Annotated in this window: 45 protein-coding genes, 1 tRNA gene and 1 pseudogene (1 of these 47 cut by a window edge); 23 read left to right on the top strand and 24 right to left on the bottom strand. The window is 72.9% G+C overall.

Translation table 11 applies throughout. From position 1 onward, the window contains the following. Nucleotides 1-68: 68 nt before the first annotated feature. A complete protein-coding gene (gene phoU / locus ACIPLC_RS01585) occupies nt 69-749 on the bottom strand; it encodes a phosphate signaling complex protein PhoU (protein ID WP_400469714.1) in 681 nt (226 codons plus the stop codon). 307 nt (nt 750-1,056) lie between these two features. On the opposite strand from phoU, the gene ACIPLC_RS01580 reads away from it, so the two are divergent. Together ACIPLC_RS01580 and ACIPLC_RS01575 are read left to right on the top strand one after the other, a co-directional pair. Continuing rightward, a complete protein-coding gene (locus tag ACIPLC_RS01580; protein WP_400469711.1) occupies nt 1,057-2,499 on the top strand; it encodes a sensor histidine kinase in 1,443 nt (480 codons plus the stop codon). Nucleotides 2,500-2,501: 2 nt separating this feature from the next. Next, nucleotides 2,502-3,197: a response regulator transcription factor gene (locus tag ACIPLC_RS01575; protein WP_030061050.1), complete on the top strand. Its 696-nt coding sequence runs from the start codon at nt 2,502-2,504 to the stop codon at nt 3,195-3,197. A gap of 109 nt (nt 3,198-3,306) precedes the next feature. Here ACIPLC_RS01575 and ACIPLC_RS01570 read toward each other — a convergent pair whose 3' ends face one another. Then, nucleotides 3,307-3,975: a DUF461 domain-containing protein gene (locus tag ACIPLC_RS01570; protein ID WP_400469709.1), complete on the bottom strand. Its 669-nt coding sequence runs from the start codon at nt 3,973-3,975 to the stop codon at nt 3,307-3,309. 428 nt (nt 3,976-4,403) lie between these two features. Between ACIPLC_RS01570 and ACIPLC_RS01565 the strand changes: the two genes are divergently transcribed. From ACIPLC_RS01565 to ACIPLC_RS01535, 7 genes are all read left to right on the top strand, one after another. Next, nucleotides 4,404-4,886 carry a CarD family transcriptional regulator gene (locus tag ACIPLC_RS01565; protein WP_030244332.1) on the top strand — a complete coding sequence of 161 codons (483 nt, stop codon included), beginning with the start codon at nt 4,404-4,406 and terminating at the stop codon, nt 4,884-4,886. A gap of 311 nt (nt 4,887-5,197) precedes the next feature. Beyond that, complete coding sequence (ispD, locus tag ACIPLC_RS01560; RefSeq protein ID WP_400469706.1) at nt 5,198-5,923, top strand: 2-C-methyl-D-erythritol 4-phosphate cytidylyltransferase; 726 nt, start codon at nt 5,198-5,200, stop codon at nt 5,921-5,923. Next, nucleotides 5,913-6,485 (top strand): 2-C-methyl-D-erythritol 2,4-cyclodiphosphate synthase, encoded by a 573-nt coding sequence (ispF, locus tag ACIPLC_RS01555; RefSeq protein ID WP_400469703.1) that lies wholly within the window; start codon nt 5,913-5,915, stop codon nt 6,483-6,485. Before ispD ends, ispF begins: the two co-directional genes overlap by 11 nt. 258 nt (nt 6,486-6,743) lie before the next feature. Continuing rightward, a complete protein-coding gene (locus ACIPLC_RS01550) occupies nt 6,744-7,139 on the top strand; it encodes a PPOX class F420-dependent oxidoreductase (RefSeq protein WP_400469700.1) in 396 nt (131 codons plus the stop codon). 113 nt (nt 7,140-7,252) lie between these two features. Beyond that, complete coding sequence (gene cysS, locus ACIPLC_RS01545; protein ID WP_400469697.1) at nt 7,253-8,662, top strand: cysteine--tRNA ligase; 1,410 nt, start codon at nt 7,253-7,255, stop codon at nt 8,660-8,662. 135 nt (nt 8,663-8,797) lie between these two features. Further along, on the top strand, nt 8,798-9,790 hold the full coding sequence (rlmB, locus tag ACIPLC_RS01540; protein WP_400469694.1) for a 23S rRNA (guanosine(2251)-2'-O)-methyltransferase RlmB: 993 nt from the start codon (nt 8,798-8,800) through the stop codon (nt 9,788-9,790). 252 nt (nt 9,791-10,042) lie between these two features. Next, on the top strand, nt 10,043-11,641 hold the full coding sequence (locus ACIPLC_RS01535) for a DoxX family membrane protein (protein WP_400469692.1): 1,599 nt from the start codon (nt 10,043-10,045) through the stop codon (nt 11,639-11,641). 154 nt (nt 11,642-11,795) lie between these two features. Here ACIPLC_RS01535 and ACIPLC_RS01530 read toward each other — a convergent pair whose 3' ends face one another. The 3 genes from ACIPLC_RS01530 to ACIPLC_RS01520 form a co-directional block, all read right to left on the bottom strand. Beyond that, the gene (locus ACIPLC_RS01530) at nt 11,796-12,587 is read right to left on the bottom strand and encodes an NDP-sugar synthase (protein ID WP_400469689.1); all 792 of its coding nucleotides are present in this window, start codon (nt 12,585-12,587) and stop codon (nt 11,796-11,798) included. A 181-nt stretch (nt 12,588-12,768) separates the two neighbouring features. After that, the gene (locus tag ACIPLC_RS01525; protein ID WP_400469686.1) at nt 12,769-13,218 is read right to left on the bottom strand and encodes a hypothetical protein; all 450 of its coding nucleotides are present in this window, start codon (nt 13,216-13,218) and stop codon (nt 12,769-12,771) included. A gap of 206 nt (nt 13,219-13,424) precedes the next feature. Further along, complete coding sequence (locus tag ACIPLC_RS01520) at nt 13,425-14,516, bottom strand: ABC transporter ATP-binding protein (RefSeq protein WP_400469683.1); 1,092 nt, start codon at nt 14,514-14,516, stop codon at nt 13,425-13,427. 285 nt (nt 14,517-14,801) lie between these two features. Here ACIPLC_RS01520 and ACIPLC_RS01515 point away from each other — a divergent pair. Continuing rightward, nucleotides 14,802-14,875, top strand: a tRNA-Thr gene (locus ACIPLC_RS01515). A gap of 117 nt (nt 14,876-14,992) precedes the next feature. Here ACIPLC_RS01515 and ACIPLC_RS01510 read toward each other — a convergent pair. Continuing rightward, complete coding sequence (locus ACIPLC_RS01510) at nt 14,993-15,415, bottom strand: CU044_2847 family protein (RefSeq protein ID WP_400469680.1); 423 nt, start codon at nt 15,413-15,415, stop codon at nt 14,993-14,995. Nucleotides 15,416-15,538: 123 nt separating this feature from the next. On the opposite strand from ACIPLC_RS01510, the gene ACIPLC_RS01505 reads away from it, so the two are divergent. Then, the gene (locus tag ACIPLC_RS01505; RefSeq protein ID WP_400469677.1) at nt 15,539-16,762 is read left to right on the top strand and encodes a hypothetical protein; all 1,224 of its coding nucleotides are present in this window, start codon (nt 15,539-15,541) and stop codon (nt 16,760-16,762) included. Here the strand turns inward: ACIPLC_RS01505 and ACIPLC_RS01500 are convergent. From ACIPLC_RS01500 to ACIPLC_RS01490, 3 genes are read right to left on the bottom strand one after another with little or no spacing between them, the layout of a single operon-like run. Continuing rightward, on the bottom strand, nt 16,752-17,345 hold the full coding sequence (locus ACIPLC_RS01500) for an NUDIX hydrolase (protein ID WP_400469674.1): 594 nt from the start codon (nt 17,343-17,345) through the stop codon (nt 16,752-16,754). The genes ACIPLC_RS01505 and ACIPLC_RS01500 overlap by 11 nt on opposite strands. A 44-nt stretch (nt 17,346-17,389) precedes the next feature. Then, nucleotides 17,390-20,485 (bottom strand): trypsin-like peptidase domain-containing protein, encoded by a 3,096-nt coding sequence (locus ACIPLC_RS01495; RefSeq protein ID WP_400469671.1) that lies wholly within the window; start codon nt 20,483-20,485, stop codon nt 17,390-17,392. Further along, nucleotides 20,482-21,354, bottom strand: a complete 873-nt coding sequence (locus tag ACIPLC_RS01490; RefSeq protein ID WP_400469669.1) for a hypothetical protein — start codon at nt 21,352-21,354, stop codon at nt 20,482-20,484. The genes ACIPLC_RS01495 and ACIPLC_RS01490 overlap by 4 nt, the downstream gene beginning before the upstream one ends. A gap of 203 nt (nt 21,355-21,557) precedes the next feature. On the opposite strand from ACIPLC_RS01490, the gene ACIPLC_RS01485 reads away from it, so the two are divergent. The 3 genes from ACIPLC_RS01485 (at nt 21,558) to ACIPLC_RS01475 (ending at nt 24,047) form a co-directional block, all read left to right on the top strand. Continuing rightward, nucleotides 21,558-22,868: an MFS transporter gene (locus ACIPLC_RS01485; RefSeq protein WP_400469666.1), complete on the top strand. Its 1,311-nt coding sequence runs from the start codon at nt 21,558-21,560 to the stop codon at nt 22,866-22,868. 262 nt (nt 22,869-23,130) lie between these two features. Continuing rightward, the gene (locus ACIPLC_RS01480) at nt 23,131-23,364 is read left to right on the top strand and encodes a hypothetical protein (protein WP_400469664.1); all 234 of its coding nucleotides are present in this window, start codon (nt 23,131-23,133) and stop codon (nt 23,362-23,364) included. A 137-nt stretch (nt 23,365-23,501) separates the two neighbouring features. Further along, on the top strand, nt 23,502-24,047 hold the full coding sequence (locus ACIPLC_RS01475) for a methylated-DNA--[protein]-cysteine S-methyltransferase (RefSeq protein ID WP_400469662.1): 546 nt from the start codon (nt 23,502-23,504) through the stop codon (nt 24,045-24,047). 104 nt (nt 24,048-24,151) lie between these two features. On the opposite strand, the gene ACIPLC_RS01470 is transcribed toward ACIPLC_RS01475, so the two are convergent. Beyond that, nucleotides 24,152-25,240, bottom strand: a complete 1,089-nt coding sequence (locus tag ACIPLC_RS01470) for an ATP-grasp domain-containing protein (RefSeq protein ID WP_400469659.1) — start codon at nt 25,238-25,240, stop codon at nt 24,152-24,154. Nucleotides 25,241-25,630: 390 nt separating this feature from the next. Here ACIPLC_RS01470 and ACIPLC_RS01465 point away from each other — a divergent pair, with 390 nt between their 5' ends. From ACIPLC_RS01465 to ACIPLC_RS01450, 4 genes are all read left to right on the top strand, one after another. Then, nucleotides 25,631-27,052, top strand: coding sequence for a family 2B encapsulin nanocompartment shell protein (locus tag ACIPLC_RS01465; protein WP_400469657.1), 1,422 nt, complete (start codon nt 25,631-25,633; stop codon nt 27,050-27,052). Nucleotides 27,053-27,336: 284 nt separating this feature from the next. Continuing rightward, the gene (locus ACIPLC_RS01460; RefSeq protein ID WP_400469654.1) at nt 27,337-28,386 is read left to right on the top strand and encodes a family 2 encapsulin nanocompartment cargo protein polyprenyl transferase; all 1,050 of its coding nucleotides are present in this window, start codon (nt 27,337-27,339) and stop codon (nt 28,384-28,386) included. A gap of 216 nt (nt 28,387-28,602) precedes the next feature. Then, complete coding sequence (locus ACIPLC_RS01455; RefSeq protein ID WP_400469652.1) at nt 28,603-29,967, top strand: DUF1254 domain-containing protein; 1,365 nt, start codon at nt 28,603-28,605, stop codon at nt 29,965-29,967. 44 nt (nt 29,968-30,011) lie between these two features. Next, nucleotides 30,012-31,346, top strand: coding sequence for a DUF1254 domain-containing protein (locus tag ACIPLC_RS01450; RefSeq protein ID WP_400469649.1), 1,335 nt, complete (start codon nt 30,012-30,014; stop codon nt 31,344-31,346). Between the two features lie 76 nt (nt 31,347-31,422). On the opposite strand, the gene ACIPLC_RS01445 is transcribed toward ACIPLC_RS01450, so the two are convergent. Further along, entirely contained in the window at nt 31,423-33,303 is a 1,881-nt protein-coding gene (locus tag ACIPLC_RS01445) for a hypothetical protein (protein WP_400469646.1), read from the bottom strand. A 150-nt stretch (nt 33,304-33,453) separates the two neighbouring features. Here ACIPLC_RS01445 and radA point away from each other — a divergent pair, with 150 nt between their 5' ends. Together radA and disA are read left to right on the top strand one after the other, a co-directional pair. Next, on the top strand, nt 33,454-34,953 hold the full coding sequence (gene radA / locus ACIPLC_RS01440) for a DNA repair protein RadA (RefSeq protein WP_400469643.1): 1,500 nt from the start codon (nt 33,454-33,456) through the stop codon (nt 34,951-34,953). A gap of 201 nt (nt 34,954-35,154) precedes the next feature. Further along, nucleotides 35,155-36,213, top strand: a complete 1,059-nt coding sequence (gene disA, locus ACIPLC_RS01435; protein WP_350878493.1) for a DNA integrity scanning diadenylate cyclase DisA — start codon at nt 35,155-35,157, stop codon at nt 36,211-36,213. Nucleotides 36,214-36,367: 154 nt separating this feature from the next. Here disA and ACIPLC_RS01430 read toward each other — a convergent pair whose 3' ends face one another. Beyond that, on the bottom strand, nt 36,368-37,246 hold the full coding sequence (locus tag ACIPLC_RS01430; RefSeq protein WP_400469641.1) for a hypothetical protein: 879 nt from the start codon (nt 37,244-37,246) through the stop codon (nt 36,368-36,370). Nucleotides 37,247-37,512: 266 nt separating this feature from the next. Here ACIPLC_RS01430 and ACIPLC_RS01425 point away from each other — a divergent pair, with 266 nt between their 5' ends. After that, the gene (locus ACIPLC_RS01425) at nt 37,513-38,388 is read left to right on the top strand and encodes an A/G-specific adenine glycosylase (RefSeq protein ID WP_400470625.1); all 876 of its coding nucleotides are present in this window, start codon (nt 37,513-37,515) and stop codon (nt 38,386-38,388) included. Nucleotides 38,389-38,459: 71 nt separating this feature from the next. Here the strand turns inward: ACIPLC_RS01425 and ACIPLC_RS01420 are convergent, their stop codons facing one another. Then, the gene (locus ACIPLC_RS01420) at nt 38,460-40,061 is read right to left on the bottom strand and encodes an MDR family MFS transporter (RefSeq protein ID WP_400469639.1); all 1,602 of its coding nucleotides are present in this window, start codon (nt 40,059-40,061) and stop codon (nt 38,460-38,462) included. A 219-nt stretch (nt 40,062-40,280) separates the two neighbouring features. Here ACIPLC_RS01420 and ACIPLC_RS01415 point away from each other — a divergent pair, with 219 nt between their 5' ends. Then, nucleotides 40,281-40,916, top strand: a complete 636-nt coding sequence (locus ACIPLC_RS01415; RefSeq protein ID WP_400469637.1) for a TetR/AcrR family transcriptional regulator — start codon at nt 40,281-40,283, stop codon at nt 40,914-40,916. 66 nt (nt 40,917-40,982) lie between these two features. Here ACIPLC_RS01415 and ACIPLC_RS01410 read toward each other — a convergent pair whose 3' ends face one another. Continuing rightward, nucleotides 40,983-41,897: a M23 family metallopeptidase gene (locus tag ACIPLC_RS01410; protein ID WP_400469634.1), complete on the bottom strand. Its 915-nt coding sequence runs from the start codon at nt 41,895-41,897 to the stop codon at nt 40,983-40,985. Between the two features lie 370 nt (nt 41,898-42,267). Here ACIPLC_RS01410 and ACIPLC_RS01405 point away from each other — a divergent pair, with 370 nt between their 5' ends. Then, a complete protein-coding gene (locus ACIPLC_RS01405) occupies nt 42,268-43,479 on the top strand; it encodes a threonine aldolase family protein (RefSeq protein WP_400469631.1) in 1,212 nt (403 codons plus the stop codon). A 99-nt stretch (nt 43,480-43,578) separates the two neighbouring features. Here the strand turns inward: ACIPLC_RS01405 and ACIPLC_RS01400 are convergent, their stop codons facing one another. The 10 genes and pseudogenes from ACIPLC_RS01400 to ACIPLC_RS01355 all read right to left on the bottom strand — a co-directional run. Beyond that, the gene (locus ACIPLC_RS01400; protein WP_400469628.1) at nt 43,579-45,936 is read right to left on the bottom strand and encodes an immune inhibitor A domain-containing protein; all 2,358 of its coding nucleotides are present in this window, start codon (nt 45,934-45,936) and stop codon (nt 43,579-43,581) included. Between the two features lie 341 nt (nt 45,937-46,277). Beyond that, nucleotides 46,278-48,797: an ATP-dependent Clp protease ATP-binding subunit gene (locus ACIPLC_RS01395; RefSeq protein WP_400469625.1), complete on the bottom strand. Its 2,520-nt coding sequence runs from the start codon at nt 48,795-48,797 to the stop codon at nt 46,278-46,280. A gap of 650 nt (nt 48,798-49,447) precedes the next feature. Further along, nucleotides 49,448-49,798, bottom strand: a complete 351-nt coding sequence (locus ACIPLC_RS01390) for an Lsr2 family protein (protein ID WP_400469622.1) — start codon at nt 49,796-49,798, stop codon at nt 49,448-49,450. Nucleotides 49,799-49,889: 91 nt separating this feature from the next. Then, entirely contained in the window at nt 49,890-50,426 is a 537-nt protein-coding gene (locus ACIPLC_RS01385; RefSeq protein ID WP_350878402.1) for an amino-acid N-acetyltransferase, read from the bottom strand. 10 nt (nt 50,427-50,436) lie between these two features. Then, nucleotides 50,437-50,874 (bottom strand): BlaI/MecI/CopY family transcriptional regulator, encoded by a 438-nt coding sequence (locus tag ACIPLC_RS01380; protein ID WP_400469619.1) that lies wholly within the window; start codon nt 50,872-50,874, stop codon nt 50,437-50,439. 262 nt (nt 50,875-51,136) lie between these two features. Beyond that, nucleotides 51,137-52,678, bottom strand: a pseudogene (lysX, locus tag ACIPLC_RS01375) (bifunctional lysylphosphatidylglycerol synthetase/lysine--tRNA ligase LysX); the annotation flags it as partial. A gap of 109 nt (nt 52,679-52,787) precedes the next feature. After that, nucleotides 52,788-53,528, bottom strand: a complete 741-nt coding sequence (locus ACIPLC_RS01370) for a hypothetical protein (RefSeq protein ID WP_400469616.1) — start codon at nt 53,526-53,528, stop codon at nt 52,788-52,790. A 157-nt stretch (nt 53,529-53,685) separates the two neighbouring features. After that, nucleotides 53,686-54,471, bottom strand: coding sequence for a type III pantothenate kinase (locus ACIPLC_RS01365; RefSeq protein WP_400469614.1), 786 nt, complete (start codon nt 54,469-54,471; stop codon nt 53,686-53,688). Between the two features lie 28 nt (nt 54,472-54,499). Further along, nucleotides 54,500-55,471 (bottom strand): carboxylating nicotinate-nucleotide diphosphorylase, encoded by a 972-nt coding sequence (gene nadC, locus ACIPLC_RS01360; RefSeq protein WP_400469611.1) that lies wholly within the window; start codon nt 55,469-55,471, stop codon nt 54,500-54,502. A gap of 4 nt (nt 55,472-55,475) precedes the next feature. Continuing rightward, nucleotides 55,476-57,120, bottom strand: the 3' portion of a protein-coding gene (locus ACIPLC_RS01355; RefSeq protein ID WP_400469608.1) for an L-aspartate oxidase. 29 nt of this gene lie beyond the right edge of the window; 1,645 of the gene's 1,674 nt are visible here — the last part of the coding sequence; its start codon lies off the right edge, out of view — the gene reads right to left on this strand; its stop codon occupies nt 55,476-55,478.

The raw sequence follows: 57,120 nt of genomic DNA, 5'->3' as shown, positions 1-57,120 counted from the left end.
CTTGAAGCCTCGAGCCCCGAGCCCCGAGGTACTGAGCCCCGAGGCGGCCGCACCGCACCCGTACGAGGTCACTCCGCCGCCGCGGCCTCCGAGGAGGCCACGAACTCGGCCACGTGCTCGCCCGTCACCAGGTACACCACGCGCTTGGCGACCGACACCGCGTGGTCCGCGAAGCGCTCGTAGTAACGGCCGACCAGGGTGAGGTCGACGGCGGTCTCGATCCCGTGGTGCCAGCGCTCGTCGATCAGGTGCGACAGCAGCTCGCGGTGCAGGGAGTCGATCGCGTCGTCGTCCTGCTCCAGCTCCAGGGCCTTGTCGACGTCCTTGGTGGCGATCACCAGGCCGGTCTTGGCCACCAGGCGCTGGGCGAGCTGGCCCATCTCCAGGACGGTCGAGTGCAGGTCGCCGGGGACGGCGGAGTCGGGGTAGCGCATCCGCGCGACCTTGGCGACGTGCCGGGCGAGGTCGCCGCAGCGCTCCAGGTCGGAGCTCATCCGCAGCGAGGTGACGACGATGCGCAGGTCGGTGGCGACCGGCTGCTGGCGGGCGAGCAGGTCGATCGCGCGGTTCTCCAGCTCGTGGTGGAGGTCGTTGATCTTCTCGTCGGCGGCGATCACGCTCTCCGCCAGCGCCAGGTCCGCGTCGAGGAGTGCGGTGGTGGCCCGGCCCAGGGCCGAGCCGACCAGCCGGGCCATCTCGACCAGACTGTCGCCGATCGCATCGAGTTCCTCGTGGTACGCGTCGCGCATGCTCTCTCCTCAGTAGCTGTGTCGGTGGCGGTGCCGACCGGCCGGCCCGTCCGACGACCGCGTCGTCGTTCGGGTGACCGCTGCTGGTGGCGCGAATCGTACGCGCACACCTGAGACGGCGGCCGGTGGTTCGGCCAGCCGCCCACTCCCACACGGGCTGCATGGCCAACTCTGGGCCGTCCGGGCGACGATGCACGGCCGGTGTGGTGAATCAGCGGCCACGTGAAGGTGAATTCTCGGCAACGCGCGGCCGATGCCTTGATCGGGCGCCTGGGGAGTGCCCTGGCCGTGCGCTTACGCTGGCCACATGGACGTGAACGTGGCCGCCGCCGCTGCCTGCGCCATAGCCGGGCTCGGCGTCGGCCTCACGGCCTCCATCGCCTTCCGTTGGAGCGAGCGCGAGCAGGCCAGGGGCAGGTACGGCGGCACCAGCAGCAGCAGACACCACGGCCGGCACCAGGCACTGGGCGCCGGCACCCCGGAGCCCCCGCTGCCGCCGGGGGTGGACACCGTCCTCTCCGTCCTCCGTTCCTGCGCGATCGTGCTGGGCGAGGGCGACGAGGTGGTCAAGGCCAGCTCCGCGGCGTACGCGATGGGCCTGGTGCGCGGTGGCGCGGTCGCCGTGGACCAGATGCTCTCGCTGGCGCGCGCCACCCGCCGGGACGGCGAGATCCGCCAGGTCGAGCTGGAGGTGCCCCGCCCCGGCGTGGCCCGTGCGGGCGAGCCGCTCGCGGTCTCCGTCCGGGTCGCCCCGCTGGGCTCCCGGCTGGTGCTGGTGCTGGTCGAGGACCAGACCGACCGCCGCCGGGTGGAGGCGGTCCGCCGGGACTTCGTGGCCAACGTCAGCCACGAGCTGAAGACCCCGGTGGGCGCCCTGTCGCTGCTCTCCGAGGCGGTCGCCGACGCGTCCGACGACCCGGAGGCGGTGCAGCGCTTCGCCGGCCGGATGCAGATCGAGGCGACCAGGCTGGCCAGCCTGGTCCAGGAGATCATCGACCTCTCCCGGGTGCAGGACGACCGGCTGATGGTGGACCCGGAGCCCGTCGCGGTGGACGAGCTGATCGCCGAGGCGATCGACCGCTGCCGCCAGCAGGCCGCCGCCAAGCAGATCCTGATCACGGCGGGCGGCATCGCCGGCCTCTACCTGCACGGCAACCGCGGCCAGCTCGCCGCCGCGCTCGGCAACCTGGTCGAGAACGCCGTGAACTACAGCACGCCCCGGACCCGGGTGGCGATCGCCACCCGCCGGATCTCCAGCGCCGCGGCGCTCGGGGAGGCGGACGGCGAGCTGATCGAGATCTCGGTCACCGACCAGGGCATCGGCATCTCGGAGAAGGACCGCGAGCGCGTCTTCGAGCGCTTCTACCGGGTCGACCCGGCCCGCTCCCGGGCGACCGGCGGAACCGGCCTCGGCCTCTCCATCGTCAAGCACGTCGCCGCCTCGCACGGCGGTACGGTCTCGGTGTGGAGCGTCGAGGGCCAGGGTTCGACCTTCACCATCCGCCTGCCCGCCGGGCAGGCGCCCGAGGCCGACGACCTCGACGACACCGACGACACCGACGACACCGGCGATCTCGACGACACCGACGATCGCGACGCCATCGACGGCCGTAGCGCCGCCGCCGCGCCCACCGGAACCCTCACCACGGACCGGACGGCCACCACGGGCCGCACGGACCGTCCGCTCCCCACGGGGAAGCGGGAACACCCCCTGCCAGACACAACCCCCCAGCTTGCCCCGGAGGCCTGATCGTGACCCGAGTACTGGTGGTCGAGGACGAGGAGTCGTTCAGCGACGCCCTCTCGTACATGCTCCGCAAGGAGGGCTTCGAGGTGGCCGTCGCCGCCACCGGCCCCGACGCCCTGGAGCAGTTCGAGCGCAACGGCGCCGACCTCGTCCTGCTCGACCTGATGCTGCCGGGCCTGCCGGGTACCGAGGTCTGCCGTCAGCTGCGGGTGCGCTCCAACGTGCCGGTGATCATGGTCACCGCGAAGGACAGCGAGATCGACAAGGTGGTCGGCCTGGAGATAGGTGCGGACGACTACGTCACCAAGCCCTACTCCACCCGTGAGCTGGTCGCCCGGATCCGGGCGGTGCTGCGCCGCCGCGGCGAGGACGGCGGTGCCGGCGAGAACGGCGGCGGCCCGGGTGCCCTGGAGGCGGGTCCGGTCCGGATGGATGTCGACCGGCACGTGGTGACCGTGGACGGTGCCAAGGTCGACCTGCCGCTGAAGGAGTTCGACCTGCTGGAGATGCTGCTGCGCAACGCGGGCCGGGTGCTCACCCGCATGCAGCTGATCGACCGGGTCTGGGGCGCGGACTACGTCGGCGACACCAAGACCCTGGACGTCCACGTGAAGCGCCTGCGGGCCAAGATCGAGCCGGACCCGGGTGCCCCGCGCTACCTGGTCACGGTCCGCGGCCTGGGCTACAAGTTCGAGCCGTAAACCGCGGGCGCGGACAGACGCGGAAGGCCCCCGCCGGCAGTCGCCGGAGGGGGCCTTCGCGTTGGCGTCCGGCAGGCCCGGGAGGGCCCGTCGGACGCCGGGTGGCACGTCAGTGGGTGCTGGCGGGCGGGGTGGCACCCTGGGAGGCGGAACCGGACGGCGCGGCCGCACCGGTGGTGGCCGGGGCGGCCGGGGTGGTGGTGCCGGCGGCCGGGGTGGTCGCGGCGGTGGTGGCGCCCTTGGTGGGTACGGCGGCCGGGGCCGACGTCGGTCCGAAGCCCTTGTAGAGGCCCTTGTTCGGGCTCACGCCGGCCTGGGCGTCGACCTTCTGGCCGTCCTTGAAGGTGAACGAGGTGGGGGTGAAACCGCCGACCTGGACGCCGACCGAGGCGACCTTGGCGGACGGGTTGCCGTCGCCACCGATCGCCACGGCGCCGCCGGCCGGGACGATGATGGTGGACAGCGGGGCGCCCGCGGCGTCGGAGAACGCGGCGGTGGCACCGTTGCCGACGGTGATGGACTGCAGCTCCGCCGGCGTGCTGCCCGTGTTGGCGATGTTGACGGTCACGTTGGCGGGACCGTTGTGCTCGCCCGAGGACTCGTCCCCGGTGACGACCACGATGTTGTTCAGCCGAAGGTTCGTTCCGAGGGTTGCCGCCGCGTTGTCGGGCTTGACCTGCAGCGTGTCCGGCGTGTTGCCGGCGGCGCAGGACGACAGCGAGGCGATGGCGATGGCGGCGATGGCGGCGATGCTGCCGCGTCGAAGGCTGCGGCTCACGGCGGCGGCTTCTCCTAAGTCAACGTGTCGGTAGGTCAGGTCTCAGATTATCGACCTCGCTTATGCGCTCCTCACGGGGTGGTCCCCGTGTCGCACTCCCGGGGTTCGCGGGGAGGCCGTCCGGCCGCACTTGTGGCGTGTCCGGGTCACTCTCGGGGCAAGCTTCGACCAAGATCGAATAACGATGTGGATACGGCCCGATAAACGGTGAAAACCCAAGATCCAATCACGGCTTCTGGAGTGTTGCGCAAGGTTTCGCCGAACACCGGAACCGCCTCCGACCTGCGGGAAGCCCCTCTCGAACACCGGTCGCAGCACGTCATGGGGGTCCTTGTCAAGCCCCGAGACCGGCCCTGACCTGCGAAAACGCCCTTCGAGTGCGCTGAAAAGCGTGTTATTCTGGAAAGCCACGGAAGGGGTCCTGTCACATGACGTTCAAGGTTGGCGACACGGTGGTCTACCCCCATCACGGGGCCGCGCTGATCGAGGCCATCGAAATTCGCCAGATCAAAGGTGTGGACAAGACCTACCTGGTGCTCAAGGTGCAGCAGGGAGACCTGACGCTCCGCGTGCCCGCTGAGAACGCGGAGTTCGTCGGCGTGCGCGATGTGGTCGGCCAGGAGGGTCTGGACCGGGTCTTCGAGGTGCTGCGCGCACCGTACACCGAAGAGCCGACCAACTGGTCCCGTCGCTACAAGGCGAACCTGGAGAAGCTCGCTTCGGGTGACGTTATCAAGGTCGCCGAGGTTGTGCGCGACCTCTGGCGCCGTGAGCGCGAGCGCGGCCTCTCGGCCGGCGAGAAGCGGATGCTCGCGAAGGCGCGCCAGATCCTCGTCAGCGAGCTCGCGCTGGCGGAGAACACCAACGAGGACAAGGCGGAGACGCTGCTCGACGAGGTGCTGGCCTCGTAGCGCAGTCGGGCTGCCGCCCACCGCTCACAGCGCCCGGTGTCGGCGCGCCGCTCCCAGGACGAAGCGTCCCGGGGTGGTGCAGTGACACTTCGGGCGCTGAGGCGTGTCCGGACGACGCCCCCGGCCCGAGCCGGTCCAGGCCCGGCAAGACCGTTTTCCGTCCTGCAAGACCGATTCTGCGGGATTGTGCGGCGGGCGGTTGGACCGTAATTCTTCGGAAGGGGCCCGTAGCGCCCGCCGGGCACGCCAAGGCCATACCCACTTCTCCGAAGGAGTGAAACCTGAACGCCTCAGCAGCAGTCGCAGCAGCAGTGGTGCCCGCCGCCGGACGCGGTGAGCGGCTGGGGCCCGGTGCCCCGAAGGCCCTGCGGGAACTGGGCGGCGTGCCGCTCCTGGTGCACGCCGTACGGGCGCTGGCCCGCAGCCGGGCGGTCGGCCTGGTCGTGGTCGCCGCGCCCGCCGACGGGGTGGCCGAGGTGGTCGCCCTGCTGGACAGCCACGGGCTGGACGGCAAGGACATCCGGGTGGTGGCCGGTGGTGCCACCCGCCAGGAGTCGGTCCGGCTCGGCCTGGCCGCGATCCCGGCCGACGTGGAGGTCGTCCTGGTGCACGACGCGGCCCGCCCGCTCGTCCCGGTCGAGGTGGTGGACGCGGTGGCGGCCGCCGTCCGGGCCGGGGCCGGGGCGGTGGTGCCCGCGGTGCCGCTGGCCGACACGGTGAAGCGGGTCGAGCCGAACCCGGGCCGCCCCGAGCCGGTGCTCGACACGCCCGACCGGGCCACCCTGCGCGCGGTGCAGACCCCGCAGGGCTTCGACCGGGCCACCCTGGTCGGGGTGCACGCCAAGGCGCTGGCCGAGGAGGCCGCAGGCGCCGCCGACGCGCCGCCGGTCACCGACGACGCCGGTCTGGTGGAGCGCTACGGCGGCCGGGTCGTCGTGGTGCCCGGCCACGAGGAGGCGTTCAAGGTCACCCGTCCACTGGACCTCGTGCTCGCCGAGGCCGTACTCGCCCGCCGGAGGGCCTCCGATGCCTACTGACCCACTGCCCACCGACCCGCTGACGTCCGCCGACCCGCTTCCTACCGGTCCGCTGACGTCCGCCGACCCGAGCGCCCCGGCCCCCGTGCTGCCGCGCGTGGGCATCGGCACCGACGTGCACGCCTTCGAGGCCGGCCGCCCGCTCTGGGTGGCCGGACTGGAGTGGCCGGACGCCGGGGTCGGGCTCTCCGGGCACTCGGACGCCGACGTGGCCGCGCACGCCGCCTGCGACGCGCTGTTCTCGGCCGCCGGGATCGGCGACCTGGGTGCCCACTTCGGCACCGACCGGCCGGAGTGGGCCGGCGCGTCCGGGGTGAAGCTGCTCGGTGAGGCGGCCCGGCTGGTGCGCGCGGAGGGCTTCGAGATCGGCAACATCGCGGTCCAGGTGGTCGGTGTCCGGCCGAAGATCGGCAAGCGGCGGGCCGAGGCGCAGGCCGCGCTGTCGGCCGCGGCCGGTGCGCCGGTGTCGGTGTCCGGCACCACCACCGACGGCCTGGGCCTGACCGGCCGGGCCGAGGGGCTGGCCGCGATCGCCACCGCCCTGGTGTACGAACGGCGTTGAGCCCGAGCCCCCGGGCAGGCCCCGGGGGCTCGGGGCCGGTCGGGGCGGTCCGGCGGCCGGTTCGGGTGAGGCGGTGGGTTCGAGTCGGGCGGCGGGTTCGGGAAGATCCGGTGTCGGTCCGGGAATAACCCGGCGGTGACGGGTGTTCAAAAGGCTGTGCCGGGGCCCGAATCTATACCGTTCGGTGCGGGCCCGGACGCAGGCTCCGCCTGGCAGTGGCCCGACCTCCGATGCCGACCGACCGGAAGAAGGTCTCCGATGACCACCCAACTCTCCGACCGCGCCAAGGCCTTGATCGACGGCAAGAGCTTCGCCGTAGTCTCCACCATCCAGCCCGACGGCAGCCCCCAGTCCTCGGTGGTCTGGGTGGAGCGCGACGGCGAGGACATCCTGTTCTCCACCGTCCAGGGCCGCCGCAAGCACCTCAACCTGCTGAAGGACCCGCGCATCTCGCTGGTGGTCAACCCGCCGGAGAGCCCGTACGAGTACTTCGAGGTGCGCGGCTCGGCGACCCTCACCACCGAGGGCGGCCGCGAGTTGATCGACCGGCTGGCCGCCAAGTACCGCGGTGAGGACGTCTACGGCTTCGACGGCCCGGAGGACGTGCGCGTGGTCGTCCGGATCACCCCGCGCAAGGTGGTCGGTCGCCTCTGACCCGGTACGGAGCGGGTGCCTCCGGCAGGACGCGGTGAGGAAACGCCCTTGCCGCGGTATTGACATTCGCGAATGTCGCGGGGCACCCCCTCCTGCCCACTACGCTTGACGCTGTGAGCATTCGCCTGTACGACACCAGCACCCGCCAGGTACGCGACTTCGTCCCGCTTGTACCGGGCTGTGTCTCGATCTACCTGTGCGGCGCTACCGTCCAGTCGGCGCCTCATATCGGGCACATCCGGTCCGGGCTCAACTTCGACATCATGCAGCGGTGGTTCGCCTACCGCGGCTACCAGGTCACCTTCGCCCGGAACGTCACCGACATCGACGACAAGGTGATCGCCAAGGAGCGGGAGTTCGGCATCCCGTGGTGGCAGATCGCCTACGAGAACGAGCGCGCGTTCAACGACGGTTACACCGCGCTCGGCTGCCTGCCGCCGACCGTCGAGCCGCGGGCCACCGGGCACATCCCCGAGATGGTCGAGATGATGCGGGGGCTCATCGAGAAGGGCCACGCCTACGCGGCCGACGGCAACGTCTACTTCGACGTGAAGTCGTACCCGGACTACCTCGCGCTCTCCAACCAGAAGCTGGCCGATCTGCGCCAGCCCGAGGGCGAGGGCGAGACCGGCAAGCGCGACCAGCGCGACTTCGCGATGTGGAAGGCCGCCAAGCCGGGCGAGCCGAGCTGGGAGACCCCGTGGGGTCGCGGCCGGCCGGGCTGGCACCTGGAGTGCTCGGCGATGGTCCACAAGTACCTCGGCCCGGCCTTCGACGTCCACGGCGGCGGGCTGGACCTGATCTTCCCGCACCACGAGAACGAGATCGCCCAGTCCAAGGCCTACGGCGACGCCTTCGCCAACTTCTGGGTGCACAACGCCTGGGTCACCATGGCCGGCGAGAAGATGAGCAAGTCGCTGGGCAACTCGGTGCTGGTCTCCGAGATGGTCCAGCGCTGGCGGCCGATCGTGCTCCGCTACTACCTGGGCACCCCGCACTACCGCTCGATGATCGAGTACAGCGAGGACTCGCTGCGCGAGGCCGAGGCCGGGTTCGGCCGGATCGAGGGCTTCGTCCAGCGCACCGTCGAGCGCTGCGGGATGGTCGACGCGGCCCCCGAAGTGCCGCCGGCCTTCGCCGAGGCGATGGACGACGACCTGGGCGTTCCGCAGGCGCTCGCCGTCGTGCACACCGCCGTCCGCCAGGGCAACAGCGCCCTGAACGCGGACGACAAGGAGAACGCGGTGGCGCGTCTGGCCGAGGTCCGTGCGATGCTCGGAGTACTGGGTCTCGACCCGCTCGACCCGAAGTGGGCCGGGGCGGAGCGCGGCGAGGCTGGGACAATGAAGAGTATGCACGGTGTGGTCGACTCGCTGGTCCGCCTGGTCCTGGACCAGCGGCAGGCGGCGCGTCAGCGCAAGGACTTCGCCACCGCGGACGCCATCCGCGACCAGCTCGGCCTGGCCGGGCTGGTGATCGAGGACACCCCGTCCGGCCCGCGCTGGACGATCAACAGCCAGTAACCCCATCTGATGATCGGGGTGAGGGTGGGCCGTACCGGACCGGTGCGGCCCTCCCGCATGACGTAGCGCATGCAGTCGGCCGCCGCCGGACAGAACGGGGCGGCCGGGCATGCCGGACAGACAGGAAGTACAGCCATGGCCGGCAACAGTGCACGCAGGAACCGCCGCAACCCCGGATCGAAGAAGGGCGCGTCTGTCGGTACCGGCGGCCACAGCCGGAAGGCGCTCCAGGGCAAGGGCCCGACCCCGCCCGGAGCGGAGCGCAAGGGGCACCCGAAGCAGCGCGCGGCCAACGCCGCGGTCAAGCGCGAGCGGGACGCCAAGGCCCGCGCCGGCATGCGCCGGGCCGGCGGCGCCGGTCGCGGCGGCCGGGGCGGTGCGGGCAGCGCCGAGCTGGTCTTCGGCCGCAACTCGGTCGTCGAGGCCCTGCAGGGCGGCGTCCCGGCCACCGCGCTGTACGTCCAGCAGTTCGTCGACACCGACGACCGCGTCCGCGACGCCTTCCAGGCCGCCAACGACCGCGGTATCCCGCTGATGGAGGCCCCGCGCCCGCAGCTGGACCAGATGACCGGCGGGCTCAACCACCAGGGCCTCGTGCTCCAGGTGCCGCCGTACGAGTACGCGCACCCCGACGACCTGCTGGTCGAGGCCACCGACTCCGGTCAGGACGCGCTGATCATCGCGCTGGACGGCGTCACCGACTCGCGCAACCTCGGCGCCGTGGTCCGCTCCGCCGCCGCCTTCGGCGCGCACGGCGTGGTCATCCCCGAGCGCCGCGCGGCCGGCATGACCGCCGGTGCCTGGAAGACCTCCTCCGGCGCCGCCGCCCGTCTGCCCGTCGCCCGGGCCACCAACCTCACCCGCACCCTGGAGGCCTACCAGAAGGCCGGCCTCATGGTGGTCGGCCTGGCCGCCGACGGCGAGGCCGAGCTGGGCGACCTGGAGCTGCTGACCGGCCCGGTGGTGATCGTCGCGGGCAGCGAGGGCAAGGGCCTGTCCCGGCTGGTCTCGGAGACCTGCGACATGCGGGTGCGGATCCCGATGTCCGGGCTGACCGAGTCGCTGAACGCCGGTGTCGCGGCGGGCATCGTGCTCTACGAGGCCGCGCGGCTGCGCGCCAAGCGCTGAGCACAACCGGTGTGCGGGGCGCAGGGGGTCTTCTGAATTCTCCGCAATCCGAGTGAAAAGCGATCGGGCCCGACCAGGCCCGATCGCTTTTCTCATGATCATTTCAAGTATGCGCCGGACATCCACTCGGGAGAGTGTCCTAAGCGGCGGTCACCCGGTTAGACGGGCGTGGACACCAGAACACCTCGGCGCCCCCTGTTCGGCGGCGGCAGCACCGGGATAGACGCGGGCCCCGGCCTTGACACGGTCAAGGTGCCGTCCGACCCCGCGCGCCTCAGCATCACCCAGGCGAGCTTCCGGCTCCGGCTCGGCACCCCGGTGGCGCCGCTGATCGAGGCCCCGGCCGGACTGCTGTCCACCGGCGCCGCGTTCGGCGACCCGTACGCCAACCAGGGCCTGATCCGCCGTCCGCTGGTCACCCCGCAGGTCGTCGTGCCCGCCTCCGCCGTCCCGGCGCTCGCGGGGGCCGCCGGGGGCGGTGCGCCGCGCCGCAAGGGCCGGGTCACCGCCGTCACCTGGACCGGGCAGGCGCCCCCGGGGGACCTCGCGGCCACCCAGTTGCTGGACGCCGTCCGGCTCACCGGCTCCGGCCTCGACGGCGTCGGCCCGGCCGCGACGGACACCCGGGTGATCCCCTCCTACTCGGGCGCCCGGACCGTCCCGCGCCAGCCCCGGGAGGGGGCCGGCACCGCCACCGACGCGGGCGTCGGCCCGGTCGGCGCGCCGCAGGGCTGGACCCCGAGCGGCGAGCTGCCCGAGGTCTCCGCGACGGCCACCGAGGGCAAGCAGCCCTGGTACCCCGGCCGCCGGGTCGACCTCGGTCTGGTCCTGCTGCCGCTGCGCGCCGTCCTCGGCTCGCTGTCCGTCTACGCCGGGTTCAGCAAGCTCTGCGACCCGGTCTACTTCGACGGCGGCGAACGCGGCTCGATGATGCGCTGGCTCGCCTCGCTGCACCCCTGGAAGGTCGCCGAACCGCTGCTGGCCTTCGCCATGGCGCACCCGGTCGGCGCCGGCCTGGTGGTGTCGTTCACCCAGGTCGTGGTCGGCGTGCTGACCGTCCTCGGCCTCTGGCAGCGGCTCGCGGCCGGGGCGGCGATGCTCCTCTCCGCCGCGCTGCTGTTCACCGTCAGCTGGCGGGCCGTACCGGTCTACGACACCCCCGACCTGATCTTCCTGGCGGCCTGGAGCCCGCTGCTGATCGCCGGAGCGCCGTTCGCCTCCCTGGACGGGCGGCTCAACCTGGAGGCCTGGCGGCGCTTCGGCGCGGACGCGCCCGCCGCGCTGCGCCGCCGGGTGCTGCGCCGTGGCACGGTGGTCACCGCGGTGGTCGTCGGGGTGACCCTGCTGCTCGGCTCGATGCTCGGCGCGGCGGTGCGCACCGGGGCCCGGGCGCACCAGGCGCCGGGCCGTCCGGCCACCGACTACGGCACGCCGGTCTGGCCCGGCGGCGCCCCGACCGGCACCCCGGGCGGCCAGGGCTCGTCCACCTCGCCCGCGCCCGCCGCCCCGCGCCCGGCCACCCCCACGCCGGGCCCGACCCCCCCGGCCTCCTCCGCCCCGGCCACCCGCCCGGGCAGCCCGACGCCGAGCGGCAAGGGGCACTCCGCCAAGGCGGAGACCGGAGCCGGTACGACCCCGGCCCCCGCCGCGCCGTCCGCCGCCGCGCCGCCGGCCGGATCCTCGCCCGCCCAGCGCAGCAGCCCGGCCCCCGTCGGCTCGGGGGCGGCGTCCAAGCCCAGCCCGAGTTCCGGGGCCTCCGGGCTGCTGGGCGGGGTGCTGGGCAGCGGCCCGCTCGCCGACCTGTCCGGCGGCGCCCGCTCCTCCCGCCCGGGGACGCCCACGTCCACCTGACGGCTCGCGGACGTGATCGGCCGGGTGCTCCTGGACGGAGCACCCGGCCGATCGTCGTGCGCCGGGGATACCGGGGGAGGCGCGGGGATACCGGGGCAGGCGCGGGGATACCGGGGCAGGCGCGGGGGTGCAGAGGGGTGCGGGGGGTGCGGGGTTACTGCGGCGCGCGGCCGGCCCCGGAGGCGAGCTCCTTGGCCGCCTCGGTGAGGTCCTTCGCGGTGTCGATGGCGCGCCAGTACACACCCTGCGGCAGCTGGTAGCCCGCCAGCCGCTTGCTGCGCGCCAGCTGCGGGAACGTGGTGCGCTCGTGGTCGCCCACGTCCGGCAGCAGCTCGGCGAACTCCGGGCTGAACACGTACAGCCCGGCGTTGATCAGGAACGGCGAGGGCGGCGCCTCGATGAAGTCCAGCACGTTGCCGAACTGGTCGGTCTCCACCGCCCCCCACGGGATCCGCGGCCGGGCCAGTGCGAGCGTCGCGACGGCGTCCCGCTCGTGGTGGAAGGCGGCCATGTCGCGCAGGCTGAAGCGGGTCCAGATGTCGCCGTTGGTGGCGTACCAGGGCTCGTCCGGGCGGGGCAGCGCCTTGGCCGCGTACTTGAGGCCGCCGCCGCGCCCGAGCGGCTCCTCCTCGACCACCGTGCGGACCCGCAGCGGCAGATCCGCCTTGTCGAGCCACTCCTCCAGCACGGTGGCGAGGTGCCCGCAGGAGACCACCACGTCGGTGACGCCCTCGGAGGCCAGCCAGGCCAGCTGGTGGCCGAGGATCGGCGTGCCCGTCCCGGGGATCTCGACCAACGGCTTCGGGCGGTCGTCCGTGTACGGCCGCAGCCGTGAGCCCTGGCCGCCGGCCAGGATCACGGCCTGGGTGACGGGCGTCGTGGTCGGCCGGGACGGGTGGGTCGGCGGGGACGCGGGGTCGGTGGTGGGGCCGGAGTCAGCGGTCATGCCTGAACAATAGGGCGCCCACCGGGCCCGGGAGCCTGAGGCGGCCGGAGCCGTCGGCCGCTGGGCCGCTGGGCCGTTGGGCCGTTGGGCGGCTGGGCCGTTGGGCGGCTGGGCGGCTGGGCCGTTGGGCGGCTGGGCGGCTGGGCCGCTGGGCGGCGTCGGCCCCAGGCCGCCGACGGGGTCAGCCGGCGGTGCCCGCCACGAACGACCCGTCGCAGACCGGGCGGGCGAACGACCGGGCCCGCTGCACGTCGCCCTGGTACTTGCGCACCGCCGCCTTGCCCAGCTCGCCGGCGAGCGAGGTGCAGTACGGCGTCAGCGACGGCTGCTCGCGCATCGAGCGCTCCAGCAGGTCCAGCGCGGCGGACGGGTTCTTCGCCCGCAGCTCGTCCAGCAGCGCCACCCGCAGCGACTCCTGCGGGGCGAGCCCGTCCGCGGACTTGCCCGCGGTCGCGGTGGCGGAACGCCCGATCCCGACGCCGTCACCACTGGACGCGGCCACGACCTGCTGGTCGAGGCCGGTCGGCGGGGCCCATGGCACCCGGGTCACGGCGAGGGTGCCGGTGGTCACCAGGACGACCGGCAGGGTCAGGGCGACGGTCTGGCCGATACGGCGCACAAGCTGCTTCACCCTCAGGAGAGTAGCGGTGGGTACGGGCCGGATTGCCCTCCGTGACACCATCGAGTGACGCCGTGTCCGGGTTCGTCCCCACGCCGTGTTGACGCGGGGGTGTACGGACGGAGCCCGCCGGACCAGGAGTGGTCCGACGGGCTCCGCGTGGTGGCTCGCCCTGCCGGCCGACCGGCCTGCTGGCCGACCGGCAGGGCGTGCCGTGCTCAGTTGCTCAGGCGGGCGCCCGAGCTGGCCGAGAACACGTGGGTCTCGTTGGCGATCGGCACGACGTGGATCGTCTCGCCGCGGGCCGGGATCTGCCGGCCGTGCACGCGGACGACCAGCTCCTTGTCCTCGCCGCCGATCTTGGTGGTGCCGTACACGAAGCCGTCCGAGCCGAGCTCCTCGACGACGTTCACCGTCACCGCGACACCCTCGATGCCGCCCGCCGGGACGATCTCGAAGTGCTCCGGGCGGATGCCGACGGTCACCGACTTGTCGGTGCCGGCGCCGGCCAGGTCGTCGCGCGAGACGTTGACCACCGAGCCGCCGAACTTCACGCCGCCGTCCACCAGCGGCACCTCGACCAGGTTCATCGCCGGCGAGCCGATGAAGCCGGCCACGAACAGGTTGGAGGGCTTGTCGTACATGTTGCGCGGGGTGTCGACCTGCTGCAGCACGCCGCCCTTGAGCACCGCGACCCGGTCGCCCATGGTGAGCGCCTCGGTCTGGTCGTGGGTGACGTACACCGTCGTGATGCCCAGGCGGCGCTGGAGGCCGGCGATCTGGGTACGGGTCGAGACGCGCAGCTTCGCGTCCAGGTTCGACAGCGGCTCGTCCATCAGGAAGACCTGCGGCTGACGCACGATCGCGCGGCCCATCGCGACGCGCTGCCGCTGACCACCCGACAGCGCCTTCGGCTTGCGGTCCAGGTACTCCGTCAGGTCGAGGATCTTCGCGGCCTCCTCGACCTTGGTGCGGATCTCCGCCTTGTTCACGCCGGCGATCTTGAGCGCGAAGCCCATGTTCTCGGCGACGGTCATGTGCGGGTACAGCGCGTAGTTCTGGAACACCATGGCGATGTCCCGGTCCTTCGGCGGCAGGTGCGTGACGTCCCGGTCACCGATCCGGATGGAACCGCTGTTGACGTCCTCCAGACCGGCCAGCATGCGCAGGCTGGTCGACTTGCCGCAGCCCGACGGGCCGACCAGCACGAGGAACTCGCCGTCCGCGATCTCCAGGTCCAGCGCGTCCACCGAGGGCTTGTCCGCCCCGGGGTAGACGCGGGTCGCCTGGTCGTACGTGACAGAAGCCATGGTCGTTCTCTCCTTCACCGGCAGGAACGTGCCGGACGATCCGAGTAAAGGGGCGTTCGTTCGTCTCCATCGGTCCGCCCAGTGGTCTGAACCACCTCGCGAACCGACTCCCGGCGACGCTACCTGCGCCTCCGCCGCTTGTCAGCCCCCAGCCCGCCCGATTTCGGCATCGGTTCCATCACGCCCACCCCGCCCCCGCCAACCCCCGGATATGCCCCCACCCCGCCACCCGGGCCCGGTAGACTGCCCCCGGTGCCGCCGTGATCCCTCGCGGACGGTCACCGTGCCTCCTTAGCTCAGCTGGCCAGAGCACCGCTCTTGTAAAGCGGGGGTCGTCGGTTCGAACCCGACAGGGGGCTCGCGTAGGAAGCGATGCGACCGGCGCCCGAAGGGCCGGCTCACCGGAGTGATCCGGAGGAGCTGGCCCTTCGTCGTTGGTGGGGTGCTACCCGGGCCGGGCGGGGCGTGACGGTTGATCAGTCGGCGGCGGGCGTGGATTCGGCGGATGCGGCGGGTTCGCCGGATTCAGGGGATTCGCCGGTTTCGTTCGAGTCGTCGGACTCTTCCGATTCGTTCGGCGAACCGGAAACGGCGGGCTCCCCGTTTTTCCGCCAGGTCGCCGTCACCTTCAGGCTGGCCTTTCCGTCGACTCCCGTCACCGCGCTCACGAGGACTCCCGTTTTGACGGAGAGCTCGATTCCGAATTCGAGCGTGAATTCGTCGGGGGCGGCCGCCCGCAGGCCGGACCGCACGTTGCCGACCACGGTCTGGAGCGTGCCCGCAAGGTCGTCCAGCTGGTAGCTGGGGCGGCGCAGCGCGACGTCCCTGGGGCCGCGCTGCTCCTCGATGCGGGCCCAGAATGTCCCCTCGGGCGTCACTACTTGGACAAGCTCCGACATTTCTCCTCCAAGGGTGCAATCACCGGGGTTGAATTTCCGGCAACCGGTGCCCGACCCGGGGCCGTGGACCTATTCTTCTTCTTCACGAGGGGAACTGTATCGGGCGCCGGAGGGTGACAGGCCATGGATATGGGACGGCGGGCGGCGGGTACCGAACGCATCTACCTCTCCGATGTCGAGCCGCACGCGGCGGCGCCGATCGACCGGGCCTCGGATCTGCGGTCGAGGGTCCTGTTGCACGTCCTCTTCGCCGACACCCTGCTGATCGGTGACTCGCAGGGCCTCAACAACAGGTACTTCCGGGCGCTCGTCTCCGCCGAGGAGGCGAGGAAGGTCCGCTGGTCCCCGGGGACGGCGGCGCTCTCGGACTTCGCCGCGCTCCTGGAGGCCGGTCGGCTGCGGGTCGCGCTGCGGGCGGGCGGGACCCTGCACCGGATCAGCGACGGTCACCGGGCCGAGGGTGTCGAGAACGCACCCGACATCCCCTACGTGGAGCGGCTGACCGAGGTGTCGTCCGCGCACACGGTGCCGTACGACGGGTCGGCCGTCGCCGCCGCGTTCAAGTCCGGTGTCCTGACGCGGATCGAGGCCGCGGAGCGGGACTTCACCGGCAGCGCACGGGAGGCCCTCGAAGCCGCGCGCGCCTGGGTCGCCGAGCAGGACCCGCTGCTCTACAAGCTGCTCCGGGACTGGCTGGCCGCCTACCGGAGCGCGCGCCCCGGCGGCAGCGCCGAACTCGTCCTCGTGCTCCAGTCGGTGGACGACTGGGCCGGCGAGTCCTACCGGCGGGCGCTGCCGCAGGCCCTGGGCGTCGGCATGGCCGGCCCGCGCGACGGCGAGGGCACCATTCCGGTCTTCCGGAGCCGGCGACTCGTCGAGTACGCGGGGTTCCCGGCGGTGATGCTCGACAACCTGCTGCTGTCCCAACTCCCGGTGGAGGTGGTGTTCGAGGCGATCGAGCAGCCCTCCCGCGTGGCCCTGGTGGCGGAGTTGGGCCGGCTCCGCCGGGGGATCCGGCCGGACCCGGAGGTGCTGCGTTCGGCGGTCGACGAGTTCAGCTCGTGGATGCTGCGGGCGTTCGAGCGCACCTTCCGCCGTGTCGGGGGCCTGGCGTGGGAGCACCTGCAGGGTGAGGTCCGGCTGATGCGCTTCGGGCTGGACGAGGACCCGGTCGCCGGTCGGCTGGGGGCCGGCCTGGAGGTGGTCTCCCCGGAGACCGGCGGCGTTCGCAACCTGTCGCTCCACGTGGTGAACGGCCCGGGCGAGGCCGACCCCGACCCGCGGCACCGGGCGCAGCCGCGGCCGTTGCGCGAGCTCGACCCCTTCGAGCGGGTGGTCACCCTCTGACGGTGCCCGCCTGGGGGTCGTGGTGGGCCTGCAGGAGGGCGAAGGCGGCCAGGGTGACCCCGCAGGTGATCCGGCCCTGCCGCAGCCAGCGCGTCATCAGGTCGGGGGAGACCCAGACCGGCTCGGTCACCGACTCCATGGCCTCCGGCCGGGCGGTGACGGTGCCTCCGGGGAGCACGGTGGCGCGGCAGACGTGGATCCCGTTCTCGATCAGGCCGGTGTCCGCGTGGATCAGGCCGAGGGTCTCCACGGCGGAGGCGGTGAGGCCGGTCTCCTCCCTGAGCTCGCGCGCGGCGGCCTCCTCCGGGCGTTCGCCGGGCTCGCAGCCGCCGCGCGGGAACTCCAGCGAGGCGGCGCCCACCGGGTAGCGGTAGGAGGGCACCAGCGCGATGCCGTCGGGGCCGGTCGCCACCACGACGACGCCGGTCTGCGACCACTGCCACCGGAGGTAGGTGCCGGCCGTGCCGCCCGGGGCGACCACCTCGTCGTTGTAGAGCCGCCCGAAGCGGTTCCCGAAGACCTCGACGGCCTGGCGGCGTCGGATCGGGGCGGGCGAGGCGAGGTCCTGAGAGTCCGTGGGCATCATGCTCCTACCTGCCGTCGTCGGGCCGCAGGTCGGCGGCGGCCTCAACCGCCATGATTGCCCATGGCCGCCAGCTGCTCCACCCAGTGCTCGCGCTCCTCGGCGAACTCGGTCACCTCCGCGGAGAGTTGGACCAGCATCCGCAGTGAGGACCGTTGCGCGGCGAGCCGTTGCCGGTCGCCGGGCGGAAGGGCGGCCCGCAGCTGTGCGGCCTCCCGCAGCGCGCGGTACGCATCGTCGTCCCGTCCGGCCCGGATGAGGCCGATCGCCTGCCGGTGCAACCCCTCCGGGAGCCTGGCCAGGTAGCGGCCGGGCTGCTGGTCGGCCAGCTCGCGCAGCAGCGCGAGCGCCCGGGAGCCCGCCTCCACCGCCTCGTGGTGGCGGCCGGCCAGTTGCCCGCACCGGGTGAGGAGTTGGAGGCAGGTCAGCAGGGTGTCGTCCTGCCGGGCTCCCGGTTCGGCCTCCTCGCACAGCTCGACGCCGTGCGCGGCCGCGTCGAGGGCCGCGCTCACCTGGCCGTCCTCCAGCCGCACCAGGGCCAGGGTGCTCAGCGCCGTCGCGGTGTCCAGGAGGTACGTCTGGCGCAGGGTGTCGTCCGCGTCCGCCCCGGCGAGCAGTTCCTCGTAGCGGGCGACGGCCGACCTGGCGTGTTCGAGCGCCGGTTCGGTGCGGCGGGCGCGGTGCAGCAGGAGGCTCACGTTGTGGAGCGCCCTCGCGTACTCGGGGAGGTGGCGTCCGGTCTGCCGGACGAGGTCCCGGCTGAGGCCGACGGCCTGCTGGGCGGCGGTCAGCGCCGAGTCGCCGCTCCGGATGCCGTCCGGGGCCGGTCCGAGTCCGTCCGGGGTGGGTCCGTCCGGGGCCGGCCCGAATCCGTCCGGAGTGAGTCCGTCCGGGGCGGTCTCGTCGAGCCGGAGGCTGTAGCTGATGAGGCGGCGCAGCCTGCGCAGCTGGTCCTCCTCGCCGAACTCGGGGTCCGGCTGGTCCAGCAGGCGCTTCAGGACCAGCGCCGCCACCGGCGACATGCTGGAGGGGTAGCCGGGCAGCCGGCTCTCGACGGCGGCGAGGACGGCCGGCTCGCACGCCTGCACGGCGGGCAGCATGAGGGCCGCCAGCGGTTCGGCGTGCGGCAGCACGGCGCCGTTGACGGTCAGGGCCGGCAGGAGCGCGTCGGGCCGCTCGGCGATGCTCCGCGCCAGTGCGGCGTCCAGGGCCGGGTGCGCGGGGTGGTCCACGACCCGCCCCACCCCGGTGCAGCCGCGGGCGCGGGCGAGGATCTCCACGGTCTCGGTGGCCGCCGCGATCCGCTCCTGCGGCGAGGCGGGGTGCGGCGGGTCCAGCAGGGCGACGAGGTACTCCTCGGAGCGTCCCGAGCTCTCCGGCGTGCTGAGCACCCGGCGGACCAGGATCTCGCCGATCCGGCTCGGCCCGACGGGGGCGACCAGGTCCCCCTCGGCCGGGTAGAGCATGCGCAGGAGGGCGTTGACGACGTTCATGTTGAGGGGCGGCTGCTGGGGGAACGCCTCGGCCCGGACCCGTTCCAGCAGGGCGATCAGCCGGTCCGAGCGCCGCCCGGGGGCGAGGACCGGGACCAGGAGGAGCCCTTCCGCCAGGAGCCGGCCGGCCTCGCCGGCCAGGGCCGGCTCCGCGGGCAGCCACGCCGTGAGCTGCGCGTACCAGACCCGGACCTCGTGGTCGCAGAGCCGCTCCAGCGGATCGCCGCGCCCGGACCAGTTGCTTCCCCGGGCGAGGGTGAGGACGGCGTCCAGGGCGAGTGCCAGCACGCCGAGCAGCGAGTCCTCCCGTCCGGCGCGCGACTGGAGGCTCCTCGGTACGGGCAGGCCGTGGTGGCCGAGTCGCTGGGCGAAGACCTCGAACGCCGAGACGACCAGCGCGGCGGGCGAGGCGGCCCCGGCGGAGGCGGCGGAGGGGATCGTCCTGGGGAGCTCCACGACGCTGGCGTCGGCCAGCGCCCAGTCGTCGACACCGCTCTGCAGCGCCCGCCAGAACGGCTCGGCCGTGCGGGCGAGCAGCAGCAGGCGCAGCCGGGGCTGCTCGGGTCCGAACCGCGAGACGTGGTCCACCAGGGTGCGGATGTCGTCCAGCCGGGCCTGGGCGTAGTCGAAGACGACGAGGACCGCCAGGCCGTCGTCGAGGGCGGCGGTCAGCTCGTCCAGCCATCCCGGCCCCGCGAGGCTGCTGCGCTGCACGAATCCCGCGAGCCAGCCGTCCTCGTTCATCAGCCGGCACAGCTCGGCGGCGAGCCTGGTCTTGCCGGAGCCGCCGGGCGCGTGGAGCAGGCGCAGCAGCAGCGGGGTCTCGTCGGCGCACCAGGCCCGCAGTTCGGCGAGTTCCGGGCGGTCCACGAAGGGCATCGCGCCCTGTGTCAGCAGCTGGGCGGGGGTCGGCCGGGGCGTCTGGCGGGGGCGGTGGTGCCCGTACGCCCCGAAGAGCCGGGCCTGACGCCCGGCCCGGTCCATCGCCAGGTCGTACCAGGCCGTGCCGGGGCGGTGGCCCAGCCCGTTGCGCCGGGCCAGTTCGGGGAAGCGGGCCCGGACGGCGTCGACGGGGACCATCCAGCCGCCGAGGACGGCCGTCTCGTCGCGGGAGGTCTTGAGCACCCCGCACACCCGTCCGGTGGCGGGGTCGAGCACGAGGCTGCCGCTGAACCCCTGGACGACCTGGTCGCTCTTGAGCCGGACGAAGTGGCCCGATTCGCCGGACCGGCCGACGACGGAGAGGTACAGGGTGTCCCGGTTCGTGCCGATGTCCAGGGTCGCGTCGCTGAATCCGTGGACGATCACGTCCGAGCCGCCCGGCGGCACCTGGTCGGCCAGCCAGACGCCCGCGGTGTCCAGTGGCTCGGGGAGCCGGAGCACCGCGAGGTCCGGGTACGCGTAGATGCCGCCGGCCGGGTCCTGCCGGGGCTCCCGGGCCACCACCTCGGCCCGGAGCGTGCGTCCGTGCACCGTCACCGCCGGGTTCGGGTCGGACTGGACGACGTGGGCGCAGGTCAGCACGGTGTCGGGGGAGACCAGGAAGCCGGTGCCGGAGCTTTCCGATGTCTCGATCAGCACCGCCTGTTCCATGGCGAGTCGGCTGACGGCCTCCCGGCGCCGCCGGGTCTCGTGGTCGGGGATCACGCGGGGTCCCTTCGATCGGGGGTGCCAGGGTGTCGCGCCCCGTCGCCGGAATCCGGTAACGGGAGTGCGGCTGAACGTAGTTGACGCAGGGTCCAGCCGTGGGCGCCGGGGGTCAAGGGGGTGGTGTGGGCGGTGAGGAGTTCGGCGGCGCGGCGGTAGGAGAGGCGGGCGCGGCCGGTGTGGGGGCAGCGGTCGCGGGCGGGGGTGCCGGCGGGGGCTCGGCGGTCGGTGAGGAAGAGCGGGCCGGTGGTGCGGCCGGCGACGAGGAGGGGGAGCAGCCGGGCGGTGCCGCCCTGCCAGTGGACGGGGGTGCGTCCGGGCCGGTGGCGGGCGCGGCGCCGGGGCAGGTCGAGGTCGTCGGTGTCGAGGGCGAGGACGGTGTCGATGGTGGCGCCGGACTCGTGGAGCAGGTGCCAGAGCGCCTGTTCGCGGAGCGGTGCGCGGAGGGCGAAGAGGGCGCGCAGGTCGTCGGGGGTCAGCGGGGCGGCGGTCGGTGCGGGCCGTGGGCCGGGGTGCAGGTCGGTGGTCGGATCGCCGTCGAGCCAGTGCCGGGCCCGCCACCAGGCCACGGCGGCGCGCAGGGTGGAGAGTTCGCGGTTGAGCGTGCGCGGGTCGGTGTCGGCGCGGCGGCGGTCGGCGGCGGTGCGCAGGCGGCGGGCGGCGTCCGGGTGGTCGAGCAGGGCGAGCGGGAGGACGGGAGGCCGGGCGCGCCGCCGTTCGGGGCCGGTGGGGGCGGGGCGGTCGGCGAGGGCCCAGGCCCAGGTGTTGAGGGCGATCCGGTAGATCCGCCGGGAGCCTTCGGCGAGTCCGGAGGCGGCCAGGTAGCGCTCGACGGCGACGGCGTACTCGACCGGGGGGAGCTCTGCCACGTCAGGGCCTCTTCCGCAGTAAATCAGCTCGGATCGGACTCCTTGAGGGTACCCGTGAAGTGCAGTAAATCGCAGGTGAAGAGCTGTTTTCGAGGCCGTTTACTGCGGCAGCGGCCGAGGTGCGAGACATTGATGCCGAAAGACTCAACTTTCTCCCCGGAAACCCTTGAACGCCGTTCCCGTCCGGAGGCAGACTGCCGTCCATGGCAGTGGATACGGAACGGATCCCGGCCCGCCGTCGGCGGCTGGGGGACCGGCTCGTCGTGCTGGGCGAGCGCGATTTCGCATGGTTCTTCGTCGGCTACACGACCTCGCTCCTCGGCTCCTCGATGGCGCCGGTGGCGGTGGCCTTCGCGGTGCTCGACGGCGGCGGCAGCGGAACCGATCTGGGGTGGGTGATGGCGGCCCGGATCCTGCCGGTGGTGCTGGTGCTGCTGGCCGGCGGGGTGATCGCGGACCGGTTCGGCAGCCGCCGGGTGATGCTGGGCTCGGACGTCCTGCGCGGGCTGGTCCAGGCGGTGTTCGCCGCGCTGCTGGCGGCCGGGCGTGCGCCGGTCTGGGCGATGGTCGCGCTGGTGGCGGTGTGGGGGATCGGCGAAGGGCTGTTCCTGCCGGCCCTCGGGGCGATCGTGCCCGACCTGGTGCGCCGGAAGGAGCTCCTGGCCGACGCGAACACCCTGCTGGGGCTGGCCCGTTCGGCGGCCACGGTGGCCGGGCCCGCGACGGCCGGCCTGGTGACGGCGACGCAGGGCCCGGCGGCGGTCCTGCTGGTCGACGCGGTGACGTACGGCGTCGGCGCGTTCGCCCTGGCCAGGCTCCGGCTGCCCGACCGGGCGGCGAACGCGGCCGGCGGCGAGGAGTCGATGCTCGCCGAACTGCGGGCCGGCTGGTCGGAGTTCGCCTCCCGGCCGTGGTTCTGGATCACCACCGTCCAGATGGGCCTGTTCAACCTGCTGGTCTGGGCGCCGTTCCTGGTGCTCGGCCCGCTCACCGCGCAGCGGAGCCTCGGCGGCGCCCGCGCCTGGGGCCTGGTGATGGGCGTGTACGGCGTCGGCGCGGTGCTGGGCGGGCTGTTGATGCTCGGACGCCGGCCCGAGCGGCCGCTCGCGGTGGCCACCGTGGCCACGCTGGCCTGGGCGCTGCCCTCCGGCGCGCTCGCGGCCGGCGCGCCGCTGCCGTGGGTGGTGGCCGGCGCGCTGGTGGCGGGCGTCGGCTCGGCGGTCAGCGGGACGCTGTACAGCACCACGATGCAGAGCTGGGTGCCGCCGGAGGTGCTCGGCCGGGTCAACTCCTTCGGGGCGCTCGGTGCGTTCGTCCTGGGGCCGCTCGGGCTGGCGGCGGCCGGACCGGCGGCGGACGGGATCGGTGTGGAGAAGGTGCTGCTGCTCGGTGCGGTCTGGCAACTCGTGGCCGGTACGGTGGTGTTGGCGGTGCCGGCGGTCCGGAACCGCCGCTGGGAAGGGGGCCGAAGCGGCGAGGACGAGCAGCGCGGTGACCGGAAAGCCGCGCCCTGACCTGGCCTGACCCGTCCTGACCTGGCCTGACCTGTCCTGCCCTGGCCCGGATTCGGACCCTGGCCCGGACCCGCCGACCACCCGCCCCCCGACGACTCCGGGGCGCACCCCCGGCCCCCGGTGCGGCCCACCGCGCACCGTACCCGGCCGGCCCCGGAGCGCGGCCCGGTCCGGCCGCCGCACCCCGCCGCCCGCGGCGGGCGCCGCGGCCGGACCGGTCGTACCGTGGAGGGTGCGGGGGCGGTACGGAGGAGGTTTGGCCATGCCCGGTTCGCTCACCATCAGCCACCACGAGTCCGCGGTCACCCTGGACCGCACGGACGCCGAGCGGCTCGCCACCGTACTGGCGGAGCTGGCGTACCTGCTGGAGATCCCGGGGCCGAACCGGATCAACGACGCGCAGCTCACCCTGCTGTGCGAGGGTCGGGCGCCGGACCGCGCCGAGCTGTCGCACTGGTCCCGGGCGCTCGCGGCCGAGCTGAAGGGGCGGCGCTGACGGCCCCGGTGCCCGACGCGGCCGACGGCGCGCCGCCCCGCCCGCCGTACGATGGCGCGCGGGGCGGGCGGGTCGCGCACGCCCCGCGGGCGCCGGGGTGGCCGGCGGCCGGTCCGGCGGAGGGTGGGGGCCCGAGCGTGTCGCAGTCCTGGTCGATGTCCTGGCTGACCGTGGAGACGCCGCTGCCCAGCGGCCCGATGCACATCGCCGTGACGCCGCTGGGCGTGGCGGCGGCCGGGTACGGCGGACGGGGCGGCGAACTGCCGCCGTGCACCGACGCGTCCAGGACCGCCGCCGTCCGGGACCGGATCGGCGCCTATCTGGCGGGCCGAAGCCGTGAGTTGGGCCTGCCGATCGACTGGAGCCTGAGCTCCGGCCCGCACCGCACCGTGCTGCGCACGCTCTGGCAGGAGGTGCCGTACGGCCGGACCATCACCTACGGCGAACTGGCGGCCCTCAGCGGGGTGTTCGAGGACGTGGTCGAGCCCGGTCTGGCGGCGCGGACGGTCGGCCAGATGATGGCCGCCAACCCCGTCGCCCTGCTGGTGCCCTGCCACCGGGTGGTGGCGGCGGACGGGATCGGCGGCTTCGGCGGCGGCCGGGTGGGGATCGACGTGAAGCGCTGGCTGCTCACCCTGGAGGGCGTGCTGGAGCCGACGCTCGACTGGAACGGCCCGCTGTAGCGCCCGCGCTGCGCCCCACCGCCGCCGCTGCCGTACGAGCCGCGCACGAGCCGCGCACGAGCCACCTGTGAGCCCCGCACGAGCCGCCCGCCGTCGCGTCCGGGCTACCGCTGCCGGACGAGGGAGACCGGGGCCGGCGCCCGGCGCGGCCGCACCGGTTGGATGCCGGAGACCAGCGTGTACTCGACGCCGCGCACGTCCGGATCCACCCCGGTGGGTTCCGGCCGTTCGCCGAGCGCCAGCCGGACGGCGTCCCAGGGCAGGTTGAGGCCGCACAGCCGCAGTTGGTGGAGTCCGGCGGCGGGGCGGGTGTTGACGTCGATCACCACCGGTCGCCCGGCCAGTCCGCGGAACTGGATGTTGGACAGGTACGCCATCGCGCTCGCCCCGACCAGCCGCCGGACCGGCTCCAGGTACCGCGCGTCGGTGGTGAAGCCGCGGCGGCGGCCCTCCTTGGTGCGGCCGACCACGGTGAGCGGGTGGCCGTCCCGGTCGGCGAGGCAGTCCACCGAGACCTCCGGCCCGTCCAGGTAGGGCATCACCAGCAGATCGACGGGCTCGTCCCCCTCGGCCCGCTCGCCCCCCGCGCCCGGTCCGGCGGACAGGGCGGCGGCCACCTGCTCGACCTGGACCCGGTGGTCCCAGCCGTTCAGCCGCCGCGGCCCGTACGGCTCCCGGGTGAGCACCCGGAAGCCCGCGCCGCCCGCGCCGGTGGTGGGTTTGAGGCAGGCGGTGTGCCCGGCGGCCTCGATCCGGTCGACGGCGTCGAGCAGTTCGTCGGCGGTGCGCACCCGCCACCAGGGCGGGGTGGGCAGCCCGGCGGCGGCGATCGCACGGTAGCCGTCGGCCTTGCTGGTGTAGGTGGCGATCGCGGTGGCGGGGGGACAGAGCAGGGTGGTGCCGATCGCCTCGAACTCCGGTCGGGCGAGGGCGATGGCGAGCTGGTGGAGCTGCGGTAGGAAGACGGTTATGGAGTGCCGGGCGCAGTAGTCGAGCGCGTAGCCGACGTAGGCGTCGGCGGGCAGGTCGGCGGGTTCCAGGGTGCCGTGGTCGGCGGCTGCGAGCACCGGGGAGTCGGGGTCGGCGTGGGTCGCGTGGACCACCACCGGGCGAGGGGCGGTGCGGAGTTGTTCGATGAAGAAGAGGTTCTCGGCGTAGGTGCGGTTGAGCCAGACACGGACGGGGGCTGTCAAGACTGCCTCCCAGGGCATGAGGTGACGATGGGTCAGGGCGCGGGGGTCGGCCGTGCTCGTCAACTGGCCTGGCGGCCCTGTGAGGTGGCACCTTAGCGGCCGGTTCCTCGGGCCCGGACGGGAGGGGCGCCGGGTGCGCGGGCGTCAGGCGGGCGTCAAGGGACGGCGACGGAGGGGGTGTCGATGGGGGAGGATGGGAGGCAGCATTCCCGGGGAGTTCGAATAATCAGTCGAACAGATATCGACCGAGTGATCCAGTCGTACTATTTGTTCGGTTATCCCGAACCACTCGAATGAGTGATTGCGGCATGCGTCCGAATGGGCTCACCATGAAGCTGCAACATGAATGCGCAAGGCGACACTTCATCGGGCATGCGAAGGGCTCCCCTTATGTCGACCGAAACCAATGCCGGTGTTCCCGCGCCCAGCGCGGAACCGGAGATCCGGCAGCAGCAGAGTCTGAGCACGGCGGGTGCCCGGAACCTCGCCACGACCACCAAGTCCGCGCCGCAGATGCAGGGCATCAGCCCGCGCTGGCTGCTCAGGACGCTGCCCTGGGTGCAGGTGTCCGGCGGTACCTACCGGGTCAACCGCCGCCTGCGCTACTCGGTCGGCCGCGGTCGGGTGAGCTTCGTCAAGACCGGATCCGAGGTGCGGATCGTCCCGCCGACGCTGGCCGAGGTGCCGGTGCTGCGCGGCTTCCAGGACGAGGCCGTCCTGACGGAGCTGGCCGGGCGCTTCGTCCAGCGGGAGTTCGCCGCCGGTGACGTACTGGTCTCCGCCGGGACGGCGATCGACGAGGTCTTCCTCATCGCGCACGGCAAGCTCGAACGGCTCGGCACCGGCAAGTACGGCGAGGAGACGGTGGTCGGCACCCTCGCCGACGGCGACCACCTCGGCGACGAGGCCCTCCAGCAGGAGGACGGCGCCTGGCCGTACACCGTCCGGGCCGCCACCTCCGGCACCGTGATGGCGCTCTCCTGGCCCGCCTTCCAGGAGCTCCACGACCGCTCCGAGGCCCTGCAGCTCCAGGTCATCGAGTACCTGAACGGCTTCCAGCAGGCGCAGAACAAGCACGGCGAGGCCGCGATCGACCTCTCGGCCGGCCACCAGGGCGAGTACGAGCTGCCCGGCGCCTTCGTGGACTACGAGCTCAAGCCCCGCGAGTACGAGCTGAGCGTCGCGCAGACCATCCTCAAGGTGCACTCCCGCGTCGCCGACCTCTACAACCAGCCGATGAACCAGACCGAGCACCAGCTCCGGCTGACCATCGAGGCGCTGCGCGAGCGCCAGGAGCACGAGCTCGTCAACAACCCCGAGTTCGGCCTGCTGGAGAACGCCGCGTACGACCAGCGGATCCAGACCCACTCCGGCCCGCCCACCCCGGACGACATGGACGAGCTGCTCAGCCGCCGCCGCGGCACCAAGATGTTCCTCGCCCACCCCAAGGCCATCGCCGCCTTCGGCCGCGAGTGCAACAAGCGCGGCCTCGTCCCGGGCACGGTCGAGGTCGAGGGCAAGCACGTCACGGCCTGGCGCGGGGTGCCGGTCTTCCCGTGCAACAAGATCCCGATCATCGGCGGGCACACCAGCTCGATCATCGCGATGCGCGTCGGCGAGGACAACCAGGGCGTCGTCGGCCTGCACCAGACCGGAATTCCGGACGAGTACCAGCCGAGCCTTTCGGTGCGGTTCATGGGAATCGACGACAAGGCCGTCATTTCCTACCTGGTCAGCGCCTACTACTCCGCCGCGATTCTGGTACCGGACGCGGTCGGCGTCCTAGAGAACGTGGACGTCGCGCACCGCTAGGGCGCGCCCCAGGTCCTGTCTGACAATTCCCGCCGGGCACGCGATATCCGGGCACGCCCCGGGCGCAGGACCCGGCACCGACCGACCGGAGCCGGTCGGAATCCGCGCCGCCCGGCCGGGGCCCCCACACCCCGGCCGGGCGGCGCGCCGCGGCACGTCCGGAACCCGGGCCGGCCGCCGACGAGGTCGACCCTGGCCGGGCCGGCCACCGATCGGGCCCGCCATCCCACGACCGGCACCTCACACCAGGCCGCCTCACCGCAGGCCGACAGGGGGAGAAACCCATGACGAGCTCCATGCTGGAGCGGGACCACAAAGAGGGGCACGAGGCGGCGGACGTCCTCGCCCGGGCCCGCAGCCTGGTCGACCCGGTCCTGCGGGCCGCCGTCGACTCGCTGCCGGGCGCGATGCGCAAGGTCGCCGGCTACCACTTCGGCTGGTGGGAGGCGGACGGCTCGCCCGCCGACGCCCCCTCCGGCAAGGCGATCCGGCCCGCCATGGTCCTCGCCGCCGCCCAGGCGCTCGGCGGCACGCCCGCCGAGGCCGCCGCCGCGGCCGCCGCCGTCGAGCTGGTGCACAACTTCACGCTGCTCCACGACGACGTCATCGACCGGGACGAGACACGCCGCCACCGGCCCACGGCCTGGCGGGTGTTCGGCACCACCGAAGCCATCCTGGCCGGGGACGCCGTGCACTCGTTGGCGCTGCGCCTGCTCGCCGAGGACGCCCACCCGGCCGCCCGGAGTTCGGTCCGTCGGCTCACCGACTGCGTGGTCGAGCTGTGCGAGGGCCAGCAGATCGACTGCGCCTTCGAGCAGCGCAGCGACGTCTCGCTCACCGAGTGCCTGGCGATGGCGGAGGCCAAGACCGGCGCCCTGCTCGGCGCCGCCTGCGCGATGGGCGCCCTGTACGGGGGCGGGTCGGAGGAGGCCGTGCGGGCGATGGACGGCTTTGGCCGGGAGATCGGCCTGGCGTTCCAGCTGATCGACGACCTGATCGGCATCTGGGGCGATCCGGCGGTGACCGGCAAGCCGGTGGGCGCGGACCTGGTCGCCCGGAAGAAGTCGCTGCCGGTGGTCGCGGCGCTGGGCTCCGGCACCCCCGAGGGGGACCGGCTCGCCGGGCTGTACGCGCTCGAACGCCAGCTCAGCCCCGAGGAGTTGGCGCAGTGCGCGGCGGCCGTCGAGGGCGCCGGCGGGCGCGGCTGGGCGCAGGGCGAGTCCTGCGAGCGGATGGCGGCGGCGATGGCGCAGCTGGCCACGGCCGTCCCGGAGCCGTCGGCGGCCGACGAACTGCTGGCGCTGGCCGAACTGGTCACCCGTCGTACTCACTGACCGGGCTCGTCGGGAGTGGGAAGTCGGCCGGTCCGACTTCCCACTCCGGGCCCGGGCCCGGGGGGCCAGCCGGGCCGACGGGTGCTCGGGGAGCGCCGGACCACCCGACATGCTGACCCGTCCCACCCCGCATAGCATCCCCTATGTACTCGTATGTCAGAATTCCGGTGTGCGCCCGCGCCGCCGGCCTTCCGTGTACTGGGGAGAGCGACGAGCATGGCCAACCCGGCACTCGTGGACCCGGCCACGATCCGCGCGACCGCCGCCGAGGCCTGGGTCCGCGGGTACCCGATCCTGCAGAACTACCGCACCCTGTACGCGCAGGCGCTGGACGACGCGGACCCGGGGTACGTCGGCGGCTTCGGCGTCTTCCGCCACCGTTCGCAGCCGTTCACCCCGGCCGACACCGACGCCGCCGCCCCCGGCAACGCCACCCCCGACAACGACACCCCGCACTCCCGGGCCTGGCTCGACCTGCGCGCCGAGCCGTGGGTGGTGTCCGTTCCGGCCGCGGACCGCTACTACGTCCTCCCGCTGCACGAACTCGACACCGTGTACGCCGGTTTCGTCGGCGCCCGGAGCACCGGCCAGGAGGCCGGCGACTACCTGGTGGCCGGCCCCGACTGGCAGGGCGAGCCCCCGCCCGGCGTCCGGGGCGTGATCCGCACCGCCACCCGCCTGGTCGGCATCCTCGGCCGCACCCACCTCACCGGCGACACCCCCGCGGACGTCGCCGAACTGAAGGCCGTCCAGCAGCAGTACCGGCTGCGCCCGCTGCACGAGTACGCCGGCACCCCGGCGCCCGCCCCCGCGCCGGAGCCGGTCTGGCCGGTCTGGCGCGAGGAGGTGCTGGGCACCGTCGAGTTCTTCAGCTTCCTCGACTTCCTGCTCGGCTTCTTCCCGCTCCACGGGCCCGTCGAGCTGCCGCCCGACGAGGTCGACCTGCGTGGCCGCCTCACCGACCTCGGCATCGACGGGCGCGGCGAGTTCGAGCCCGCCACGCTGCCGATCGGGGTCAGGGCCGAGATCGAGCGCGGCATCGCCGACGGCCGCGCACGGTTGGAACGCGCCGCCGCCGAACCCGGACTCACCACCCCGGCCGGGCTCTTCGGCACCCGCGAGCGGATCGGCGCGAACTTCCTCGGCCAGGCCCTCGGCGCCAGGCTCGGTCTCTACGGGCTGCCCACCGAGGAGGCCTGGTACGGCGGTTGGGCGGCGGACAGCGCGGGCAACCGGCCGCCGAACGCGAGCGACCGCGACTACGCCGTCCGCTTCGACCCGGACGACCTGCCGCCGGCCCGGTACTTCTGGTCCGCCACCATGTACGCGCTCCCTGACCGCCTGCTGGTCGACAACACCCTGGACCGCTACGCGATCGGCGACCGCACCCCCGGCCTGGTCCGCGACCCGGACGGCGGGCTCACCCTCCACCTCCGGCACAAGCGGCCCGCCGACGCCCAGCACTCCGCCAACTGGCTGCCCGCCCCGGACGGCCCGTTCACGGTGGTCGTCCGGCTCTACGGCCCGGACCGGTCCGTCCTCGACGGCCGCTGGCGCCTCCCGCCGCTCGACCCGAGCTGACCCGCACCACCGAAACCCGCGACGACCGGACGAAGGACACCCCGATGAACCACCCCGAGCTGGAGGCCCTGGCCGCCGACGCCTACGTCTACGGCTACCCGCTCGTCGCCGACCTCACCATGGTCGAGCGCTTCTCCAGGGGCGGCCTGGGCACCCTGCCGGCGGCGTCGTTCAACCACTTCAGCCACGCCACCCGGCTGGCCGGGCCCAAGGACCACTTCGTCTCGGTCAACAACGACACCCTCTACTCGATCGCCCAGCTCGACCTCTCCGAGGGCCCGCAGGTGCTGCACGTCCCGGACACCGCGGGCGCCTACTACGTGCTGCAGGTCGTCGGCGCGTGGACGGACAACGTCGCCTACGTCGGCAGCCGCGCCACCGGCACCGGCGAGCAGACCTGGCTGATCGTCCCGCCCGGCTGGCACGGCACCCCGCCCGACCCGGCCCGGGTGATCGAGGCGCCGACCACGGTGGCGACCGTCGTCGGCCGCTTCGCCTGCACCGGCCCGGACGACCTCCCCCGGGTCAAGGCCCTCCAGACGGCCCTCACCCTGGAGCCGTTGGAGCCTGGCGGGCTCGTCGCCGGGCTGCCCGAGCCCGATCCGGAGGTGCCCGAGCGGCTGGCCTTCTTCGAGCGGCTGCGGGTCTGGATGCAGGCCTTCCCACCGGCCGGCCCGGACGTCGAGTACCAGCAGCGCTTCGCCCCGCTCGGCCTGCTCGACGAGGGCACCTCGCCGTACCGCGCGGCCGCCGCGGACTGGACCCTCGCGCTGGCCAAGGGCCTGGCCGCCGGCCGCGAACGGGTCGAGGACGCCAGCCGCCCGCCCGAGGACCACCCGCCCGGCGAGTGGCGCTCGGCGCTCCACCTGTTCGACTACAACATCGACCACCTGGGCCCCGGCACCCTCGACGACCCCGAGTGGCGCATCCCCGACCGCCGCGCCGGCTACCTCAGCCGGGCCGCCGCCGCCCGGGCCGGCCTCTGGGGCAACCACGCCTACGAGGCCTCGTACGCGATGACCTACGACGACTCCGGCGGCCGCCCGCTCAGCGGCGCGCACCGCTACGCGCTGCGGTTCGACCAGCCGCCGCCCGCCGAGGCGTTCTGGTCCGTCACGATGTACGCGCTGCCGGACTACTACCTGGTGGACAACCCGATCGAGCGCCACTCGATCGGCGACCGCACCCCTGGCCTGGTGTACGGCGAGGACGGCTCGCTCACCCTGACGCTCCAGCACGAGCAGCCCGAGGACGCGGTGGAGGCGGCCAACTGGCTGCCCACCCCGGTCGGCGAGTTCCGGCCGATCATCCGGCTCTACCAGCCGAAGGCGGCCGTGCTGGACGGCAGTTACCGGGTGCCGCCGATCGAGCGGAGCTGACCGCCGGAGCCGGCCCCCGTCGCCGAGTGCGCACGCTGAGTGTGCATGCCGAGTGCGCACGCCGACCACCGGGCGCTCAGTGCGGAGCCGGGGACGCGGTGCCCGTCGGGGCGGCCGTGGGGGTGCCCGAGGGCGGCGGCGTGGACGGGTGCGCGGTCGCCGACGCCGAGGACGAGGACGACGCCGAGGAGGACGGCGACGCCGAGGGCGCGCCGGACGACGGCGACCCCGACGGGGACGGAGCCGCCGTGGCCGTCCCCGACGGCTGCGGGGAGCCGCTCGGCGACGGGCTCGCCGTGGCCGTCGGCGACATCCCGGGGGCGGCGGGGGAGGAGGCCGAGCCGCCCCGGTCGTGCGGTCCGCCCTCCAGGGTGACCACCGCCTGGGAGGGCGGCAGCGCGATCCGGGCGGTCCAGTTCGCGGTGGGCGCGAGGTCCTCGTCCACGGTGACGGTCACGGTGATCCGCTGGCCCGGTGCGAGGGTGCCGGAGTCGCGGCTGAGCCGCAGCCAGCCGGCGTCCGTCACGGCGTGCCAATGGATCTCGGTGGTGCCGGAGTCGGTGAGGGTGAGGATGGTCCGGCTGCCGTACTCGGCGGCCTCGACGGTGAGCAGCCCGGCCGGGGCCGGTTCGGTGCCGCCCGGGCCGCCCCCGGCCGCGGGGGCTTGCCCGACCGCGAGGGCGGCGACCAGGGTCGGGCTGCCGATCGGGGTCGCCCCCCGGGCCGGTACCGGGACCAAAGGGCCCTGGAGGGTCAGCCGCGGAAAACCGGGGGGCAACGTTTCTGCACCGATCACCTCGGCACTCGCCGCCCCCGCACCCGCCAGCTCCATCCCCGGCATCCCCGGCATCCCCGGCATCCCCGGCGCCCCCGGCATCCCCGTGCCCGCCGGGGCGCCCGCCGCCGGCCACGGCTTCGACGGCTGCTGCCCGCCCGTCCGCCCGGCCTCCTCCACCCGCACCGTGGACACCGCGGCCGTCGTCCCCGGCCCGCCGCCCCGGTGCCCCGCCCACAGCGCGACCACCGGCGCCGCCAGGACGGCCGCGAGCACCCCGGTGGTCACCACCCGTCGGCGCACCGCCAGCGCCCGGCCCGCGTCCGGCGCCCGGTGCCGGGGGAAGCCGCTCTGGTCGAACCGCAGCCCGGGCTCGGCCGCCGGCACCGCCCGCCGCACCGCGCCGGCCGCCGAGGGCAGGTGGCCGGCCGTCGACGGCGGGTGCGCCGCTCCCTGGTCCGAGGGCGCCGCAGCGGGGGCGGGCGCCGCCAGCAGCGGCTGCCCGGACAGCCCCGCCGCGCCCTCCACCGCCTCGCCGGCCACCCGCTCCGCCGTCCCCCGGCAGGTCGGGCAGTCCACCACGTGCTGCACCAGCTCCCGGCGCAGCGCCGGGCCGAGCACCCAGTCCCGCCAGGACTCCGCCCCGGCCCCGCCGAGCCGGTCCAGCTCCGGGCAGCTGCCCGCCCCGAGCACCAGCAGCGCCGCCCTGGTCCGGGTCACCTCCGCCTCGGCCGCGGCGAGCAGCTCGCGGGTCCGCTCGAACGGCAGGCCCAGCACCGCCGCCACCTCGTGCGGGGTCAGCCGGTGCCGGACGGACAGCTCCAGCGCCTCGCGCTGCTCCGGGTCGGTGCCGGCCGCCTCCGGCCAGGCGAGCGAGGCCAGCTCGCGCCGCCGCCGGGCCGCCTCGGCCTCGGTCGGCTCCGCCGAGGCCTCCCGTCCGGCGCCGTCCGCGAGCCGCCGCAGGCAGCAGTACCGGGCCAGCGAGAACAGCCAGGCCCGGACCAGCCCGGGTTCGGTCAGCCGGGCGCCGTGCCGCCGCGCCAGCTCGCGGGCCTCGCGCAGGGCGCCGGCGGCCGCGTCGTGCTCGCACAGCACCGAGAGACAGTAGGTGAACAGGCCGTCCACCTGCCGGTCGTACGCCGCGAGCACGGCGGCCGGCGGCCCTTCAGTACGCGTTGTCACCCGTCCGACGGTAGAGACGCCGGGCGGCGCACCCCGGCCATTCGCCGCGTATGTACTTCTTTCGGGTAACAACATCGTCCATCTGTGTGGACCCGGGTCCGGCGTCGGCGTGGCAGGGCGTTGTCGGACCCAGGCGCTACGGTGGGCCGCATGGCTGCCCGTACCAAGACCACCGCCAAGCCGCGCCCGGCGTACCGCTGCACCGAGTGCGGCAACCAGTTGCCCAAGTGGGTCGGCCGCTGCCCGGAGTGCAACGCCTGGGGCACGGTCGAGGAGTACGGCGCGGTGCCGATCCGGACGACCGCCGCGGGCCCGGTCAGCTCGCCGGCCCGCCCGATCGGCCAGGTGGACGGCCAGGTCGCGACGGCCCGCTCGACGGGCGTGCCGGAGCTGGACAGGGTGCTCGGGGGCGGGCTGGTCCCCGGTGCGGTGGTCCTGCTGGCCGGCGAGCCCGGCGTCGGCAAGTCCACCCTGCTGCTGGACGTCGCGGCCAAGGCCGCCACCGAGCAGCACCGCACGCTCTACGTCACCGGCGAGGAGTCGGCCGGTCAGGTCCGGCTGCGCGCCGACCGGATCAACGCCCTCTCCGAGCACCTCTACCTCGCCGCCGAGTCCGACCTCGGCGCCGTGCTCGGGCACATCGACGCGGTCAAACCCGGTCTGCTGATCCTGGACTCGGTGCAGACCATCGCCTCCGCCGAGCTGGACGGCGCCCCCGGCGGCCCGGCCCAGGTCCGCGAGGTGGCGGGCGCGCTGATCCGGGTGTCCAAGGAGCGCGGCATGGCGACCCTGCTGGTCGGCCACGTCACCAAGGACGGCCAGATCGCCGGCCCGCGCCTGCTGGAGCACCTGGTGGACGTGGTGCTCAGCTTCGAGGGGGACCGCCACGCCCGGCTGCGGCTCATCCGCGGCATCAAGAACCGCTACGGCGCCACCGACGAGGTGGGCTGCTTCGAGCTGCACGACGAGGGCATCGTCGGCCTGGCCGACCCGTCCGGCCTCTTCCTGACCAGGCGTGACAAGCCCGTCCCCGGCACCTGCCTCACCGTCACGCTGGAGGGCAAGCGCCCGCTGGTGGCGGAGGTGCAGGCGCTGATGGTGGATTCGCAGATCCCGTCCCCGCGGCGCACCACCTCGGGCCTGGAGTCGCCCCGGATCGCGATGATCCTGGCCGTGGTCGAGCGGCACGGCGGGGTGAAGCTCGGCAAGCAGGACATCTACACCGCGACGGTGGGCGGGGTGAAGCTGAGCGAGCCGTCCGCCGACCTCGCGATCGCGCTCGCGGTGGCCAGCTCCTCCTCGGACACCCCGCTGCCCAGCAACCTGGTGGCGATCGGCGAGGTCGGCCTGGCGGGCGAGGTACGGCGGGTGACGGGGGTGCAGCGGCGGCTCGCCGAGGCGCACCGGCTGGGCTTCACGCACGCCCTCGTCCCGCCGGATCCGGGCAAGGTGCCGCCGGGCATGAAGGTGGTCGAGGTGGCCGACATCGGCGAGGCGCTGCGGGCCATCCCGGGCCGCCGCAGGGCCGCCGCCAAGCCGCGTGCTGAGGCACCGTCGGCGCCGCCGGCCCCGCGCGCGGCCCGGGTCGTCGCGCACCCGGAGGAGCTGATGGAGGGCTGGGAGCCGCTCGACTCCGACGAACTGCGCTGACCCAAGCCCTGTCGATGCCGCACGCAGTTAGACTTTCCCCAGTCTCATTGGCCAGAAGGCAGTACCGAGCGGTACTGAGCGACAGAGCAACAGACCGCGGACCGGCGCACGGCGCGAGGCGCGCGGCACGGGGTCGACCGGAGGAGTCACGTGGCAGCCAGCGACCGGGGGGCGGACAAGGCCTCCCGTGAGGAGGCCCTGCTGCGGGCCTCCCTCAGTGCCATCGCACCCGGCACGGGGCTGCGCGACGGCCTGGAGCGGGTGCTCCGGGCCAACACCGGCGGCCTGATCGTGCTCGGTTTCGACAAGACGGTCGAGTCGATCTGCACCGGCGGCTTCGTCCTGGACGTCGAGTTCACCGCGACCCGGCTGCGCGAGCTGTGCAAGCTGGACGGCGCGGTGGTGCTGGACAAGGACATCACCAAGATCGTCCGGGCCGGCGTGCACCTGATGCCGGACTCCACCATCCCCACCGACGAGACCGGCACCCGCCACCGCACCGCGGAGCGGGTCAACCGGCAGACCGGCTTCCCGGTGGTCGCGGTCTCGCACTCGATGCGGCTGATCGCGATGTACGTCAACGGCATCCGCCGGGTGCTGGAGGACTCCACCACCGTCCTGTCCCGCGCGAACCAGGCGCTGGCCACCCTGGAGCGCTACAAGCTGCGCCTGGACGAAGTGGCCGGCACGCTGTCCGCGCTGGAGATCGAGGACTTGGTGACGGTCCGGGACGTCACCGCCGTCGCCCAGCGGCTGGAGATGGTCCGGCTGATCGCCACCGAGATCGCCGGCTACGTGCTGGAGCTCGGCATCGACGGCCGGCTGCTCTCGCTCCAGCTGGACGAGCTGATCGCGGGCGTGGAGCCGGAGCGCGAACTGGTCGCCCGGGACTACTTCCCGGAGCGGGCCGCCAAGAAGGGCCGGACGGTCAACGAGGTGCTGGCCGACCTGGAGGCGCTCACCCACGCCGAGCTGCTGGACCTTCAGACGGTCGCCAAGGCGCTCGGCTACTCGGGCTCCCCGGAGTCGCTGGACTCCGCGGTCTCGCCGCGCGGCTACCGGCTGCTGGCGAAGATCCCGCGCCTGCCCAACACGGTGATAGAGCGCCTGGTCGAGCACTTCGGCGGCCTGCAGAAGCTGCTCGCCGCCAGCATCGACGACCTGCAGACGGTCGAGGGCGTCGGCGAGACCCGGGCCCGCTCGGTCCGCGAGGGCCTGTCCCGGCTCGCCGAATCGTCCATCCTGGAGCGCTACGTCTGACCGAGCGCCACGTCCGACCTGACGCACCACCGCGCACGGCCCCCGGGGAACGCTCCCCGGGGGCCGTCGCGCATCCTGACCCGCCTCCGGGCCCGGGAGGCACCGAAGCCCCCGGCCGCGCCGGCCGGGGGCTTCGAGTCGAGTTGAGGGGGGTTCAGCTGTCCAGGCGGATCGAGGAGCGCGCCGAGACCTGTCCGCCAGAGAGCCCGGTGAGGTCGGCGACCACCAGGTAGGTGCCCGCCGCGGGGGGCGCCGGGTCGGCGGTGGCGCACTGCGGCTTGCTACGGCTGCGGTCCCAGGTGAAGGTCTCGACCAGGCCGTTGTTGGCCGGGATCTGCACCCAGCTGCTGCCGCGGTCGGACGGGCAGTCGCCGGAGGACCAGACCCGGTCGCCGTTGCTGGCGGTCACGGTGATCGCGGAGGCCGCCCGGCCGAGGTCCACCCGGCAGTTGGCGCCGGAGGCGTTCTTCACGGTGAGCGAGAGCCGCGGCTTGTCCTTGGGCTGGTACGAGTTCTGCGCGCTGGCCAGCTCCAGGGTGACCTGGGAGGAGACGCAGACCGGGAGCGCCATCACCTCGGGCGTGTTCACCACCGGGGCGCCACCGCCCGAGCCGCCCGAGCCGCCGGAACCACCGCCCGCCGCCGCACCGCCGCCCGTGCCACCGCCGGTGGCGGGGGCCGGGTTGGCGCCGCCGCCGGTGCCGCCGGTGCTGAGGCTGACCTCGCCGCCGCCGGAGCCGGCCACCGGGCCGCCGCTCGGGTTGCCGCCGCTGCCGCCGCTGCCGCCGCCGGGGCGCGCCGCGGGGCCGCTCGGGGACGCACCGGGTGTGATGGCCTGGGCCGGGGTCTGGCTCTGGGACGGAACGGCTTGTGCGGCCTTGCTCTGTGAGCCGCCGTCACCACCCCCGTCCTGATCAATCATCAGCCAGGCGATCAGGGCGACGACCGCCGCGACGGCGACGAGCACGACGACGCGCCGACGCCAGTAGATCGAGGCCGGCAGCGGTCCCACGGGTTGACGCAGAGAGGGCACGCCCAAACTCTACGAGACTGTGTGTGTCGCTTGACGCACCAACACCGCACAGTCGCCCCTTCCTTCACATGATCCGCCATTTGCGCCGTTCGGGGGAGCCTTGGAGAGGTGGTTTTCCGGAAGATCCACCGGGATATCCGGAGGGCTTCTCTCCACTTCGGTCGCGCCCGCCGGCATGGGAGGATCGGAGGGCCATGGCTGCCATCACCGTCACCCCCGCCCCCGTCCCTCCGGCAGGCGCCGCGCCGGACGCCGTCCGGCCGCCGATGCCCCTGCCGCTGCTGCACGCGACCGTCCTCGACTGGTACGAGACCGACAAGCGCGACCTCCCCTGGCGGACGCCCGAGGCGACGCCCTGGGCGATCATGGTGAGCGAGTTCATGCTCCAGCAGACCCCGGTGAAGCGGGTGCTGCCCGCCTGGGAGGCGTGGCTGACCCGCTGGCCCACCCCGGCCGACCTGGCGGCCGAGGCGCCCGGCGAGGCGGTCCGGATGTGGGGCCGGCTCGGCTACCCGCGCCGCGCGCTGCGGCTGCACGCGGCCGCGGTGGCGATCACCGAGGAGCACGGCGGCGAGGTGCCGGACGACCACGCCATCCTGCTCTCGCTGCCCGGGGTGGGGGAGTACACGGCCGCCGCGGTCGCCTCCTTCGCCTTCCGCCAGCGGCACGTGGTGCTGGACACCAACGTCCGCCGGGTGTTCGCCCGCGCGGTGTCCGGCGTCGAGTACCCGGCCCAGGCCACCACGGCCGCCGAGCGCCGGACGGCGACGGCGCTGCTGCCCGACGACGCCGAGACCGCGGCCACCTGGGCGGTCGGCGTGATGGAGCTGGGTGCGCTGGTGTGCACCGCGCGCGGCCCGGAGTGCGGGGACTGCCCGCTGTTCGCCCACTGCGCCTGGCAGCGGGCCGGTCGCCCGCCGTACGAGGGCCCGGCCCGGCGCGGCCAGACCTACGAGGGGACGGACCGGCAGGTGCGCGGCAAGCTGCTCGCGGTGCTGCGGGAGGCGCACGGTTCGGTGCCGCAGGCCCGGCTGGACGCGGTCTGGCCGGATGCGGTGCAGCGGGCCCGGGCGCTGGACGGCCTGGTCGCGGACGGCCTGGTGGAGCCCGTCGAGCAGGGCGTCTACCGGCTTCCCCAGTAGTCGGCCACGAACGCGGGACGGCGCCCCCGGAGGATTCCTCCGGGGGCGCCGTCGTGTCGGCGGGAGGGCGGTCAGACGGCCGCCGCCTCCAGCGAGGCCTCGGCGGACTTGTCCGCCTTGCCCGTGCCGGTACCGCGCAGCGGCACCTCGCGCATGAACACCGCGGCGGCGATCGCGACCACGGCCAACCCGGCGCCCCACAGGAAGACGGTGTGGGTGCCGTTGGACACCGCGTGGTGGAAGGCGTCCTGGACGTGCTCCGGCAGCTTGCGCAGTTCGTCCGGGCTCATCTCGCCCGGGTCCTTGGCCCCGCCGCCGGCCGAGGCCTGCTCGCCCAGCCGCGCGGTCATGGTGTCCTTCACCCGGTTGTTGAACAGCGCGCCGAACAGCGCGACACCGAAGGAGCCGCCGATGGTGCGGAACAGGGTGGCGGTGGAGCTGGCCACGCCCATGTCCTTGAGCTCGACGCTGTTCTGGGCGACCAGCATGGTGATCTGCATCAGGAAGCCCATGCCGGCGCCGAGCACGACCATCCAGCAGGCCGAGGTGAAGCTGCTGGTCCCGACGCCCATGGTGGAGAGCAGGATCATGCCACCGGTCATCACGATGGTGCCGATGATCGGGTAGATCCGGTACTTCCCGGTCCTGGTGACGGCCTGGCCGACCACCAGCGAGACCACCAGCATGCCGAACATCAACGGCATCAGCAGCAGACCGGAGTTGGTCGCCGAGGCACCCTGGACGATCTGCTGGTAGAACGGCAGGAAGAAGGTCGAGCCGAACATCACGAAGCCGACGATGAAGCCGATGATCGAGACCAGGGTGAAGTTCAGGTTCTTGAACAGGGCCAGCGGCAGCATCGGCTCCTCGACACGCTGCTCCACGTAGCAGAAGCCGATCAGCGAGGCGACGGAGAGCGCGATCAGGCCGAGGATCTCATTGGAGCCCCAGGCGTACTGCTGGCCGCCCCAGGTGGTCATCAGCACCAGCGAGGTGATGCCGGTGGTGAGCAATATCGCGCCCAGGTAGTCGATCCGGGCCGTGTTGCGGACCTTCGGCAGCTTCAGGGTGACGATGACCACGGCGAGCGCGACCACGCCGAGCGGCAGGTTGATGTAGAAGGTCCAGTGCCAGCTCAGGTGGTCGGTGATGAAGCCGCCGACCAGCGGGCCGCCGACGGTGGCGAGGGCCATCACCGCGGCGAACATGCCCTGGTACTTGCCGCGGTCGCGCGGCGGGACGAGCGCACCCATGATCGACATGACGCCGACCATCAGACCGCCGGCACCCAGGCCCTGCACGGCGCGGAAGCCGATCAGCTCGGTCATGTTCTGCGACAGGCCGGACAGCGCCGAGCCCACCAGGAAGATCACGATCGAGGTGAGGAAGCTGCCCTTGCGGCCGTACATGTCGCCGAACTTGCCCCAGATCGGGGTGGAGGCGGCGGTGGTCAGGGTGTAGGCGGTGACCACCCAGGACCGGTGCTCGGCGCCGCCGAGGTCGCCGACGATGGTCGGCATCGCGGTGCCGACGATCAGGTTGTCGAGCATGGCCAGCAGCATGGTGACGACCAGGCCGACCATGACGAGGCGGATCTCGCGGGGTGACCGCGGCTGTTCCTCCTCGGCGGACTTCTCCTCCGGTACCGGGCCGGCGGTCTTGGACTGTGACATGAGGTGGTGTCTCCCGGAGGGGTGTTTCGGACGGGCGGAGGCCGCGCAGTGATTCACTTACTTGACGCCCGGCTAGTTTGTGGACCGTCGGCACGGTAAGTTGTTTACTAGCCGGTCGTCAAGCCAGTTTCCCGCCCGGCTGCCCGGGCAGGGAGAATGGGCCCGGGGCGGACGCCACCGGGGTCCGCAGCAGTCACCGACGCACTCATGAGGCAGGCCATGGGCACTCCGCACAGCCCCCGCAGCGACACGCGGGCTCGCATCATCGAGGTGTCCCTGGAACTCTTCTCCGAGCAGGGCTACGAGCAGACCTCGCTGCGCGAGATCGCCGACCGCCTCGGTGTCACCAAGGCCGCGCTCTACTACCACTTCAAGACCAAGGACGACATCGTCCTGGGCATCGTCGAGCGGATGGCCGCGCCGATCGACGAGACCATCGCGTGGGGCCGGGAGCAGTCCTGGAGCCCGGAGATGCGCGACGAGCTGATCCGCCGCTTCGCCGACGGAATGGCCGAGCGGGCGCCGCTGCTGCGCTTCTTCCACGAGAACCAGCCCGCGCTGCGCGAGTCCCCGGCCGGGCTGGCGTTCAAGGACCGCATGATCACGATGATCCAGCTGGTGCACGGGCCGGACGCCGACTTCCGGGAGCGGCTGCGCGCCACGATGTCGCTGTTCACCGTCCACTCGGCGATGTTCCTGCTCAAGCAGGACACCGCGGACTGCGACCACGGTGACAACGTGTGGGGCGAGTCCCGGCCGCAGGCGGCCACCCTGGAGGAGGCGATCGGGGCGGCCCGGGAGGTCGCGCTGGAGATCGGTGGCCGGATCAGCCACCCGGCCCCGGCCCACTCCTGAGCGGACGGGCGTCCGGTCGAACGGGCGGCCAGTCGGACGGGTCGACGGGCTGGCGGGTCGACGGGCTCAGAACCCGGTGACGCCGTGCCCCGCGAGGTACGCGATCGGGTTCACCACCGCGCCGTAGCGGTTGCTGGTGCGGATCTCGAAGTGCAGGTGGGGCCCGGTCGAGTTGCCGGTGCTCCCGGACCGCCCGATCTGCTCGCCCGCCGAGACCTGCTCCCCCGGCGAGACCCCGAGCGAGGACAGGTGCGCGTACTGCGCGTAGTGCCCGTCCGCCAGCCGCAGCACGACCTCCTTGCCGTACGAGCCGTCCCAGCCGGACGACACCACGGTCGCGTTCCCGACCGCCAGCAGCGGCGTGCCGGGGTCGACCGCGAAGTCCACCCCGGTGTGGTACCCGGCCGCGTACTCGGAGTTGGCCGCCCCGTACGGGTTGCTGGTCGGCGCGTCCGACACCGGGGCCGACCACTCCGGAGCCGGCTCCGGCTCTGGGGCGGGCTCCGGCGCGGGCGCGGGGGCCTCGGCCGGGGCGGCGGCGACCGGCGGTTCCACCGGCAGCAGGTTGGCGGCCACCGCCACGAACTCCTGCGCCGACTCGCCGTCGTCCGGGAGCCGGTACGGGCTCGGTCCGGACACCTGGACCATCCCCGGGCTGGGCACGGCGGCCTTCGGTGCGGTGAAGGCCGAGCTGCCGGGCGTGGTGGGCAGGACGGTCTGCGCCGAGGCGCTGCCGGGCGCGGCCACCAGCAGCGCGCCGGCGAGCAGCACCGCGGCCGCCCCGGCGGAGACCACCGCGCGCTCCCGTTCGGCCTGCGGGTGCCCGCCGGGCAGCGGGTGCCGGGCGGTGGCGAGCGCGCGCAGCGGCGCGGCGTGGGTGCGGACGGCATGGCCGAGCCGGGGCTGCCAGGCCGCCGCCTGGGCCGCCGTGCGGGCGGCGAGCCGGCGCAGGGCCGGCCTCACGGGCGGGACAGAGGACATCGGTAGCCGTACCTCACGGTCGTACGAGGGCAGCACGAAGTGCCCGTTCGGGCGTGCGCTGAGCGGGGGACCACTCAGGTGTAACGGTCACCGAGCGGGGTCTCAAACGGGGTGACGTACTACGGCGTGTAGTCAGTGTCGCGCTGGAGATTCAAGCTGACGGAGTAATGATCATGAGATCCGATCGTCTACCACCGGCCCGGGTGACCTGCCCGCGCGCGGCCGGGCTACTACCGCCGCTCGTACCGCGCCCGGCGAGCGCCCGGCGGGTGTGACCAGCGCCATGCCAGGCCGGGGTTTGGCCCGGCCGCACGGCCCTTTCCGCCGTCCGCCCGCTGACCCGGCGGGCCCGCTGCGGGACCATCGACGCATGTATGGCAACAGGAGCGAAGACCTCGACGGCAATGACCGCCCGAGCCTGCCGGACCGCCGCTTCGCCGCCCTGCGCGGCTGCGAGCGGATCCTGTCCGGCGACCGGCCGCAGAGCATGCGCGAACGCCTCGCCGCCCTCGCGGGGGAGGGCGGCGGCCACGACCTGGACGACCGCCCGGACCAGTACGGCGACGGCGTGGTCCGCACCCTGGAACGCACGGTCGCCGACCTGCTCGGCACCGAGGACGCGGCCTTCTTCCCCACCGGCACCATGGGCCAGCAGGTCGCCCTGCGGATCCACGCCGAGGCGGCCGGGCTGCGCACCGTCGCGACCCACCCGCTGGCCCACACCGACCAGCACGAGCGGCACGCGCTCGGCGTGCTGACCGGCCTGCGCAGCGTCTGGCCGACCACGGCCCCGCGCCAGCCCACCGCCGCGGAGCTGCGCGCCTTCGACGAGCCGTACGCCGCGCTCAGCCTGGAGCTGCCGCTGCGCGAGGCCGGCTTCGTGCTGCCCGACTGGGCGGAGCTGGTGGCGCTGGCCGGGGTCGTCCGGGAGGAGCGCGGCGCGGCCCTGCACCTGGACGGCGCCCGGATCTGGGAGTCGGTGTTCCACCTCGGGCACCCGCTGCCGGAGATCGCCGCGCTGGCCGACTCGGTCTACGTGTCCTTCTACAAGACGCTCGGCGGCATCAGCGGCGCCGCGCTGGCCGGTTCGGGCGGCTTCGTCCGCACCGCCAAGGCCTGGCGGCACCGGTACGGCGGCCAGCTCTACCAGCAGTGGCCGGCGGCGCTCGCCGCGTTGGCCGGGCTGGATGCCCGACTCCCGTTGCTGGAGCGGTACGTGGCGCACGCCAAGGTGGTCGCCGAGGCGCTGGAAGCGGCCTTCGCGGCGGTCCCCGGAGCCCGGGTGCACCCGGCCCCGCCGCACACCCACCAGTTCCAGCTCTGGCTGCCGTACGCCGCCGGGGAGTTGGACGAGGCCGGGCTGGGGCTGGCCGAGGAGAGCGGGGTCGCCCTGTTCGGCGGCTGGCGCGAGCGCGACCTGCCGGGCCTGGCGATGACCGAGGTCACGGTGGCGGCGCCCGCGCTCGACTGGACGGCGGCGGACGTCGCGGAGGCGGCCGCCGCCTTCCTGGACCGGCTGCCGGCCCGCGACGGCAAGGCCGGCGGGGCCGGCGGGGCTGGACGGAGCCGCGGCGGGGCCTGACCGAAAAGCGTCCGGCCCGCCCCCGCGCGATGCGGGGACGGGCCGGACGTGGTGGGTCAGAACCGCCTGGTCACAGGCTGATCGCTACTGCTCGACCGATCAGTTGTCGACCGGGCGGACCCGGATCCAGGTCTCCAGGTAGTTCGAGGACTCGTTCTCGACCTCGATGCTGGTACCGGTCTTCGGGACGTCCACGCCGCTGTACGGGTTGTCCTTGGACCACCACGACTTCAGGTCCGAGAACTCGTCGACGCCCTTGGCCTTCGGGACGACCGTCTCGACGCCGTTCTTGTGCAGGGTCAGCTGGCTGGTCTTGCGCGAGCCGAAGGTCGAGTCGTAACCCTGCATGCGCGGACGCAGCAGGGCGCCGTCGCTCCACTTGAGCGGGGTCGGGTGCGAGTCGACCGGCAGGATCAGGCCGTGGCCCGGGTGGGCGCTGACGTTGTTGTTGGGCTGCGACTCGTCCCAGAACCAGATCAGCAGACCGGGCTGGTACGGGTAGTACTCGACCCACTTCGGCCTGCTGTTGCCCCAGCCGAAGTTGTACGGGCCGGTCTTCAGGGTCTGGTCGAAGGAGACGTACTGGCGGTTCTCCGCGATGTAGTACTGCCCGTAGTCCTTGGTGTAGCTGCCGGCGAAGCGGGTGAAGCCCTTGGCCACCCAGCCGTTGTCACCGTTCTCGACGTCGTCGCTGAAGATCGTCGAACCGTCGGCGGTCACCGAGATGTCGTCGACGGTGAAGCCGCGGTAGTGCAGGCCGCCGTCGGTGGTGTTGTGGAAGCGGACCTTGATGGCCTTGCCGGCGTAGGCGTCCAGCGGGAAGGACACGTCGCCCCAGGCGGCGGTGAGACCGGTCAGGGCCGCGCGGCCGCCGGCGTCCTTCGAGATCGGCTTGCCGTTCCAGGTGCCGTCCAGGGCGGTCCAGTTGCTGCCGCCGTCGGTGGAGACCTCGGCGAAGGCGTAGTCGAAGTTCGCCTCCAGCTCGTACCAGGCCTTGGCGTTCAGGCTGGCCTTGGTCTTGCCGGTCAGGTCGATGTCACGGGTGAGCGTGACGTTCAGGTTGTCGGCGCTGCCGCTCCACCACTCGCCCTTGCCCGAAGTGGGCTTGTTGATGTCGGTGGTGATCTGCTTCTTCGGCAGGTCGACGACCAGGGCCTGCGGGAGGCTGCTGTTGTACTCGACCGGGCCGATGTGGTGGGTCGACTCGGTGCCGGCCTTGGCCTTGTCGAACTTCAGCCAGCCGAGCTTGAGCTTGCTCCAGGCGTCGAGGTCGTTCGGCATGTCGCCGATGGCGCCCTTGCCCTCGCCGAGCCAGGAACCGGAGGACATCAGCGACCAGAAGCCGACCGAGTTGTCGATGCCCGTGCCGGCGGTGTCGTAGAGGTCCGGCAGACCGAGGTCGTGGCCGTACTCGTGGGCGAAGACGCCGAGGCCGCCGTTCTCCGGCTGCATCGTGTAGTCGCCGATCCAGAAGCCGGAGTCGCCGACCTGGACGCCGCCGAGCTTGTTGTCGGCCGGGCCCGCCTGGCCGTTCAGGTTGCCGTAGGCGTACGCGCGGTGGGCCCACAGGGCCTTGCTGCCCTGCTTGCCGCCGCCGGCCGACTTGTCCTCACCGGCGTGCACGATCTGGAAGTGGTCGATGTACCCGTCGGGCTGGTTGAAGTTCCCGTCGTTGTGCGAACCGTAGCGGTCCCACTGGTCGTACGACGCCAGGGTGGCCTTGAGCTGCTCCTTGGTCTGCCCCTTGGCCAGCTGGTCCTTGTACCAGATGTCCACGGCGTCGCGGATCAGGTCCTGGGCGCTGTCGCAGACGTTGGAGCCGCAGTAGTCCGAGCCGTACCGGGCCTCGTTCCACGGCACCCGCACCCAGTCCGAGACCACGCCGTCGACCGAGTAGCGGCCCGAGGACTGCTTCTCGTAGAAGGTCTTCAGCGAGGGCTTGTCCTTGGCGAAGTACAGGTTCTGGAAGTGCTCCTGGTTGTAGTCGTCCTGCCAGGCGGTCGAGTTGTCGTTGGCGCGGTCCGGCTTCTCGATCTCGTTGTGCTTCGGGCCGGGCTCACCGCCGTACATGACCTTGCCGTCTTCGGTCTTGGTGGTGTTGTCCACCTGATCGCCGAAGTCGACGAGGATGGTGAAGATCTTGTCCGTGCGCTCGCGGCCGAGCTCGACGTACTTGTCCTTGCCCAGCTTGATGCTGCTGCTGCCGTTGTGCTGCTCGACCTGGGCGGTGCCGGCGATCAGCTGCTCGGTGGCGGCCTTCTGCTCGGCCTCGACCTTCTCGGTCAGCGGGCCCGGCAGATTGTGCTCGATGTTGGCGGCTTGGACGGCGTCGGCCGGGTCCCGCGGCGCGGGAGCCGAGCCGGCGGCGACTGCGGTACCCGTGAACAGGCCCGCGCCGAGCGCGACTATGACCGCTGTGGCCGTGGCAGCCGCAGCGGTTCTCCTGATGTTCTTCAAAGTTGTGACGTCCTCCCCGACCGGGGCCAGCTCTTGGCCAAAGCCCGGCAAACCAAAATGAAAGACAGGTGGACGTCATTTGATACAAGCGTGGACAGAAAAGATAGACCTTGACCATGACATGGCCACGGCGCTATCCTTCGCAACTTCCCATCAGCTGACCATATGTCAACCGTATGTCCGTTAAAGCTTACTGAGAAATCGGACGCACCCGCACCAACCCGGCGCGAGGCCACCCGCCCCCGCCCGTGGGCGCCTCCGTTCCGGCCGGCCGGAACGCACCGAGCCCCCGGCGCGGACGCCGGGGGCTCGGTGGCTGTGAAGTTGTCTGTTAAATGTTGCTACTTCGTCAGGTCGGGACCAGACGAGGCGACCTCGGCGGGAGTGTCCGCGACGGCCGACTTCTCCTCACCGCGGAAGGTGAACTTGGCCTCCTTGCCCTCGCCCTCGACGTCCACGACGACGATGTGGCCGGCCCGCAGCTCACCGAAGAGGATCTTCTCGGAGAGGTGGTCCTCGATCTCGCGCTGGATGGTGCGGCGCAGCGGACGGGCACCCAGGATCGGGTCGTAGCCGCGCTTGGCCAGCAGCTTCTTGGCCTCGACGCTGAGCTCCAGGCCCATGTCCTTGTCCTTGAGCCGCTCGTCCACCTTGTCGACCATCAGGTCGACGATCTGGATGATGTCTTCCTCGGTCAGCTGGTGGAACACCACGATGTCGTCGACGCGGTTCAGGAACTCGGGGCGGAAGTGCTGCTTGAGCTCCTCGCCGACCTTCGCCTTCATCCGCTCGTACCCGGTCTGGGTGTCGCCCGTGGCCGCGAAGCCCAGGTTGAAGCCCTTGGAGATGTCCCGGGTGCCGAGGTTGGTCGTCATGATGATGACGGTGTTCTTGAAGTCGACCACGCGGCCCTGGGAGTCGGTCAGGCGACCGTCCTCCAGGATCTGCAGCAGCGAGTTGAAGATGTCCGGGTGGGCCTTCTCGACCTCGTCGAAGAGGACGACGGAGAACGGCTTGCGGCGGACCTTCTCGGTCAGCTGGCCGCCCTCCTCGTAGCCCACGTAGCCAGGGGGCGAACCGAAGAGCCGGGAGACGGTGTGCTTCTCGGAGAACTCGGACATGTCGAGCGCGATCAGCGCGTCCTCGTCGCCGAAGAGGAACTCGGCGAGCGTCTTGGACAGCTCGGTCTTACCGACGCCGGACGGGCCGGCGAAGATGAACGAGCCGCCGGGGCGCTTCGGGTCCTTGAGGCCCGCACGGGTGCGCCGGATGGCCTGGGAGAGCGCCTTGATGGCGTCCTTCTGGCCGATGACGCGCTTGTGCAGCTCGTCCTCCATGCGCAGCAGGCGCGAGGTCTCCTCCTCGGTCAGCTTGAAGACCGGGATGCCGGTGGCGGTGGCCAGGACCTCGGCGATGAGCTCCTCGTTGACCTCCGCGACGACATCCATGTCGCCGGCCTTCCACTCCTTCTCGCGCTTGGCCTTGGCCTGCAGGAGCTGCTTCTCGTCGTCGCGCAGGGACGCGGCCTTCTCGAAGTCCTGCGCGTCGATCGCGCTCTCCTTCTCGCGGCGCACGTCGGCGATCTTCTCGTCGAACTCGCGCAGGTCCGGCGGCGCGGTCATCCGGCGGATGCGCATTCGGGAGCCGGCCTCGTCGATCAGGTCGATGGCCTTGTCCGGCAGGAAGCGGTCCGAGATGTAGCGGTCGGCCAGGGTGGCGGCGGCGACCAGCGCGGAGTCCGTGATGGAGACCCGGTGGTGGGCCTCGTAGCGGTCGCGCAGACCCTTGAGGATCTCGATGGTGTGCGGCAGCGACGGCTCGGCGACCTGGATCGGCTGGAAGCGGCGCTCCAGCGCGGCGTCCTTCTCCAGGTGCTTGCGGTACTCGTCCAGGGTGGTGGCACCGATGGTCTGCAGCTCGCCGCGGGCCAGCATCGGCTTGAGGATGCTGGCGGCGTCGATGGCGCCCTCGGCGGCGCCCGCGCCGACCAGGGTGTGCAGCTCGTCGATGAACAGGATGATGTCGCCGCGGGTGCGGATCTCCTTGAGCACCTTCTTCAGGCGCTCCTCGAAGTCACCGCGGTAGCGCGAGCCGGCCACCAGGGCGCCCAGGTCCAGCGTGTAGAGCTGCTTGTCCTTGAGCGTCTCCGGGACCTCGCCCTTGACGATCGCCTGCGCCAGGCCCTCGACCACGGCGGTCTTGCCCACGCCGGGCTCGCCGATCAGGACCGGGTTGTTCTTGGTGCGGCGGGACAGCACCTGCATGACCCGCTCGATCTCCTTCTCGCGCCCGATGACCGGGTCGAGCTTGGCCTCGCGGGCGGCCTGGGTGAGGTTGCGGCCGAACTGGTCCAGGACCAGCGAGGTCGACGGGGTGCCCTCGGCGGGCCCGCCGGCCGTGGCCGACTCCTTGCCGCCGCCGGTCTGGTAGCCGGAGAGCAGCTGGATGACCTGCTGGCGCACCCGGTTGAGGTCGGCGCCCAGCTTGACCAGCACCTGGGCGGCGACGCCCTCGCCCTCGCGGATCAGACCGAGCAGGATGTGCTCGGTGCCGATGTAGTTGTGGCCGAGCTGCAGCGCCTCCCGGAGCGACAGCTCCAGGACCTTCTTCGCCCGGGGGGTGAAGGGAATGTGGCCGGACGGGGCCTGCTGCCCCTGGCCGATGATCTCCTCGACCTGCTGGCGCACGGCCTCAAGGGAAATCCCGAGGCTCTCCAGGGCCTTTGCGGCGACGCCCTCGCCCTCGTGGATCAGACCCAGGAGGATGTGCTCGGTGCCGATGTAGTTGTGGTTGAGCATCCGGGCTTCTTCCTGAGCCAGGACGACAACCCGCCGCGCGCGGTCGGTGAACCTCTCGAACATCGTTTATCGCTCCTCAGAGCGGTCGGGCAGTTCGGGGTCGGTCCCCGCCCTGTCCTTCCGCATGCTAGTCCCGCTCAGCGGCGCGGCCCACGGATTCACTCCCCGGTACGGGAGCGAGATGCTGCGCGACCATCCGACACCAATCCCAACCTGATGCTGGGAAACGGTGTTCCCACAGGTGGCCCGGATGCACCGGATACCGCTACGCCATCGGCGAACAAGAGCCGCCGGGGCGGAGCCTGGCCGTCTCCGGCCGGTCACGCATACTGCCCCTGGACGGGTCGAAGGACCCGTCCACCTGCATTCATACCCGGTATCGGGGCGCTTCTCGCGCAGTTTCCGCGGTGGCGGTGTTCGCCTGGCGAGAAGTCGCGTCGCGGCGACGGCGGTTCGGCACGGCCGGTGCGGCCGGTACGCCACCCGGTGGTGCCGGCGTTACCGCTTCGCCCCTACAGCGTTGCACAACTCGTGATTGTTCCGCCGTCCGAGCCCGCGCCCCGGACGCCCCCCGGTACCGGTGGCGCCGCGGCCCTCCGGGTGCGCGCTGCGGGGCGCGGAGGAGAGTCCTCCGCGCCCCGCGCGTGTGTCGGCGGCGCCGTGTGCGGCCGCCGGGGCCCCGCACCCGCTCCGGCGTTCCGGCGGCGCCGGGGTCAGGCCGCGTTGGCCTTGTCGTAGGCCTCGCGGACGGTGCTCGGCACCCGGCCGCGGTCGTTGACCTCCATGCCCTGCTCCTTGGCCCACGCGCGGACCTTCGCGGTGTCCGGCGCGCTGCCGGAGGGGCGCGGCGCGGTGCCACGACCCGGGCGCCGGGGACCGGCGAGCCGGCCGCTCTGCTTGCGGCCCTTCTCCACGTACGGCGCCAGCAGACCGCGCAGCTTGTCCGCGTTGGCGCTCTTCAGGTCGATCTCGTAGGCAACGCCGTCGAGCGCGAACGTCACCGTCTCGTCCGCCGAACCACCGTCGAGATCGTCTTCAAGAATGACCTGCACCCTCTGTGCCACGGGCTTCCCTTTCCGCTAAACGACCCATTGCCTAAGGAAAGGAAAGCGCCTTTCTCCGGAAAACACAAACCCTTGACCGGCGCGGAGCCGCTCAGAGGTGCAGCAGCATGCGCGAGTTGCCCAGTGTGTTGGGCTTCACCCGCTCCAGGTCAAGGAACTCCGCGACACCTTCATCGTACGAGCGGAGAAGTTCTTCATAGACATCCGTAGCGATCGCCGCCGGGTCTGTCGTACCATCATCGGTTTCCTGAAGCTCACCGATCTCGACGAAACCGTGTTTCGCGAAGAACGGAACCTCGAACGTCAAGCAGAAAATCCGACGGACGCCGAGCCAGCGCGCGGTCTGCAGCAGCTTCTCCAGCAGCAGATGCCCGACCCCGAAGCCCCGGCAGGACGGATCGACGGCGAGCGTGCGGACCTCGGCCAGGTCCTCCCACATCACGTGCAGGGCGCCGCAGGCCACCACCGCGCCGGTGTCGTCGCGTTCCGCGACCCAGAACTCCTGGACGGATTCGAACAGTGTGACTGTGGGCTTGTCGAGCAGAATGCCGTCGCGTGAGTAGGCGTCGATGAGCCCGCGTACGGTCCGCACGTCCGTGGTCCGCGCACGGCGGATGGTGACCTCCATGGCGGGGACGTTATCGTGCCGCGCCCGGCGGGGTCTCCCCGGTATCCGGCTCCGGCGCCGCGGAATCGGCGGGGAGCGGATCGGACGGGAACAGGGCGGCGACCCGCAAGGCGTCCCGCAGGGCCTCGCGCTGCCCGGGCGACATCAGGCCGAAGAAGTGCACCAGGGCCGCGGCCGGATTGTCACTGGTGGCCCACGCGTCGTTCATCAGCGCAGCGGTGTACGCCTCGCGGGACGAGACCGGTTCATATCGATAGGCCCGGCCGACCCGCTCGCGGCGCAGCCAGCCCTTTCTGTGGAGCTTGTCCAGGACGGTCATCACCGTGGTGTACGCGATTTCGCGTTCCGACTGCAGATCCAGGAGAACCTCGCGAACCGTCACCGGTCGGTTCCACCGCCACACCCGGGTCATGATGGCGTTCTCAAGTTCACCGAGTTGCCGGACCATAGTGCGGCCAGGATAGGGAGTGAATGGGGCAAATCTTGTGAAGTGCGCCAAACCGGCGCGCCGCCACCCCCGGAATCGGGAATGGCGGCGCGCCGGTCGTTCGGCGGCTGACGGTGTCAGTCGCGGGTTCGCTCGCGGGTCAGTCGAGGTCTTCCTTGGCCTTCTGGGCTCCGCCCTGGCTGCGGATGATGGCCCGCACCAAGAATCCGAAGCCGATCGCCATGACCAGCGGCGGCACGATCGCGCTGACGTAGTCCATCAGTCACTCCTCCTCGGTCTTCTCCGCCGTCGCGGCGGAAGCCTTCGCCTCCGGCTTCACCAGCGGGAAGAGCACGGTCTCCCGGATGTTCTTGCCGGTCAGCAGCATGATCAGGCGGTCCACGCCGAGGCCGAGGCCGCCGGTCGGCGGCATCGCGTACTCCAGCGCCCGCAGGAAGTCCTCGTCGATCTGCATCGCCTCGACGTCGCCGCCGGCCGCCAGCAGGGACTGCGCGGTCAGGCGGGCGCGCTGCTCGACCGGGTCGACCAGCTCGGAGTAGGCGGTGCCGATCTCGGTACCGAAGATCACCAGGTCCCACTTCTCGGCCACGCCCGGCACCGAGCGGTGCTGGCGGGTCAGCGGGGAGACCTCGGTCGGGTAGTCCTTGATGAAGGTCGGCCGGACGGCGTTCTCCTCCAGCAGGCGCTCGACCATCTCCAGCACGATCTGGCCGTGGCCCCAGTCCTTGTCGAACGGGATGCCGTGGTCGAAGGCCAGCTTGCGCAGCTCCTCGACGCCGGTCTCCGGGGTGACCTCGACGCCCAGGCGGGCGGAGATGCCCGGGTAGACGGAGACCTCCTCCCACGGCTCGGCCAGGTCGATCTCGTGCTCCACGCCGTGCGCGTCCAGGCCCTTGATCACCGTGGTGCCCAGCGCGTCCCGGGCCGCGTTGACGATCGTCGCGCGGATCAGCTCGGCCTGGGTGTCGTAGTCGCCGTACGCCTCGTACGACTCCAGCGAGGTGAACTCCGGGTTGTGGGTGGAGTCCGCGCCCTCGTTGCGGAAGTTGCGGTTGATCTCGAAGACCTTCTCGGCGCCGCCGACCACCAGCCGCTTGAGGTACAGCTCGGGGGCGATGCGCAGGTAGAGGTCGATGTCGTACGCGTTGATGTGCGTCCTGAACGGGCGGGCGTTGGCGCCGCCGTGCACCGGCTGCAGCATCGGGGTCTCGACCTCGATGTAGCCGCGGTCCTCGTAGGTGCGGCGGATCGAGCGGACCACCTTGCTGCGCAGGTGCAGGATCTCGCGGGCCTCGGGGTTGACGATCAGGTCGACGTACCGCTGGCGGACCCGGGCCTCCGGGTCGGTCAGGCCCTTGTGCTTGTCCGGCAGCGGGCGCAGGCACTTGGCGGTGAGCTCCCAGCGGTCCACCATCACCGACAGCTCGCCGCGCTTGGAGGTGATCACCTCGCCCTCGACGCCGACCTGGTCGCCCAGGTCGATGTCCGTCTTCCAGGCCGCCAGCCGCTCCGCTCCCAGCTTGTCCAGGGAGAACATCACCTGGAGGTCGCCGGTGCCGTCGCGCAGCGTGGCGAAGCAGAGCTTGCCGCCGGTGCGGGAGAGGATCACCCGGCCGGCGATGCCGGCCCGCTCACCGGTCGCGGTGTCGGGCTCCAGGTCCGGGTGCTTGGCGCGCAGGTCCGCAATGGTGCTGGTCCGGGGGAAACCGACCGGGTAGGGGTCGACACCGGCCGCCCGGAGCCGGTCCAGCTTCTCGCGCCGGACGCGCATCTGCTCGGGAAGGTCGTCGGTCGCGGGGATGGGGCTCTGATCGCTCACCCCACAAGGGTAGCCAGCCACACACCGTGCTCCGCCACGGGATAACGCAAGAGGGGGACCGCGTCGGCGGTCCCCCTCCTCGGGCGCGGGCGGCTCAGCCGGTACCGGTGGCGAGTTCGATCTCGTCGGGGTCCGCGGTCGCCGGGGGCGCGGGGTGGGCGGGGGGCTTGGGGCGGCGCCCGAAGAGCTCGGCCGGGGTGGGCATCCGGTGCGGGCGGGGCGGGGTCTGGGGGGCGGTGGGCCGCTCGGCGGGAGAGTCGGTGCTGCTCATCGGGATCCGTCCTCCAACAGGGGTGGGGAGACTGCTCGGGGGTGCGGCGGGGCTCGGTACGGCGACGAGGTGGCGGGGCTGCCCGGTGGTGCGGGCGAGCCGCTCACGGACGGCGGCCTCGGCCAGCGCGTGGCAGCGGCCGGCCAGCCGGGAGCGGCGGGCGCGTTCGCCGTGGCCGCACGGCTGGCGGGTCAGCCCGCGCAGCGCCGTGAGGTCCTCCGGGCCGGGCAGGTAGCCGTCGGTCACGGCCTCCTCCAGGCGTTCCAGGTAGCCGGGGGCGCTGCCGGGCAGGGCGGCCCGGTAGCGCCCGAGGTCGGCGAGCAGGAAGGCGCGCAGCCGGCCGCCCTCCTGGACGGCCTCGTCGATCGCCTCGGTCAGACGCAGCGCGTCCTGGACGTCCTCCGCCCACAGCTCGGCGCCCGGGCCGGCGAACACCGGACGGTCGGGACCCTGGAGGTGGACGGGGACGGCGGGGTGCAGGGCTTGGGCGAGGGCGCGGCGCAGCACGCGGACTTCGTCGGCGCTGAAGGCCATGCCGCCGCGCGATCCGTGTGGCGTAGGCATGGGCTGACACTACGTGAGGAATATCCGATTTGTCGGTAGCGTCGCGCCGACGCCCCGCGTTCGGTCCGGCGGAATCGGCCGCGGGGGTGGGGGAGGACGTGCGTCGGCGCCCCCCGGACAGGCCGGGAGGCGCCGGCGGTGGGCCCTGGGGGCCGGGTCAGCTCGGGCGGTTGCGCTCGTAGACCAGGCGCAGGCCGATCAGGGTGAGCCAGGGCTCGTGGACGTCGATGGTGGCGGCCTCGCCGAGGACCAGGGGGGCCAGGCCGCCGGTGGCGATCACCTGGACGTCGTCCGGGTCCTTGGACAGCTCCTTGGCCATCCGGTCGACCAGGCCGTCGACCTGGCCCGCGAAGCCGTACAGGATGCCGGACTGCATGCCCTCGACGGTGTTCTTGCCGATCACGTTGCGCGGCCGGGCCAGCTCGATCTTGCGCAGCTGGGCACCGCGGACGCCGAGCGCCTCCACCGAGATCTCGATGCCGGGGGCGATCGCGCCGCCCACGTAGTCGCCGCGGGCGTTGACGGCGTCGAAGGTGGTGGCGGTGCCGAAGTCGACCACGATGCACGGGCCGCCGTACAGGTGGTTGGCGGCCAGGGCGTTGACGATCCGGTCGGCGCCGACCTCCTTGGGGTTGTCCATCAGGACGTGCACCCCGGTCTTCACGCCGGGCTCCACGATCACCGCGGGGACATCGCCGTAGTAGCGGCGGGTCACCTCGCGGAGCTCGTGGAGCACGGCGGGAACGGACGAGCAGATCGCCAGGCCCTCCACCGAGGCCTCCCGGACCGCGGTGTGGTTGCCCATCAACCCCTGGAGCAGCACCGCCAGTTCATCGGCCGTGCGGCGCGAATCGGTGGAGATCCGCCAGTGTTCGACCACTTCCTCGCCGTCGAACAGGCCGAGCGTGGTCTGGGTGTTGCCGACGTCGATGGTGAGGAGCATGGGGCGCTTTCTGCGAGTCGGGACGAGGTCAGGAGCGCAGGTCGAGGCCGATGTCCAGGATCGGCGAGGAGTGGGTGAGCGCGCCCACGGCCAGGTAGTCGACACCAGTCTGGGCGACCTCGCGCGCGGTGGCCAGGGTCAGGCCGCCGGAGGCCTCCAGCTTCGCCCGGCCGGCCACCAGCTCGACGGCCTCCTTCAGCTGCGGGACGGTGAAGTTGTCCAGCAGGATCAGGTCGGCCCCGGCCTCCAGCACCGGCGGGATCTGCTCCAGGGTGTCGACCTCGATCTCGACCGGCAGGTCGGGGTAGGCGGCCTTGACGGCCCGGAAGGCCTCGGCGACGCCGCCGGCCGCGACCACGTGGTTGTCCTTGACCAGGGCGGCGTCGGACAGCGCCATCCGGTGGTTGGCGCCGCCGCCGCAGCGCACCGCGAACTTCTCCAGCGCGCGCAGGCCCGGGGTGGTCTTGCGGGTGTCCCGGACGACGGCGCCGGTGCCCTCCAGGGCGTCGGCCCAGGCGCGGGTCGCGGTGGCGATGCCGGACAGGTGGCAGAGCAGGTTGAGCGCGCTGCGCTCGGCGGTGAGCAGGTCGCGGGTGCGGGAGCGGACCGACAGCAGGACCTGGCCGGCCTCGACCCGGTCGCCGTCCTGGACGTGCCGCTCGACCTCGAACTCCTCCTCGCAGATCAGCGAGACGACCGCCTCGGCGATCCGCAGGCCGGCCACCACGCCGGCCTGGCGGGCGGTGAAGTCGGCGGTGGCGACGGCCTCGGCGGGCACGGTGGCCACCGAGGTGACGTCCTCGCCGCCGGCCAGGTCCTCGGCCAGCGCCAGGGTGGCGATGTCCTCGACCTCGATCGGGTCCAGTCCGGCCTGCTCCAGCAGCTCGGCCAGCTGCGGGTCCAGACCGGTCTCGTAGCCCTCGCCGTCCCCGCAGGCGCAGCCGTCGCCGCAGCCGCCCTGGGCGTCGGCCAGGGGGAGTTCCTCGTGGGAGTGGGTCATGGTTCTACTGCTCCTCAGGGGTGCTGACGGGGTCGCCGGAGGCGGTGAGGGTGGTGATCAGGTGGCGCCGCCAGTGGGCGTCGTCGCGCTCGGGGAAGTCCTCGCGCCAGTGGCAGCCGCGGGTCTCCTCGCGCTGCGCGGCGGCCGCGACCAGCGCGGTGGCGACCAGCAGCAGGTTGGCGGCCTCCCAGGTCTCCACCCGCGGGTCGGCGGGCTTCTCCTCGGCGACGTGCGCGTGCGCCTGCTCGGCGAGCAGGGCCAGTCCGGCGGCGGTGCCGGCCATCGAGGCGGCCGAGCGCAGCACGCCGGCGCCGCGCGACATCAGCCGCTGGATCTCGGCGCGCGCCTCGGGGGCGGGCAGTGGCACCGGCCGTGCGGCGCGGGCGGCGGCGGCGTCCACGGAGCGCTCGGGCAGTCCGCCGCAGCGGTGCCGGTCGGTGAGGTCGGCGGCGATCCGTTCGGCGAAGACCAGGCCCTCCAGCAGCGAGTTGGAGGCCAGCCGGTTGGCGCCGTGCACCCCGGTGCAGGCGACCTCGCCGCAGGCGTACAGGCCGGGGACGCTGGTGCGGCCGTGCCGGTCGGTGCGGATGCCGCCGGAGGCGTAGTGCGCGGCCGGGGCGACCGGGATCGGCTCGGTGACCGGGTCGATGCCGTGCGCGCGGCAGGAGGCGAGGATGGTCGGGAAGCGGTGCTGCCACATCTCGGCGCCGAAGTGCCGCCCGTCCAGGTACATGTGCTGGGCGCCCTGCTCCTGCATGCGCCGGGTGATCGCCTTGGCGACGATGTCGCGCGGGGCCAGTTCGGCCAGCTCGTGCTGCCCGAGCATGAAGCGGGTGCCGTGCGCGTCCACCAGGTGGGCGCCCTCGCCGCGGACCGCCTCGGAGACCAGCGGCTGCTGGCCCTCGGCCTCCGGGCCGAGCCAGAGCACGGTCGGGTGGAACTGGACGAACTCCAGGTCGGTGACGGCGGCGCCGGCCCGCAGGGCGAGCGCCACGCCGTCGCCGGTGGAGACCGCCGGGTTGGTGGTGGCGGAGAAGACCTGGCCCATGCCGCCGGTGGCGAGCACCACCGCGCGGGCCCGGACGGCGCCGACGCCGTCGCGCTGGCCCTCGCCCATCACGTGCAGGGTGAGGCCGGCGGCGTGCCCGTCGGCGTCGGTGAGCAGGTCGAGGACGAGGGCGTGCTCGATCAGCTCGACGCCTGGGTCGCTGCGGACGGCTTCCACCAGGGCGCGCGATATCTCGGCGCCGGTGGCGTCCCCGCCGGCGTGCGCGATCCGGCGGCGGTGGTGGCCGCCCTCGCGGGTGAGCAGGATCTCGCCGTCCACGCCGCGGTCGAAGGCGGCGCCGACGGCGATCAGCCGGCGGACGGCGTCGGGGCCCTCGGTGACCAGGGTGCGCACGGCGTCCTCGTCACAGATCCCGGCGCCGGCCACCAGGGTGTCGTCCAGGTGCTGCTGGGGGGTGTCGCCCTCGCCCAGGGCGGCCGCGATGCCGCCCTGGGCCCAGCGGGTGGAGCCGTCGTCCAGCATCGCCTTGGTGACCACCATGGTCCGCAGGCCGGCCTTGCGGGCGTTGAGGGCGACGGTGAGACCGGCCACCCCGGAGCCGACCACGACCACGTCGGTGGTGGCGGTCCAGCCGGGGGCG

It is taken from the genome of Kitasatospora sp. NPDC086801, from assembly GCF_044745805.1.
Taxonomy (GTDB): Bacteria; Actinomycetota; Actinomycetes; order Streptomycetales; family Streptomycetaceae; genus Kitasatospora.
This window is presented reverse-complemented; position numbering and strand designations above follow the sequence as displayed.

Excerpts from the sequence above, each read along its gene's own strand:
- phoU (WP_400469714.1), bottom strand. The coding sequence starts at position 749 with ATGCGCGACGCGTACCACGAGGAACTCGATGCGATCGGCGACAGTCTG.
- ACIPLC_RS01580 (WP_400469711.1), top strand. The coding sequence starts at position 1,057 with ATGGACGTGAACGTGGCCGCCGCCGCTGCCTGCGCCATAGCCGGGCTC.
- ACIPLC_RS01565 (WP_030244332.1), top strand. The coding sequence starts at position 4,404 with ATGACGTTCAAGGTTGGCGACACGGTGGTCTACCCCCATCACGGGGCC.
- ispF (WP_400469703.1), top strand. The coding sequence starts at position 5,913 with ATGCCTACTGACCCACTGCCCACCGACCCGCTGACGTCCGCCGACCCG.
- ACIPLC_RS01550 (WP_400469700.1), top strand. The coding sequence starts at position 6,744 with ATGACCACCCAACTCTCCGACCGCGCCAAGGCCTTGATCGACGGCAAG.
- rlmB (WP_400469694.1), top strand. The coding sequence starts at position 8,798 with ATGGCCGGCAACAGTGCACGCAGGAACCGCCGCAACCCCGGATCGAAG.
- ACIPLC_RS01530 (WP_400469689.1), bottom strand. The coding sequence starts at position 12,587 with ATGACCGCTGACTCCGGCCCCACCACCGACCCCGCGTCCCCGCCGACC.
- ACIPLC_RS01520 (WP_400469683.1), bottom strand. The coding sequence starts at position 14,516 with ATGGCTTCTGTCACGTACGACCAGGCGACCCGCGTCTACCCCGGGGCG.
- ACIPLC_RS01510 (WP_400469680.1), bottom strand. The coding sequence starts at position 15,415 with ATGTCGGAGCTTGTCCAAGTAGTGACGCCCGAGGGGACATTCTGGGCC.
- ACIPLC_RS01505 (WP_400469677.1), top strand. The coding sequence starts at position 15,539 with ATGGATATGGGACGGCGGGCGGCGGGTACCGAACGCATCTACCTCTCC.
- ACIPLC_RS01500 (WP_400469674.1), bottom strand. The coding sequence starts at position 17,345 with ATGCCCACGGACTCTCAGGACCTCGCCTCGCCCGCCCCGATCCGACGC.
- ACIPLC_RS01485 (WP_400469666.1), top strand. The coding sequence starts at position 21,558 with ATGGCAGTGGATACGGAACGGATCCCGGCCCGCCGTCGGCGGCTGGGG.
- ACIPLC_RS01480 (WP_400469664.1), top strand. The coding sequence starts at position 23,131 with ATGCCCGGTTCGCTCACCATCAGCCACCACGAGTCCGCGGTCACCCTG.
- ACIPLC_RS01465 (WP_400469657.1), top strand. The coding sequence starts at position 25,631 with ATGTCGACCGAAACCAATGCCGGTGTTCCCGCGCCCAGCGCGGAACCG.
- ACIPLC_RS01460 (WP_400469654.1), top strand. The coding sequence starts at position 27,337 with ATGACGAGCTCCATGCTGGAGCGGGACCACAAAGAGGGGCACGAGGCG.
- ACIPLC_RS01455 (WP_400469652.1), top strand. The coding sequence starts at position 28,603 with ATGGCCAACCCGGCACTCGTGGACCCGGCCACGATCCGCGCGACCGCC.
- ACIPLC_RS01450 (WP_400469649.1), top strand. The coding sequence starts at position 30,012 with ATGAACCACCCCGAGCTGGAGGCCCTGGCCGCCGACGCCTACGTCTAC.
- radA (WP_400469643.1), top strand. The coding sequence starts at position 33,454 with ATGGCTGCCCGTACCAAGACCACCGCCAAGCCGCGCCCGGCGTACCGC.
- ACIPLC_RS01425 (WP_400470625.1), top strand. The coding sequence starts at position 37,513 with ATGCCCCTGCCGCTGCTGCACGCGACCGTCCTCGACTGGTACGAGACC.
- ACIPLC_RS01420 (WP_400469639.1), bottom strand. The coding sequence starts at position 40,061 with ATGTCACAGTCCAAGACCGCCGGCCCGGTACCGGAGGAGAAGTCCGCC.
- ACIPLC_RS01415 (WP_400469637.1), top strand. The coding sequence starts at position 40,281 with ATGGGCACTCCGCACAGCCCCCGCAGCGACACGCGGGCTCGCATCATC.
- ACIPLC_RS01410 (WP_400469634.1), bottom strand. The coding sequence starts at position 41,897 with ATGTCCTCTGTCCCGCCCGTGAGGCCGGCCCTGCGCCGGCTCGCCGCC.
- ACIPLC_RS01405 (WP_400469631.1), top strand. The coding sequence starts at position 42,268 with ATGTATGGCAACAGGAGCGAAGACCTCGACGGCAATGACCGCCCGAGC.
- ACIPLC_RS01395 (WP_400469625.1), bottom strand. The coding sequence starts at position 48,797 with ATGTTCGAGAGGTTCACCGACCGCGCGCGGCGGGTTGTCGTCCTGGCT.
- ACIPLC_RS01385 (WP_350878402.1), bottom strand. The coding sequence starts at position 50,426 with ATGGAGGTCACCATCCGCCGTGCGCGGACCACGGACGTGCGGACCGTA.
- ACIPLC_RS01380 (WP_400469619.1), bottom strand. The coding sequence starts at position 50,874 with ATGGTCCGGCAACTCGGTGAACTTGAGAACGCCATCATGACCCGGGTG.
- ACIPLC_RS01370 (WP_400469616.1), bottom strand. The coding sequence starts at position 53,528 with ATGCCTACGCCACACGGATCGCGCGGCGGCATGGCCTTCAGCGCCGAC.
- ACIPLC_RS01365 (WP_400469614.1), bottom strand. The coding sequence starts at position 54,471 with ATGCTCCTCACCATCGACGTCGGCAACACCCAGACCACGCTCGGCCTG.
- nadC (WP_400469611.1), bottom strand. The coding sequence starts at position 55,471 with ATGACCCACTCCCACGAGGAACTCCCCCTGGCCGACGCCCAGGGCGGC.